Raw genomic sequence first — 57391 nt, forward strand, 5'->3', positions numbered from 1 at the left:
CAACACCGTTCCGTCCACTCAGGTGGCGGATGCGCGCATTGAGTACGTCGGGAACGGCTATATCAATGAAGCGCAAAATATGGGTTGGCTGCAGCGCTTCTTCCTTAATTTATCGCCGATGTAAGCGAGGTGACCCATGTTTAAATCGATCTTCGCCGTGGCGCTCGCGCTGGTGGCTACCTTTGCCCAGGCTGACCGTATTCGCGATCTCACCAGCGTTCAGGGCGTGCGCGAAAACTCGCTGATTGGCTACGGCCTGGTGGTGGGTCTGGACGGTACTGGTGACCAGACGACCCAGACTCCTTTTACCACCCAAAGCCTGAACAACATGCTTTCCCAGCTCGGCATTACCGTGCCAGCGGGAACTAACATGCAGCTGAAAAACGTGGCGGCAGTAATGGTCACCGCGTCCTACCCGGCGTTTGCGCGCCAGGGACAGACCATTGACGTGGTGGTCTCCTCAATGGGTAACGCCAAAAGCCTGCGCGGCGGTACGTTGCTGATGACCCCGCTGAAAGGCGTCGACAGCCAGGTTTATGCGCTTGCGCAGGGGAACATTCTGGTCGGCGGTGCGGGAGCATCCGCAGGCGGAAGCAGCGTGCAGGTGAACCAGCTCAACGGCGGACGGATTACCAACGGGGCGATCATTGAGCGTGAACTGCCGACCCAGTTTGGCGCGGGCAACACCATCAACCTGCAGCTCAATAATGAAGACTTCACGATGGCGCAGCAGATTGCCGATACCATCAACCGCAGCCGCGGCTATGGTAATGCAACGGCACTCGATGCGCGCACCGTGCAGATCCGTACCTCCACCGGCAGCAGCAACCAGGTGCGCATGCTGGCCGATATCCAGAATATGGAAGTGAACGTTCCGGTCCAGGATGCGAAGGTGATCATCAACTCCCGTACTGGCTCGGTGGTCATGAACCGGGAAGTGTCGCTCGACAGCTGCGCCGTGGCGCAGGGGAACCTTTCCGTGACGGTAAACCGCTCCGCGAACGTGAGCCAGCCGAATACGCCATTTGGTGGCGGTCAGACGGTGGTGACGCCGCAAACGCAGATTGATATGCGCCAGAGCGGCGGGTCACTGCAAAGCGTGCGCTCCAGCGCCAACCTGAACAGCGTGGTGCGTGCCCTGAATGCCCTGGGGGCAACGCCGATGGATCTGATGTCCATCCTGCAATCGATGCAAAGCGCGGGCTGCCTGCGCGCCAAACTGGAAATCATCTGATGCTGACCGATAGCAAACTGTTGACCAGTGCAGCCTGGGACGCCCAGTCGCTCAACGAACTGAAAACCAAAGCAGGAAAAGACCCGGCGGCGAATATCCGCCCGGTCGCCCGCCAGGTGGAAGGGATGTTTGTACAGATGATGCTGAAAAGCATGCGCGAAACCCTGCCGAAAGACGGGATGTTCAGCAGTGATTCAACGCGTCTCTACACCAGCATGTATGACCAGCAGATTGCGCAGCAGATGACCGCCGGGAAAGGCCTCGGTCTGGCTGACATGATTGTCAAGCAGACCGAAGCCGCGCAGGGCATTCAGCCTCAGGATCAGCCGCAGCAGGTACCGATGAAATTCGACCTGGAAACGGTGACCAGCTATCAGAACCAGGCTCTGACGCAAATGGTGCGTAAAGCCATGCCGAAAGCCACGGGCAGCGGCGATGAGCCGCTCTCCGGTGACAGCAAAGACTTCCTGGCGCAGCTTTCTCTGCCTGCGCGCCTTGCCAGCGAACAGAGCGGCGTACCGCATCACCTGATTCTGGCGCAGGCCGCGCTGGAGTCGGGCTGGGGTCAGCGCCAGATCCGCAAGGAAAACGGCGAGCCGAGTTTCAACATCTTCGGCGTAAAGGCTACCTCCAGCTGGAAGGGGCCAACCACGGAGATCACGACCACCGAATACGAGAACGGTGCGGCGGTGAAGGTGAAAGCCAAATTCCGCGTCTACAGCTCGTATCTGGAAGCCTTGTCCGATTATGTTGGCCTGCTGAGCCGAAATCCGCGCTATACCGCCGTGACGCAGGCGGCGACGGCGGAGCAGGGCGCTCAGGCGCTGCAAAACGCGGGCTACGCGACCGACCCGAACTATGCGCGTAAGCTCACCAGCATGATCCAGCAGCTGAAATCAATGGGCGAGAAGGTCAGCAAAGCCTATAGCACAGATATTGAAAATCTGTTCTGAAAGTTCTCAAGTCCCGGTGGAGGTTGCCGATAACCTTCATCAGGACTCGTGTCTGAACGTATAAAAGGAACCCCCATGTCCAGTTTGATTAACAGCGCCATGAGTGGCCTCAGTGCTGCGCAGTCGGCACTCAATACCGTCAGTAATAATATTTCAAGCTATAACGTGGCAGGCTATACCCGCCAGACCACGGTGCTGGGCGCATCTAACAGCACGCTGACCGGCGGTGGCTGGGTGGGTAACGGGGTGTATGTCTCCGGTGTCCAGCGTGAGTATGACGCCTTCATCACCAACCAGCTGCGCGCCGCGCAGACGCAGAGCAGCGGCCTGACGACGCGCTACCAGCAGATGTCAAAAATCGACGACGTGCTCTCCGATACCACCAACTCGCTCTCCACCACGCTGCAGGACTTCTTCAAGAGTCTGCAAACGCTGGTGAGCAACGCGGAAGACCCTGCGGCACGTCAGACGGTGCTGGGTAAAGCGGGCGGTCTGGTCAATCAGTTTAAAACCAACGATCAGTATCTTCGCGACCAGGATACGCAGGTCAATACCGCGATTAGCACCAGCGTTTCTCAGATCAACAACTATGCCAAACAGATTGCCAATCTGAACGATCAGATTTCCCGTCTGACCGGCGTCGGCGCGGGCGCATCGCCTAACGATCTGCTTGATCAGCGCGATCAGCTCGTCAATGAGCTGAACAAAATCGTCGGCGTGGAAGTCTCTGTCCAGGATAGCGGCACGTTTAACATCTCTTTCGGCAACGGTTACAGCCTGGTACAGGGCAGCAAAGCCAACCAGCTGGCTGCCGTGAAGTCGAGTGCCGATCCGGCCCGTACTACCGTGGCCTATGTCGATGACGTGGCCGGGAACGTCGAGATCCCGGAAAAAATGATCACCACCGGTTCATTAGGCGGTTTACTGACTTTCCGTACGGAAGATCTGGATAAAGCCCGTAATACCCTGAACCAGATGGCGCTGGCCTTTGCCGATTCGATGAACACGCAGCATGAAGCCGGTTTTGACGCTAACGGTGATGCGGGCGGTAAGCTGTTCAACTTTGGTTCTCCGGCGGTGCTGTCCAACAGCAAGAACGGCGGATCGGCGGTTGTTACGGCCTCTGTGACGGACAGCAAACAGGTCCAGGCGACAGACTATAAGCTGCAGTTCAACGGTACTGACTGGACGATCACCCGTACATCAGACAAAACCAGCTTTACGATGAGCCCGGATGCCAGCGGCAATCTGTCATTTGATGGTCTTAACGTCAACGTGAGCGGCACGGCAAATACCAAAGACAGCTTTACCGTGAAGCCGGTTTCCGACGTCATCATGAACATGGATCTGGCGATCAGCGACGAGTCCAAGCTGGCGATGGCGTCAGTGCAGAACGGCGGCGAAAGTGATAACCGTAACGGCCAGAAACTGCTCGATCTGCAAAACGCGAAAGTCGTGGGGGGCAACAAAACCTTCAACGATGCGTATGCCTCTCTCGTCAGTACCGTGGGTAGCTCAACGGCGTCACTGAAGGTGAGCAGCCAGACGAAAGCCAACGTGGAGACGCAGTTAATCAAGCAGCAGCAGACCATCTCTGGGGTAAACCTCGACGAAGAGTATGGCAATTTGCAGCGTTATCAGCAGTATTACCTGGCGAACGCCCAGGTTCTCCAGACTGCCAGTACGCTCTTCGATGCAATTATCAACATTCGTTAAGGTTGAGGTGAACAATGCGTATTAGCACCCAGATGATGTATGAGCAGAACATGCGTGGGATCACCGATTCCCAGAGCAGATGGCTGAGCTACGGTGAACAGATGTCTACCGGCAAGCGCGTCAACCGTCCGTCGGACGATCCTATCGCCGCGTCGCAGGCCATCGTTCTGTCACAATCGCAGTCGCAAAACAGCCAGTTCGCGCTTGCGCGTACCTTCGCCACGCAAAAAGTCTCGCTGGAAGATAACGTGTTAACTCAGGTGAACACCGCGATCTCAAGCGTGCGCGAGAAGCTCGTCTACGCATCGAACGGCACATTAAGCGATGACGACCGTCTGTCTCTGGCGACCGATATTCAGGGGATCCGCGATCAGCTTATGAACCTGGCCAACACGACGGATGGTAATGGTCGCTTTATCTTTGCGGGATACAAAACCGAGAGCGCACCGTTTGATGCCGCGACCGGGGATTATAACGGCGGCGCTGAGGCTATCACGCAGCAGGTTGATACGGCGCGTAATATGGCCATTAGCCATACCGGGCAGCAAATTTTCGAAAGCATTACCAGTAATGCGGAACAGCTGCCGGGCGGTGGATATGGCGAGACGAACATGTTCAAAATCCTGGATTCTGCGATTGCGTCGCTGAAGACGCCGATTGAGAACGATCCGGCTGCCGCAACGGCGCAAAGCCAGGTGATTGCCAATGCGCAAATCGGCATTAAAAACTCCCAGAACAATATTCTGACGGTCGTTGCGGATGTGGGCACCAAGATGAACGAGCTGGAAAAACTCGATACGCTGGGCGATGACCGCGCGCTGGGTCAGACCAAGCAGATGAGCGACCTGGTTGATGTCGACTGGAACGAAGCGATTTCCTCTTACACCATGCAGCAGGCGGCCTTGCAGGCGTCTTATAAAGCGTTTAGCGATATGCAGGGTATGTCTCTGTTCCAGCTGAACAAATAACATCTTGACCTCTTGGAACATGTCTTGAAACTGGGCATGTTTTACTGCCCAATCCGTCTGGATTGGGCATTTTTTTTATGCGGCTTCCGCCGGTACGGAAGCGACACGTGCGCTTTCTATCAGACGGATGGCCAGCGCAATGACGCCACAGACGGTGGCCAGTGCGACCACGCCCGTCCAGCCAGCCAGCGAGTAGATATTGCTGCCTAACGCGGACCCCAGCGCCATCCCGATAAAGACCACCGTAAAGAGCAGGGCGTTGAGACGACCCCGTGCCTGCGGTTCAAGGCTGTACACCAGGTTCTGGTGGGCGACCAGGCTGGACTGCAGGCCCAGGTCGAACCCGACGGCAGAGATGGCGATCAGCATCAGCTGTCCATGAACGCCCAATGCGGGCATCAGGAACATCAGGGCGAAAGAGACGGTCACAAGGACGGCACCAAGCTGTGTGACTTTTCCGGCCCCCAGTTTGTCCGCCAGGCCCCCCGCCAGTGGGGCAGCTAACGCACCCGCGGCACCGGCAATACCAAAACCACCTGCGACGGCACTACCCAGGTGATAGCGTTCCAGCAGCATGACCGCAAGCGTTGACCAGAAGGCGCTAAAGGCAATCGACAGGAAACCCTGAGCCAGCGCCGCACGGCGCAGTGCCGGATAACGACGCCACAGGTGCTCCATCGAGCGCATCAGCGCGGGGTAGCTCAGCGTGGAGTGAATGGCAAAACGGGGAAGCATAAACCACATCATCACCCCGATGAACGCGATGCTCGCCGCCGCCAGCTGGTACATGACGCGCCAGCCGAACGCTTCGCCCACCACGCCGCTTACGGTTCTGGATAATAAGATACCCATCAGCAGGCCGGTCATTACAGTGCCCACGGTTTTCCCCTGTTTACCTTCCGGTGCGAGAATGGCCGCGGCGGGGACGATATCCTGCGCCATGGTGGCGGCCATGCCGATGAGCAGGCTTGCCAGCAGAAGAGAATGGATCTGCCCGGTCAGGCTACAGCCGAGAAGAAACAGCGCCAGCGCCGCGCTTTTGATCAGAATTAAGGTCCTGCGGTCGTGGCGATCGCCCAGAGGAAGCAGGAACAGGATGCCGAGCGCGTAGCCTGCCTGCGTTAATGTTGGCACCAGGCCCATACCTTCAATGCTCAGATGCAGGTCAGCACCCATCAGCGGCAGCAGGGGCTGCGCGTAATAGATTGATGCCACGCTGAAGCCAGCCCCCAGAGCCAGCATAAAAATCACCCAGCGGCTTACAGCATGGGGAGTCGTTGTTGTGTTCATAAGTTGTTCCTCATTCGTCGTGTGCAGTTATTTTTTATCAGTACGCCTTGCGACGGTAGCGGGCCCGGTGGTAAAACGCTTATACGTTAAACGTATAACTGAAAATGCGATGAAAAGAGCTGAGCGTATAGACAGGGTAGAGCTAATGCGGACGTTTGTGCGCATTGTCGAGGCGGGTTCGCTTTCTGCGGCGGCACGGCAGCTGGCGACAACCCAGGCCACGGTAAGCCGACGGTTGCAGTCGCTTGAAACCATGCTGGGTGTGCGCCTGATGTTGCGCACCACCCACACGACGCGGCTAACGGATGACGGCGAGCGCTGCTATCAGCACGCCCGTCGGGTGATCGACAGCTGGCTGGCGCTGGAAGATGAGGTGGGGCAGACGGAAGATGAGCCGGTAGGCGTGCTGCGGGTGCGCGCCCCCCACGCGTTTGGTCAGGACCAGCTTCTGAAACCTGTAACCGAATTTTTGCAACGCTATCCCCAGCTTTCGATTGAGTGGATGCTGAACGATCGGTCGGCAGATTTTCTCGGTGACAACCTTGACTGCGCTATTCGGGTGGGTGTGGAGGTCGATCCGGCGACCGTATCCGTGCTGCTGGCGGAAGTGCCTCGCTCGGTGGTGGCCGCGCCAGCGCTGCTGGCCCGCTTCCCGGCGGTGAATACGCCGGAGGATTTGCAGCAGTTTCCCTGGATAGCCATCAGCTCTTTCTACCAGCGCCACGTGGAGCTATTTCACGATGCTTCGCCCGCCACCGCGCGGATTGCTATTACGCCACGCCTCAGCACCGACAGCCTGTACGTTGCACGAAATACGGCACTGACCGGGCTCGGTGTGGCGGTCGTATCAAGCTGGACGGTACATGATGATATTCGGGAAGGGCGGCTGGTGCATTTGCTGCCGGAGTGGCAGCCAGCGGCGCTACCGGTGCATCTGGTCTATCCCTGGTCCCGTTATTATCCGGCACGCTTGCGGCGTTTTCTTGAGTTGATGAGGCAGGTCATGCCGGAGGTGACCGGCATGAGGAAGCCTGTGCAGCAGCCATAAAAAAAGCCGACCTTAAGGTCGGCTTTTTACTTTCAGCGTTGTTTGTCGTTATTCGACAGACTGTGGACGCGTCGCGGGTGCAGTCGCCTGATGCGTTGCACTGTGGCCGCCTGCAGCGCCTTTACCGTCGAAGCTGAAGGCCGGGCGAACCCAGTCGCTGTGACGCGGTGCTTCTGGCACGTAATCCGGCGCCGGAGCGCGGGTCATCGGTGCAGTCGCCACGTGGGCAGCGGCTGGCGCAGAGACAACCGGCTCAGGTTTCACTTCAGGCGCTTTCGGTTCTTCAACAACCGGTTCAACCTCGATCTCAACGTCCTGAACGATTTCTTCAGTGGTCGTTTCGACGATGGCTTCAGCGGTGTCTTCCACGGCGGCTACAGGTTCAGCTTCTTCAGCGATTTCCTCAGCCACCACCACATCTTCTTCAGCAATAAGCTGCGGTGCGGCATCAACCGGCGCGGCAATCACTTCCGGATGCGTGGTTTCGACCTCAGCTGCCTGAGGTGCTTCCGCTTCAACAACCTGAGGTTCAACCACGGTTGCCGCTTCAGTCACAACGTCTTCTACCGCTGCTGCAGGTGCAATGATCTCTTCCGCAACTGGCTGTTCTTCAACAACCTGCTCCGGACGCGCTACCGGGTAGCGGATCCAGACTTTGCCGGAAGCCATTTCTGGCGAAGCACAGGCAATGGTCAGTGGCATTGGCGACTGAGTCGGGTAACGCTCGTCACGATAGCGGCGACGGCGCTGACCGCTGACGCGCAGATGACGTGGGGAACGACGTGAACGGCGCGGCATGCCGGCGTTATCACGGTTTTCACCGTTTTCATCCTGCTCAACGTTGTTATCAACGACCGCTGGCAGGTCAACTTTTGCCAGCTGCGTGCCGGTTGCGCTCTCGCGGGTTTCAACCGCGACGATTGCTGACTCTTCGGTTGCTTCGGAGGCGAAGCGGACTTTCTGAGCAAGCTGGCGCTGCTTACGACGCGGCATGACCTGAGTACGTTCTTCCTGCTCACCGTCCTGCTGTTCAACAGGCTCTTCGCGGTTCAGGTTTTTGACTTCCTGCTGTGCCTGACGCTTCTCGTCGTTACGGCGACGGTTGCGTTCACGGCGCGGCTGCTGGTCGTCACGCTGTTTGCTCTTCTCAGACTCATCGCCCGCCTGCTGGCGAATTTCACGATCTTCAACATTCTGCTGCTGTTTCTCGCGACGGTTGCGGCGGTTGTCTTCGCGTTGCTCACGGCCTTCATTGTTCTCAGAGCGGTTGTCACGGTTGTCACGACGCTCGCTGCGGTCATTACGATCGCTACGGTCATTACGGTCGCGGCGGTTGTTCTGACGCTTACGGCGGTCCTGCTGACGTTCTGGCTTGGCCGCTTTTGGCTCTTCTTTCGGCTGCTCTGGCTGAACTTCCTCACCGGCAAACATCTTCTTCAGCGCGCCGAAGAAGCGGCTCAGCAGACCCGGCTGTGCCGGCTGGGCTTTCGCTGCTGTTGCTTCTGGTTTCTGCGCCGCAGGTTTGGCAGCTGGTTTTTCCAGGGCTGCTTCCGGTGGGGCTTCTGGCATGATGAAGGTGGCTAACGCAGGCTGCTCTGGCAGTTTACGCTCTGCTGGCTCCTCATCTGAAGGCAGGGCCATCTCTTCTTCGTGCAGCTTCGGCAGCAGGTAGCTGAGCGTTGACGTCTCTTCGCCTTTACGGACACGCAGCACGTGATAGTGCGGGGTTTCCATCTGATCGTTTGGCACGATGATGCAGCGAACGCCACCCTGACGCGCTTCAATCGCACTGACCGCTGCACGTTTTTCGTTCAGCAGGTAAGAGGCAATTGGCACAGGGACAATCGCGTGAACCTCTTTGGTATTCTCTTTCAGCGCTTCTTCTTCAATCAGACGCAGAATAGAGAGGGACAGCGATTCGTTATCACGCACGGTACCGGTGCCGGAGCAGCGCGGACAAACGTGATGGCTGGACTCACCCAGCGATGGGCTCAGACGCTGGCGGGACATTTCCAGCAGGCCAAAGCGTGAGATATGGCTAATCTGGATACGCGCCCTGTCCTGACGCACCGCTTCGCGCAGACGGTTTTCTACCGCACGCTGGTGGCGAACAGGGGTCATGTCGATGAAGTCGATAACAATCAGACCGCCCAGGTCGCGCAGGCGGAGCTGGCGGGCGATTTCATCAGCGGCTTCAAGGTTGGTGTTGAAGGCGGTCTCTTCGATATCGCCACCGCGCGTTGCGCGAGCGGAGTTGATGTCGATAGCGGTCAGCGCTTCAGTGGTATCGATAACGATAGAACCGCCGGATGGCAGGCGCACTTCACGCTGGAAGGCGGATTCAATCTGGGATTCGATCTGATAGTGGCTGAACAGCGGGATTTCACCGGTGTACAGTTTAATTTTGCTGGTGAAATCCGGACGACCCAGCGCGGCGATGTGCTGGCGCGCCAGCTCAAGCACTTTCGGGTTATCGATCAGAATCTCACCGATGTCCTGACGCAGGTAGTCACGGAAGGCACGCACGATCACGTTGCTTTCCTGGTGGATCAGGAACGGAGCAGGGCGGCTTTCCGCTGCTTTCTGGATGGCTTCCCAGTGCTTCAGACGGAAGCTCAGGTCCCACTGGAGCGCTTCGGCGGATTTGCCGACGCCCGCGGTACGCACGATAAGCCCCATGCCATCAGGCAGTTCAAGGCTTGCCAGCGCTTCTTTCAGCTCGGTACGGTCATCACCTTCGATACGGCGAGAGATGCCACCCGCACGCGGGTTGTTAGGCATCAGCACCAGATAGCTCCCTGCCAGGCTGATAAAGGTAGTCAGTGCGGCACCTTTGTTGCCACGCTCTTCTTTATCAATCTGAACGATAACTTCCTGACCTTCACGCAGAACATCTTTGATGTTTGGTCGGCCATGGGCGTTGTAGTTTGCAGGGAAATATTCGCGGGCGATTTCTTTCAGAGGGAGGAAACCATGACGCTCAGCACCGTAATCGACAAATGCAGCTTCAAGGCTTGGTTCAATGCGGGTGATTTTACCTTTGTAAATGTTCGCTTTTTTCTGTTCGTGTCCAGGACTTTCGATATCCAGATCGTACAGGCGCTGCCCATCCACAAGGGCGACACGCAACTCTTCTTGCTGAGTTGCGTTGATTAACATTCTTTTCATCGTAACTTACTCGTTATTCTTACATTGACGACAAAGCTGCGGGCAAGGTGACGCTTTCCGGGGTATGAACCGATGGCCTCGTGTCTGTTCACGTCGCCAACCTCACGGTTGTCGCTCGCTTAAGAGGCGCAGAGTGTCGGTTGCCTGTATTTCATACGGAAACACAGCGCAATTATCAGGGGAATTGCCTGGGTAGAACTCTCCAGAGAACAATCCTTATACCGGGAAGTACTGCAACCCGCAGCCCGCTAACTGCCTGAAAGATCAATACGTCTTACGCCATTGCTGCGTGGATGATCGGTCAGACAAAATTGGTCATTCCGTCAACATCCTTACTTAACCAGGATTTAACACGGAAAACAGCCTCATTATTCCACTGCTCGCCGGGTTATAGCAAGATGACTTTTACCAATTATCACCCGGTTACTCACAGTTTCTTCACTTCAGAATGGCGATTGGTTTAATAACCACCAAATCGGTTGCGCGAAACGGGGGACAGGCCGGATAAAAGTAAATATAAGCATAGAAAAATGAGTGGCGCTAATGGCTGTCGATATTTAGAATCGCCAACCATGAAAACAGAGACTCCAGCCGTAAAAATGGTTGCCATCGCCGACGATGAAGCGGGGCAACGTATCGATAACTTTTTGCGTACCCAGCTGAAAGGGGTGCCAAAGAGCATGATTTATCGCATCCTGCGTAAGGGCGAGGTGCGGGTTAACAAAAAACGCGTGAAGCCTGAGTATAAGCTCGAAGCCGGTGACGAAGTCCGTATTCCGCCGGTGCGCGTGGCAGAGCGTGAAGAAGAGACCGTTTCACCGAAGCTGCAGAAAGTGGCGGCCCTGAGCGATGTCATCCTTTACGAAGACGACCATATTCTGGTGTTGAATAAACCGTCAGGAACGGCAGTCCATGGCGGTAGCGGTCTGAGCTTCGGCGTGATTGAAGGGCTGCGTGCCCTGCGCCCGGAAGCGCGCTTCCTTGAGCTGGTGCACCGCCTTGACCGCGACACTTCAGGCGTCCTGCTGGTGGCGAAAAAGCGTTCCGCGCTGCGTTCCCTGCATGAACAGCTGCGTGAAAAAGGGATGCAGAAAGACTATCTGGCGCTGGTGCGCGGCCAGTGGCAGTCCCATGTAAAAGTGGTGCAGGCGCCGCTACTGAAGAACATTCTGCAAAGCGGTGAGCGTATTGTCCGCGTGAGCCAGGAAGGGAAACCGTCTGAGACGCGCTTTAAGGTTGAAGAGCGCTATGAGTTTGCCACGCTGGTGCGCTGCAGTCCGGTGACCGGTCGCACCCACCAGATCCGCGTGCATACGCAGTTTGCAGGGCACCCCATCGCCTTTGATGACCGCTATGGCGACCGCGAGTTTGATAAACAGCTGGCGGGGACGGGACTGTCGCGTCTGTTCCTGCATGCGGCAGCGCTGAAGTTTACCCATCCGAATACCGGTGAAGTGATCCGTATTGAAGCGCCGCTGGATGAGCAGCTGAAACGCTGTCTTAAGGTTTTGCGCGGCTGATTTTGCCCGGCGGCGCTGCGCTTACCCGGCCTACAAAACCCGTAGGCCCATGCAAGCGAAGCGCCGCTGGGCAAAAGTCACATGATCAGCGGATTACACTCTTCTCGCCGTAACATCTGACACAAGGCAATCAGCGGTAACCCCACCAGGGTGTTGGGATCGCGACCGTCCAGCTTGTCGAACAGCGCAATCCCCAATCCTTCACTTTTAAAGCTCCCCGCGCAGTTCAGCGGTCGCTCACGGCGCACATAATCCATAATCTCTTGCTCGCTGAGATGACGGAAGTGTACGTCGAACGGCTCACACTCGGTTTGCAGATGGCCTGACGCGGAGTTATAGAGGGCCAGGCCCGTATAGAAGGTCACGATAGTACCGCGCGCACGCAGAAGCTGCTGGCAGGCATTTTCCTCAGTATGGGGCTTGCCGGTGATTTCGCCGTCCAGCACGCAAACCTGATCGGAGCCTATAATCAAATGCGAAGGATAGCGTGTGGCCAGCGATTGCGCCTTCTCCTTAGCAAGACGCGTCACCAGATGGCGCGGTGACTCGCCCGGCTGTGGCGTCTCATCCACCTCTGGCGCGGCGCATTCAAACGGGATCCCGAGCTTTTCCAGCAGCATTCGGCGGTAGGGAGACGTGGAAGCAAGGACGAGATTTGGCATATTTTTATCACCAGATATAGCGTATCGATGCCAGCCATTTTAAACTACAGGCCGCAATGTGTGCGAATAATTGGCAAAAGGCAGCTCTGGTTGCCTTTTTCTTTGACTCTATGACGTTACAAAGTTAATATGCGCGCCCTATGCAAAAGGTAAAATTACCCCTGACTCTTGATCCGGTTCGTACGGCTCAAAAACGCCTCGATTACGAAGGTATCTATACTTCCGATCAGGCTGAGCGTATTGCCGAATCCGTAGTCAGTGTGGACAGTGATGTAGAATGCTCCATGTCGTTCGCTATCGACAACCAGCGTCTCGCCGTTTTAACCGGTGATGCAAAGGTGACGGTAACGCTCGAGTGTCAGCGTTGCGGGAAACCGTTTGTACAGCATGTTCACACAACGTATTGTTTCAGTCCGGTTCGTTCTGACGAACAGGCTGAAGCACTCCCGGAAGCGTATGAGCCGATTGAGGTTAACGAATTCGGTGAAATCGATCTTCTGGCTCTGGTTGAAGATGAAATCATCCTCACCTTGCCAGTGGTTCCGGTGCATGATTCTGAACACTGTGAAGTGTCCGAGGCGGACATGGTCTTTGGGGAACTGCCTGATGAAGCGCAAAAACCAAACCCATTTGCCGTATTAGCCAGCTTAAAGCGTAAGTAATTGAGGAGTAAGGTCCATGGCCGTACAACAGAATAAACCAACCCGTTCCAAACGTGGCATGCGTCGTTCCCATGACGCGCTGACTGCAGTTACCAGCCTGTCTGTAGACAAGACTTCTGGTGAGAAACACCTGCGTCACCACATCACCGCTGACGGTTTCTACCGCGGCCGCAAGGTTATCACTAAGTAATCACGCGTCAGCGTGATTAGGCTTAGTGAGGAGCTCCCCGTGCAAACGGGGAACTTACCGAACCAGGCTGCGACGATACCTTGACACGTCTAACCCTGGCGTTAGATGTCATGGGGGGAGATTTTGGCCCTTCCGTGACAGTGCCTGCAGCATTGCAGGCACTGAATTCTAATTCGCAACTCACTCTTCTTTTAGTCGGCAATCCCGACACAATCACGCCATTACTTGCAAAAGCTGACTTTGAACAACGTTCACGTCTGCAGATTATTCCTGCGCAGTCAGTTATTGCCAGTGATGCCCGACCCTCGCAGGCGATTCGTAATAGCCGCGGCAGCTCGATGCGGATAGCGCTGGAGCTGGTGAAAGAAGGTCGAGCCCAGGCTTGCGTTAGCGCGGGAAATACCGGCGCGCTGATGGGGCTGTCGAAATTATTGCTCAAACCGATTGACGGTATTGAGCGTCCGGCGCTGGTGACGGTGTTGCCGCATCAGCAGAAGGGCAAGACGGTAGTGCTCGATTTGGGCGCAAACGTCGATTGTGATAGTACAATGCTGGCTCAGTTTGCCGTAATGGGATCGGTGCTGGCAGAAGAGGTGGTCGGGATCAACACTCCCCGTGTTGCGTTACTGAACATTGGTGAAGAAGAGACCAAAGGCCTGGACAGCATTCGCGAAGCAGCTGAATTGCTCAAACAGGTTCCCTCTATCAACTATATTGGTTATCTCGAAGCCAATGAGTTGTTGACGGGTAAAACGGATGTTCTGGTGTGCGATGGCTTCACCGGGAACGTGACGTTGAAAACCATGGAAGGGGTCGTGCGGATGTTTCTTTCTCTGCTGAAATCACAGGGAGAGGGCAAAAAAAGCGCCTGGTGGCTGATTTTATTGAAGCGTTGGTTACAAAAGAGCCTGACGCGGCGATTCAGTCACCTCAACCCCGACCAGTATAATGGCGCCTGTCTGTTAGGATTGCGCGGCATCGTGATTAAGAGTCATGGCGCCGCCAATCAGCGAGCATTTGCTGTCGCGATTGAACAGGCAGTGCAGGCGGTGCAGCGACAAGTCCCTCAGCGGATTGCCGCTCGCCTGGGATCTGTATTAGCTAAAAGTGACTGAGCGTACATGTATACGAAGATTTTAGGTACCGGCAGCTACCTGCCAAAACAGGTGCGTACCAACGCCGATCTGGAAAAAATGGTAGATACGTCTGACGAGTGGATTGTCACGCGCACAGGTATCCGTGAACGTCGTATTGCCGCGCCAGACGAAACCGTGTCGACCATGGGTTACGAAGCCGCACAGCGTGCTATCGAAATGGCGGGCATTGATAAAGAACAGATCGGTTTGATCGTGGTGGCCACGACGTCTGCCACGCATGCTTTCCCAAGCGCGGCGTGCCAGGTGCAAAACATGCTCGGTATTAAGGGCTGCCCGGCGTTTGACGTCGCTGCCGCATGCGCAGGTTTTACCTATGCGCTGAGCGTAGCCGATCAGTACGTGAAGTCCGGTGCCGTTAAATATGCGCTGGTGATCGGTGCTGACGTGCTGGCGCGTACCTGCGATCCGACCGATCGCGGAACGATCATTATTTTTGGTGATGGTGCGGGTGCGGTGCTGCTGGGGCAGTCCGAAGAGCCGGGTATCATCTCTACGCATCTGCATGCTGACGGCAGCTATGGCGAACTGTTGACCCTGCCTAACGCCGATCGCGTAAATCCGGACAACTCGATTTACCTGACGATGGCAGGGAACGAGGTGTTCAAGGTGGCGGTGACTGAGCTTGCGCACATCGTTGATGAAACGCTGGAAGCGAATAACCTTGAACGCTCCGCGCTCGACTGGCTGGTGCCGCATCAGGCGAACCTGCGTATCATCAGCGCAACCGCGAAAAAGCTGGGCATGTCGATGGATAACGTTGTGGTGACGCTGGATCGTCACGGCAACACCTCTGCGGCGTCAGTACCGTGCGCATTTGATGAAGCGGTACGCGACGGGCGAATCAAACGGGGCCAGCTGGTCTTGCTTGAAGCCTTCGGTGGCGGGTTCACCTGGGGTTCCGCGCTGGTTCGTTTCTAGGATAAGGAATAAAAAATGACGCAATTTGCTTTTGTGTTCCCGGGGCAGGGCTCTCAAACCGTTGGGATGTTGTCTGAAATGGCAGCAACCTATCCGGTCATTGAAGAGACTTTCCGTGAAGCTTCTGATGCACTGGGTTATGATTTATGGGCGCTGACCCAGCAGGGTCCTGCCGAAGAGCTGAACAAAACCTGGCAGACCCAGCCTGCGCTGCTGACCGCGTCCGTTGCGCTGTGGCGTGTCTGGCAGCAGCAGGGCGGTAAAGCGCCCGCACTGCTTGCTGGACATAGCCTGGGTGAATACTCAGCGCTGGTCTGTGCCGGTGTGATCGCGTTTGCTGACGCGGTTCGTCTGGTGGAACTGCGCGGTAAATTCATGCAGGAAGCAGTGCCAGAAGGCACGGGTGGCATGTCAGCCATCATCGGTCTGGATGATGCCGCGATTGCAAAAGCGTGTGAAGAGTCTGCTGAAGGTCAGGTTGTCTCTCCGGTTAACTTCAACTCGCCGGGCCAGGTGGTTATCGCCGGTCATAAAGAAGCGGTTGAGCGTGCCGGTGCAGCCTGTAAAGCGGCGGGGGCGAAACGTGCGCTGCCGCTGCCGGTCAGCGTGCCGTCTCACTGTGCGCTGATGAAGCCCGCTGCCGAGAAACTGGCGGTTGAGCTGGAAAAAATTACGTTTAACGCACCGACGATTTCCGTTGTGAACAACGTCGATGTGAAATGCGAAACCGCGCCGGAAGCTATCCGCGACGCGCTGGTTCGCCAGCTCTACAGCCCGGTACAGTGGACCAAAACCGTTGAGTTTATGGCCTCTCAGGGCGTTGAGCATCTGTATGAAGTCGGCCCAGGGAAAGTCCTCACCGGTCTGACAAAACGTATTGTTGACACCCTGACAGCCTCGGCGATTAACGAGCCGGAAGCGATGTCAGCGGCACTCTCGCAATAAAAGAGGAATACCATGAGTTTTGAAGGAAAAATTGCCCTGGTCACTGGCGCAAGCCGCGGTATCGGGCGTGCAATTGCTGAAACACTGGTTGCGCGCGGCGCGAAGGTGATTGGGACAGCAACTAGCGAGAATGGCGCTCAGGCTATTAGTGAATATCTGGGTGCAAACGGTAAAGGTCTGGTACTGAATGTGACCGAACCTGCATCTATCGAATCTGTTCTGGAAAATATTCGCGCAGAGTTTGGCGAAGTGGATATTCTGGTAAACAACGCCGGGATCACTCGCGATAACCTGTTAATGCGAATGAAAGACGACGAGTGGAACGATATTATCGAAACCAACCTGTCATCTGTATTCCGTCTGTCAAAAGCGGTAATGCGCGCTATGATGAAAAAGCGTCATGGTCGTATTATCACTGTCGGTTCTGTGGTTGGTACCATGGGAAATGCTGGTCAGGCTAACTACGCTGCGGCGAAAGCCGGTCTGATTGGTTTCAGTAAGTCGCTGGCGCGTGAAGTCGCGTCCCGCGGTATTACGGTAAACGTTGTTGCTCCGGGCTTTATTGAAACGGACATGACGCGTGCGCTGACTGATGAGCAGCGTGCGGGTACGCTGGCGGCAGTTCCGGCGGGTCGTCTTGGCGACCCTAAAGAAATCGCCAGTGCGGTTGCATTTTTAGCCTCTGACGAAGCGGGTTACATCACTGGTGAGACCCTCCACGTCAACGGCGGGATGTATATGGTTTAACCACGATGAAAAATATTTGCGTTATTAGGGCGAATGGCCTCAAAATAACGTAAAATCGTGGTAAGAACTGCCGGGATTTAGTTGCAAATTTTTCAACATTTTATACACTACGAAAACCATCGCGAAAGCGAGTTTTGATAGGAAATTTAAGAGTATGAGCACTATCGAAGAACGCGTTAAGAAAATTATCGGCGAACAGCTGGGCGTTAAGCAGGAAGAAGTTGTGAACTCCGCTTCCTTCGTTGAAGACCTGGGCGCAGATTCTCTTGACACCGTTGAGCTGGTAATGGCTCTGGAAGAAGAGTTTGATACTGAGATTCCGGACGAAGAAGCTGAGAAGATCACCACCGTTCAGGCTGCCATTGATTACATCAACGGTCACCAGGCGTAAGTGAACATCTCCAGGCGGTCATTCGACCGCCTGAGTTTTATCTTTTTTAGTCCCACGAATCTCTTTTTTTATCCCTCCCTGGAGGACAAACGTGTCTAAGCGTCGTGTAGTTGTGACCGGACTTGGCATGTTGTCTCCTGTCGGCAATACCGTAGAGTCCACCTGGAAAGCTCTCCTTGCCGGTCAGAGCGGCATCAGCCTAATCGACCATTTCGATACTAGCGCCTATGCAACGAAATTTGCTGGCTTAGTAAAGGATTTTAACTGTGAAGAGATCATCTCGCGCAAAGAGCAGCGCAAGATGGATGCCTTCATTCAATATGGAATTGTCGCTGGCGTTCAGGCCATGCAGGATTCTGGCCTTGTGATTACGGAAGAGAACGCAACCCGTATCGGCGCCGCTATCGGCTCCGGGATTGGCGGCCTTGGCCTGATCGAGGAAAACCATACATCCCTGATGAATGGCGGCCCGCGTAAGATCAGTCCGTTCTTCGTTCCGTCCACGATTGTTAATATGGTGGCAGGTCACCTGACCATCATGTTCGGCCTGCGTGGGCCAAGCATTTCTATCGCCACCGCCTGTACGTCTGGCGTACATAACATCGGCCAGGCCGCGCGCATTATTGCGTACGGCGATGCAGATGCTATGGTTGCCGGCGGTGCTGAAAAAGCCAGTACCCCACTGGGTGTCGGCGGTTTCGGCGCGGCCCGTGCGCTCTCTACCCGCAACGATAATCCACAGGCGGCAAGCCGTCCGTGGGATAAAGACCGTGATGGCTTCGTGCTGGGCGACGGTGCGGGTATGATCGTACTGGAAGAGTACGAACACGCGAAAAAACGCGGTGCGAAAATTTATGCTGAAGTCGTTGGCTTTGGTATGAGCAGCGATGCGTATCACATGACGTCTCCTCCGGAGAACGGTGCAGGTGCTGCGCTGGCGATGGAAAACGCGATCCGTGATGCGGGTATTACCCCGGCTCAGATTGGCTACGTCAACGCGCACGGCACATCTACACCTGCAGGCGATAAAGCGGAAGCTCAGGCGGTTAAGTCTATCTTCGGCGAGTCTGCCAGCCGCGTACTGGTGAGCTCCACGAAATCCATGACCGGTCACCTGCTGGGTGCGGCGGGTGCAGTAGAGTCAATCTACTCCATCCTTGCGCTGCGCGATCAGGCTGTTCCACCCACCATCAACCTGGATAACCCGGATGAAGGTTGCGATCTGGACTTCGTTCCTCACGAAGCGCGCCAGGTTAGCGGTATGGAGTATACCCTGTGTAACTCCTTCGGCTTTGGCGGTACCAACGGTTCTCTGATCTTCAAGCGTGTCTAGCAGATCCTGAAGCTAAAAAAACGGAGCGCATTGCGCTCCGTTTTTTTTCACTTGATCACTGGTACGTAAAGGTGAGCTGAACGACCGTCCTGAACTCGCCTGCCGTTACCATTCCCGTCGGGGTATACATTCGTGCAGAAAGCGGGAATACCACACGGCGACTGGTACCATCGATATTCACCGCCAGCTTGCCCGCGGGCGGGATCTCCTTGAGATGATCGCGGGTCATAATCTGGAGCGCCATACCCGTTGCACTGCCTTGTGCGTTGGCAAATTTCGTGCCGTCATCTTGATCGGCATTGCCGCTGAACAGTGCGGTCACCTGCGTGGTTGAGAGAGGGCAGCCTGAAAGCGTGAGCTCAAAGTCCTGCCACTCGCTGGTATTGCCAACCTTCGTGTAGTCAACGGCGCGAGCCTGATCAAATGTGACGGTCTGTTCTTTGGTGCCCGTATCTACCGTACAGGCGGAAGCGATGACGGTTCCGCTTAAATTGATATCGGCAGCGTACACTGCATGCGTTCCACTGACTGCCAACAGACAAGCAAGAGCAAGAAGCCGTTTAGTTTTTTGTTGCGCCATTGTCCTGTCCCGACTTACTGGTAGGTAAAGGTTGCCTGCACCTGGCCAACGATAGTCCCGGGCAGTACGTTGCCGGTTGATACGGCGCGAGCGCGCATGGCAAGGTCATAGCTGTGAGACGCGGGAATCGCAACGTTTTGCAATGTCGCACCATTCTTGTAGGCGGTATTACTGGTGCTGTCCGTCAGCTCCAGTTTCAGGTTGGTGGCCGTTCCCGTGTTTTTATAATAATTCCCGTCGGTGTCAGCGGTACCGGCAAAGGCGACGCTGAAAGAGGTGGTCGAGGCGGGGCAACCGGTGAGTCGAAGCGTGACGTCTGTCCATGCCGTGGCGCTGCCGCTGGTTGCCAGCGAATCCGCCTGTATATTATCGCCTAAGTTAACGGCCAGAGATTCGTTGTTGCCATTCACGACGCAGGGAGAAGCAACCACTTTACCCGTAATATCAATATTGACCGCATGGCTGGCCGCAGAGAACAATCCGCTACAGGCCAGTAAACCGATAATCATCTTCTTTCCGTATATGATGTGCATAAATAATCCTTATTAGTTGTAGATCATTTTGAGTTCAATCGCTGATTTGACGTTTCCAGCCGTAACGTTTTCGGCATCGTCAACGTAATAAGCGACTTTGAAGTCGGGGATTTTGTAATCACCCGAGCCGTTATAGTCGTTTAACGGCACGGGTCCGTTGACAATATGTGGTGACCCATCAGCATTCTGTACCTGGATAAACACATTTTGCGCATAGCCTTCGCCACTCACGGTATTCATCACACCGTTTGCAGCATCGTGGGTACCGTATACGGCCGAGAAGTTATAGGCGATCCCGTCAACGGCTCCTGGACAATTCGTTAGAGAAATGGATGGCGACGCGGTAGCCAACTGCGCCCCATTTTTAAGGACATTGCCGTAAAGCGTAGGTAGACTGATTTCAGTCGGCGCGCTGACTGAACATGCACCCACTGTAGGCTGCGTGCTTATTCCGGCCATAATAACGCCTGACATTTCAGCGGTACCTTCGCCATCCAGGTTATGGACATTAAGGGTCACCGTCGGCACTGAGGTAATGCGGCCCGCAGGCACCTTATCTAACAGTCTGACGAGCCGGTACTGCAAATGGTAGTAAGTTGATATCCATAAACCGCTGGTAACGCCAGTAAGATCGAGCCGATAATTAGGCGCCGTTGTGGTTTGAGATGGCGTAAACCCGCTCATACCCGGTACTACTTTAAACTGGATACCAATCCCTGGGTTATTTGTTACCCATGAGACGCCATCACCGCTCAATGTGCCATTGACCGAAAGCTCCATATAGGAATGGTTACCTTCACTGCTGGTGACTTCATATTTGATAGAACCCGAGTCGTGCCAGTTGCTGCTGGTTTCGCCCACTGCAGAGGGGATGGTGAAATCATCCAGGTCGTAAGTCATCACATGGAAGTTAACATTTGAAAAATAATCAGCATGGGCGGGGGTTATGGCAAAAAAAGTGCTCATAATCATCGCGTTGAATACAGGTAGCTTCTTCATTGCTTGAGTCTCTCTATTGGCAGGTGGCATTGAGTTCAATCACGCCGCTTGCCGGGGGCTCTGCCGGAAGACGGTAGCTGACGTTGCACTGTTCTTTTGAAGCATTACCCCATTTCAGCAACAAGGAACCCTTCTGCGGCATGCCGGTTAAATAAACCTGCCCACTGTCGCCAACAATGCTCCCTGACGCATTGTCCGAAGTGGTCACCATCGCTCCAAACGGCACGGGTTCGCCATTGCTTCGAATCAGGGTCATCAGTACGCGTTTTCCGACGCGCGTATCAAAATGCGCACGGACGATTGCACCGCGTGTTGGGGTGATCTTCTGGCTGGATAGCTCAACGTCAGCACTCTCTGGCAGGGTGGCGGTATCCAGCGACAGTGTGGATTCCCGGTACGGCGTGACATAGGGCACGACGGTATAACCGCGGAAGTCGGTTTTGACCCCCGTCTGGTTACTCACCGAGACGCCGTTTGCGCCAGGGGCTTCCACCAGAGCGGCTGTTTCACCCAGCGCCTGGCTCAGCGTCACACCATGGGCATGGGCAACAATGCCGCCCTCAATGCCGTAGTTAACACGCTTCTGGTCGTGGTCGTAGCTGTAGGCGCTATTCACCCGGGCATAGGTGCCCTGATAATCCAGGCTGGCATAGCCACCGTTGCCTTCACCGTGGTTGGTTTGACTCTCCTGAACGTTCCAGTTGAGGTTGCGATCCTCGAGCAGCGACCCGTTCAACCCGACGTTATGGCTGGTATCGCCGCGCTTGCTGGTATTCAGGCTGTAAGTGGCGTAGCTGTTGCTCAACCAGCGATCGAGCGGTACGGTAATACTTAACGAGAAAATCTGGTCCTCGTCGTAAATTTTATCGTTCTCCGAATCGGTCGTGTTGCGGTTATAGCTGTAGTTAAGGTTGTAGGTGATGCCTGACCAGCTGTTGCTATAGCCAACGCCGATCGAACGCATTTTCCGATCGCTGTTCCAGTAGTCTTCGCTCATCGTCGTTAATGACAGTGAGCCAAGTTTCTCACCAATATTCTGGTTCAGGAGAAACTCGGCGCGGTTACGTCGGCGATCGTTATTTGTGCGCCACGCGTCGTCACGCCAGGTATCCAGCACTTCAGACAGGGTGTAATAGCCTGAGGTAGAATAGCGGTATCCGGCGATAGAGATGTTTGTCCCCGTTTCCAGAATGTTTTTACTGTAGCGAACGCGCCATGACTGGCCGCTCTCTTTATCCTGATCCTTCTGGCTGGACCATGCCTGCGTGCCATCAATGGATACCGCGCCAATCGTACCGAAGTTCTTACCAACACCGCTGAGCAGAGACTGATAGTGCTGCGAGAACTGACCGCCTCCATATACCGTAAACCCGGCCGGCAGACCGTAAATGGCAGTAGCCTGGGTAAACATCTCTTTGTCGATATCGCCATCATAGGGCCGATACTGACCGCTGGTCAGACTGAACTTAACGCGTCCTTCGCGCTGCAGGACGGGTAATGAGGCGAATGCAACGGTCTGGTGCTGTTCGCTGCCGTCAGCCTCTTTGATCGTGACATCAAGATCGCCGCTGCTTCCTGTCGGGTACATATCGGTGATTTCAAAGGCACCGGGCGAGACGTAGCTCTGGTAGATGGTGTAGCCGTTTTGCTTAATAATCACCTGAGCGTTCGTGCGGGCGATGCCACGCACGACCGGCGCGTAGCCGCGCAGGCTGTCTGGCAGCATGTCATCATCAGACGCGAGCTGCGCGCCGCGAAACGGCACGCTGTCGAACATGTCCGACGGCGCGTTGCTGTCCCCGACGGTCAGCTGGCTTTTTAGGGAAATAATGTTGCGCTGTGCGTAGGTGTAGATGGAATCCCAGCTTTCCTGTGTGTCGCTGCCGTTAGTGCTGCGGTTCCAGGTACTGTAGTTACGGATACGCCATGGCCCCACGTTGAGTCCCGGGCGCAGGCTCAGGTAGTAGTTATCAGAGTCAGGTATTTCACTGCGTCGGCCTTGCGTATTATCGCCGCTGAAGTTGTAGTTAAGCAGCAGGGCATTAATCCCTTCATCAAGCTGTTCGGGTGGTACATAGCCTCGCGCCTGCGCGTTGATAGCCGCCTGTGGCAAAGAAAGCTGCAGCTGCTGGCGTTCGAAAATAAATTTGACGCTAGCCTGAGGAATGACGCTTAAATCGGCGCAGCTGCCCGTAAGGGCAGGGAACTGTTCGAGGCGTACACCCAACTCACGTAACATCTCTGTGCTCAGACACGGCTGGAGTGAACTGTTGCCGGCGGCGTCTTTTTTCAGTGCGAATTCGATGTCGCGTGTGCCGAATACGGTGTTATTGAGAACCACGTCAACACGGTAGGTGCCTGGCATCTGGCCAACGCCTTCCTCAAAGGCAGACAGGTCGGTCAGGTCTTTGCCCGGACCGTCAATCCCCAGAAGTGCCGGGTCAAAGTATTCACGGGCCATTGCGCTATTACATAGCGGCAGGGCGCACTGCAAGGCGATAAAGCAGGCAAGTTGACTCAATGTCATTGTTTTTTTGTATGCGTCTGCATGCATCCCGATATCCTTTCGGTAATGGTGTTAGAGGCGCGCGCGATGCTCGTCGCCGACGGAACCAAAATCATCAATCAATGTCCAGGTCACATCCCCGCTGGCATTGATGGGAAGGGTGAAGCTGGCTGAGCTCATCGGTGCAACATAGGTAGCGTCCGTTACCACGCCGGTCCCGACCTTGAGCTTGCTAAAGTTCATGTAATACGCCGTGGGATTGGTCACCGTGAGTGTGTTTCCACTGCGCTGCCAGCGGAGCTTACCGGTGAGCGCTTCCGGTTGCTGCGTTAAGGATGTCGGGCGGTAGATCAGCTTGATTCGCGTTTTAACCGCAATTTGCAGGGTGTTGGCGTTGTCCTGCTTTTCGGTGGCCGGAATGGATTTAATATTCATCCAGTAAAGCGATTCGCGATCTTCCGGCAGGTTGCCACCCGTACGTATGATGCGCAGCGTGTTTTCCTGGCCAGATCCAAGGCGAAAGAGCGGCGGAGTCACCATGAAGGGGGATTTATCCGCGCTGTTTTCACCCGCATCACTCCACGACTGAATGAGATAGGATGATTTATCAGGGTTTTTAACGCTAAGAGAGGTCTCTTTTTTATCGCCGTTATAAATAACGCGCGTTCCACCGACAATAACGCCAGCCTGCGCTGACGCCGTAACGGTAAGCACGGTTGCGGCAATAAAGGGGATGTATTTATTCATGGCATTACCTTAAAAATAAAGCCGGAGCACCTCCGGCTTTATGCGTTTCATATTACGGACAAGCCGTTTTCAGCAATTAGTTATAGGTCAGCGTAAAGTTGACGGAACCATTCGCGCTCCCGCCAGTGACTGCCGCTTTGGTTGCAATATAGCGAGCGAAGAAATCGAGTTTGGTTGACTCAGGTGCAGTTGTGCTGCCTTTAATGTTGATGGCTTTAGACGCGGTACCAAGCGGCAGTGCCGTGCTGTCAGCGTTCAATAACTGAATTGCAACGCCGTCGGCAACCCCGGTAGTGCCATAGCCCGTGAGCTGCAGATAGTCATTGTTGAGGGTGTCAGGTGTACCGTCATACTTAACGGAGACCGGTTTGCCCAGCAGGTCTGCCGGGCAGCCACTTAACACCAGTGAAAATTTGGTGGTGGCTGCGGTGTCACCGGCGGCAGCGAATGCCGTTTTTGCCACTTCACCCATTTTCACAGACTGTGGGTTGGTGACGCTGCTGTCGACCTGGCAGCCTGCCTCAATAATTTTACCCGTGAAGTTGACGGTACCGTCCTGTGCCATCGCTGACGATGCCATACCCATGGCGGTAAGCAGTGCCGCAGCAGCCAATTTTCCTTTCATTTCAGAAGTTCCTTTCTTGGTTTATTTTCTTTGCGAATATTAAGCAAGCTCACCCGGGGGTAAACTTGCTTAATACATAATGACATGTTATTTCATCTGCAAAGTCTTGTTGCATCCGTTAATTATTTGTCAGGAGTATATTTATTTGTCGCTTTGTTAACCATAAACTTAATTTAAAAAACAATTTTAATTTTACTAAATTCATTTTTGACATAAATAATAGGGCTGTATTTTATTTGTTGTTTTTATTTCGCAATAAACTATTTTTCCCTTCACGGTGACGTTTAAGCGGCGTCATTTGCAATAAAAAATATTAATATTCAGAAACATCTATTCGATTCCTGCATGCAAAAAGCTTGCGATGCTGTCCTTCACCTGACACTCTGGTACGCCTGTGTACGGAGGGCCCCCATGTTTCTGATTAATGGTGAAGTGATTGATAAACTGGCAGCAAACGATCGTGCGGTTCAGTTTGGTGACGGCTGTTTCACCACTGCACGTATTGATGCCGGAAATGTGGTGATGTTAGCGCGCCATCTGGCTCGCCTTCAGGACGCCTGTACCCGACTGGCTATCCCGTTTCAGGACTGGGAATTACTCAGTGACGAAATGCGCCGCCTGGCACAGCCTCATGCGGAGGGCGTCCTGAAAGTGACGATCACCCGCGGGGCGGGGGGGCGAGGTTACAGTACGGCAGGGTGTCAGCATCCAACGCGCATCCTTCATGTTTCCCCTTATCCTTCTCACTATGTCCGCTGGAAAGCGGACGGCGTGACGCTGGCGCCCAGCCCGGTATCACTCGGGCGTAATCCTTATCTGGCGGGTCTCAAGCATCTGAATCGCCTTGAACAGGTCCTAATTCGTACTCATCTTGAACAGACGGACGCCGATGAGGCGCTGGTCCTTGACAGCGAAGGGTTCATTACGGAATGCTGTGCGGCTAATTTGTTCTGGCGACAGGGCAGGAACGTGTTCACCCCCGCGCTGGATCAGGCTGGCGTGAACGGCATAATGCGCCAATTTTGTTTGCAGCAGCTGGCACACTCTGACTTTCACGTTGTCGAAGTTAACGCAAAGGAAGAGGTGCTACAGACTGCTGATGAAGTCATTATTTGCAACGCGCTGATGCCTGTTGTGCCCGTTCGCGCCTGTGGCCAGCTACGCTGGTCGTCGCGCGAGCTGTTTCAGTTTTTAGCCCCGATATGTGAGCAAACCAGATAGTCATGAAAAAAATGTTGCGCTTTGTCCTTCTCCTCATTGTTGCGCTGGGCGTTGCTGGCGGAGCAGGCGTATGGAAAGTTCGCCAGCTGGCGGACAGCAAGATCCTGGTTAAAGACGAAACGATCTTTACCCTGAAAGCGGGAACCGGCCGCCAGGCGCTTGGGGAACAGCTCTACGGTGATAAAATTATCAATCGTCCACGGGTATTCCAGTGGTTATTGCGTGTGGAGCCTGAACTGTCACATTTCAAAGCCGGTACCTATCGCTTTACGCCGGGAATGACCGTCAGAGAGATGCTGCAGCTGCTGGAAAGCGGCAAAGAAGCCCAGTTCCCTCTGCGATTTGTAGAAGGGATGCGCCTGAGTGATTACCTCAAACAGCTGCGCGATGCGCCGTATATCAAACATACCCTGAAGGATGACAGCTACCAGACGGTGGCCGACGTGCTCAAGTTTGAGCATCCCGAATGGGTGGAAGGCTGGTTCTGGCCAGATACCTGGATGTACACCGCCGGCACGACCGATGTGGCGATCCTGAAGCGGGCGCACAAAAAAATGGTCGCCGCAGTGGATGCGGCCTGGGACGGGCGAATGGAGGGTTTACCCTATAAAGATCAAAACCAGTTTGTCACCATGGCCTCGATTATCGAGAAAGAGACCGCCGTTGCCGCCGAGCGCGATCGGGTGGCGTCAGTATTTATCAACCGTCTGCGCATTGGCATGCGCCTGCAAACCGACCCTACCGTCATCTACGGCATGGGCGAGAGCTACATAGGCAAGATTTCCAGAAAAGATCTGGAGACGCCAACGGCGTATAATACCTACGTGATTAGCGGTTTACCGCCTGGTCCGATTGCCACGCCGAGCGAAGCGTCGCTGAAAGCCGCCGCGCATCCGGCGAAAACACCGTATCTCTATTTTGTGGCAGATGGAAAAGGGGGACACACCTTTAACACTAACCTTGCCAGCCACAATCGCTCTGTTCAGGACTATCTGAAGGCACTTAAGGAAAAAAATGCGCAGTAAATACATTGTCATTGAGGGACTCGAAGGGGCGGGTAAAACCACCGCCCGCAACGTGGTGGTGGATACGCTCAACGCGCTTGGCGTAGCGGACATGGTATTTACCCGCGAGCCGGGCGGCACGCAGCTGGCTGAAAAGCTGCGCAGCCTGGTGCTGGACATTAAATCCGTTGGCGACGAAGTTATCACTGACAAAGCCGAAGTGTTAATGTTCTACGCGGCGCGCGTACAGCTGGTTGAGACGGTGATCAAACCCGCCCTGGCCGATGGCAAGTGGGTAATCGGCGATCGTCACGATCTGTCGACTCAGGCTTATCAGGGCGGAGGACGTGGTATCGACCAGACCATGCTGGCAACGCTGCGCAATGCCGTACTGGGGGATTTTCGCCCCGACCTGACGCTCTATCTGGATGTGACCCCGGAAGTGGGTCTTAAACGCGCCCGCGCGCGCGGCGAACTCGACCGCATTGAACAAGAGTCGTTTGATTTCTTTAACCGCACCCGTGCGCGCTATCTTGAGCTGGCCGCACAGGACAGCTCCATTCGTACCATCGATGCGACGCAGTCCCTGGACGACGTCACGCGTGACATTCAGCAAACTGTGACGCAGTGGGTGCAGGAGCAGCAGGCATGAAATGGTATCCATGGTTGCGCCCGCACTTTGAACAGCTGATCGGCAGCTATCAGGCGGGGCGGGGGCATCATGCGTTACTGATTCAGGCATTGCCGGGAATGGGCGATGATGCATTGATTTATGCCATCACCCGTTTTCTGATGTGCCAGCAGCCGGAAGGGCATAAAAGCTGCGGCAAATGCCGCGGCTGTCAGCTGATGCAGGCGGGCACACATCCTGACTACTACACGCTTGAGCCGGAGAAGGGGAAAAGCGCGCTCGGTATCGATGCCGTGCGGGAAGTCAGTGAAAAATTGTACGAACACGCGCGGCTGGGCGGCGCTAAAGTGGTCTGGCTTAAAGACGCCACGCAGCTGACCGAGGCGGCAGCTAACGCCCTTCTGAAAACCCTGGAAGAGCCGCCGGTAAAAACGTGGTTTTTCCTCTCGTGCCGTGACCCGGGACGCTTGCTGGCGACGCTGCGCAGCCGCTGTCGTCTTCATCACCTTGCTGTGCCTCAGGAATCGTGGGCGCTGAGCTGGCTGGAGCGAGAGGTGACAACGTCACCTGAGAGTGCGCTGTCCGCCTTGCGCCTGAGCAGCGGCGCGCCCGCAGCGGCGCTGGCATTGCTGCAACCTGACGTCTGGTCACAGCGAGAAACGCTTTGCCGGGCCGTCGAAATGGCACTCAATAACCACGACTGGCTAAGCGTATTGCCTGCGCTTAACAGCGATCAGGCCGTTGAGCGCCTGCACTGGCTGGCCTCGTTGCTGCTGGATGCCCTCAAACTTCAGCAAGGGGCAACGCTGCTGACCAACCCGGACGCGTGGACACTGGTGAATACGCTGGCGAACCGCCTCTCAGGGACGATTCTTCATGCGATGCTTCATGAAATTTGCCAGAGCCGAGAACAGCTTTTAACCGTGACGGGTCTTAATCGCGAGCTTTTACTGACCGACCAGTTACTGCGTATTGAACACTACCTGCAACCCGGCACCACACCGCCGGTTTCCCATCTCTGAGAGAGACATTATGTTTTTAGTCGACTCACACTGCCATCTTGATGGCCTGGATTATCAATCCCTGCATAAAAACGTGGATGATGTGCTGGAAAAAGCCGCCGCCCGCGATGTGAAATTCTGCCTTGCGGTAGCGACGACGCTGCCGGGCTATCGCACGATGCGCGAGCTGGTGGGCGTTCGCGATAACGTGGTGTTTTCCTGCGGCGTACACCCCCTGAACCAGGATGAAGAATATGACGTTGACGATTTGCGTCGTCTGGCGGCGGAAGAGGGCGTGGTGGCAATGGGCGAGACCGGGCTGGACTATTTCTACACGCCGGAAACCAAACCGCGCCAGCAGGCGTCCTTCCGCAACCATATTCGCATTGGCCGCGAACTGAACAAGCCGGTTATCGTCCACACCCGCGATGCGCGTGCGGATACCCTGGCGATCCTCCGGGAAGAAAACGTGACGGATTGCGGTGGCGTACTACACTGTTTCACAGAAGACAGAGAAACGGCGGGTAAACTGCTTGATTTGGGGTTTTATATCTCGTTTTCCGGGATTGTGACGTTCCGTAACGCTGAGCAGCTGCGTGATGCTGCACGTTATGTTCCGCTCGATCGCATTCTGGTAGAGACCGATTCTCCCTATCTGGCACCGGTTCCGCATCGCGGTAAAGAGAACCAGCCCGCGATGACGCGAGATGTGGCTGAGTACATGGCCGTCCTGAAGGGCGTCAGCATCGAAGAGCTGGCCCGCGTGACGACAGAAAACTTCTCCACGCTGTTCCATATTGACCCTGCCCGCCTGCAATCTGTCTGATACACCTGTTTTTTTTAGGCTCGTAATTAATAAATAAAGCGAGTAAAGTTCACCGCCTCATTTGGGGCGGTGATGCTGTTTTTAGACACATCCGGACATGCTTTTTGTAAATAACTGAAAGTTTTTCGACCGTCTTAAGCTGAAACGTGATAGCCGTCAAACAAACTCAGAGGGAATTATTTTACTCTGTGTAATAAATAAAGGGCGCTTAGATGTCCTGTCCACGGCACGGTACTCCCCCCGGGCCAATGCGTGAAAGCGTAAAAAAAGCACAAATACTCAGGAGCACTCTCAATTATGTTTAAGAATGCATTTGCTAACCTGCAAAAGGTCGGTAAATCGCTGATGCTGCCAGTATCCGTACTGCCTATCGCAGGTATCCTGCTGGGTGTCGGTTCTGCTAACTTCAGCTGGCTGCCAGCCGTAGTGTCCCATGTGATGGCCGAAGCAGGCGGTTCTGTCTTTGCTAACATGCCACTGATCTTCGCGATCGGTGTGGCTCTGGGCTTCACCAATAACGACGGCGTATCTGCGCTGGCTGCAGTGGTTGCTTACGGCATCATGGTGAAAACCATGGCTGTGGTTGCGCCGCTGGTTCTGCATTTACCGGCAGAAGAGATCGCTGCGAAGCACCTGGCGGACACCGGTGTTCTCGGCGGTATCATCTCCGGTGCGATTGCAGCGTATATGTTCAACCGCTTCTATCGCATCAAGCTGCCTGAGTACCTGGGCTTCTTCGCGGGCAAGCGTTTCGTTCCGATCATCTCTGGTCTGGCAGCGATTTTCACTGGCGTGATCCTGTCCTTCATCTGGCCACCAATCGGCTCCGCTATCCAGACCTTCTCTCAGTGGGCTGCTTACCAGAACCCGGTTGTGGCGTTTGGTATCTACGGCTTCATCGAGCGTTGCCTGGTGCCATTTGGTCTGCACCACATCTGGAACGTTCCATTCCAGATGCAGATTGGTGAATTCACCAACGCAGCAGGTCAGGTATTCCACGGCGATATCCCACGTTACATGGCGGGCGACCCAACTGCAGGTAAACTGTCTGGTGGCTTCCTGTTCAAAATGTACGGTCTGCCAGCAGCGGCGATTGCTATCTGGCACTCTGCGAAGCCAGAGAACCGTGCAAAAGTGGGCGGTATCATGATCTCCGCAGCGCTGACCTCGTTCCTGACCGGTATCACCGAGCCGATCGAGTTCTCCTTCATGTTCGTTGCGCCGATCCTGTACGTTATCCACGCGATTCTGGCGGGCCTGGCGTTCCCAATCTGTATTCTGCTGGGTATGCGTGACGGTACGTCCTTCTCTCACGGCCTGATCGACTTCATCGTTCTGTCCGGTAATAGCAGCAAACTGTGGCTGTTCCCAATCGTCGGTGCGTGCTATGCCGTTGTTTACTACACCATCTTCCGCGTGCTGATTAAAGCACTGGACCTGAAAACCCCAGGCCGTGAAGATGCGACAGAAGACAGCAAAGCGGGCGCGACCAGCGAAATGGCTCCTGCACTGGTTGCCGCGTTCGGTGGTAAAGAGAACATCACTAACCTGGACGCGTGTATCACTCGTCTGCGTGTGAGCGTTGCTGATGTCGCGAAAGTAGACCAGCCGGGTCTGAAAAAACTGGGTGCAGCTGGCGTAGTTGTTGCAGGTTCGGGTGTACAGGCAATCTTCGGTACTAAATCCGATAACCTGAAAACCGAAATGGATGAGTACATCCGCAACAACTAAGTTGTGACCCTGGGGAGACTAAGGCAGCCGAATGGCTGCCTTTTTTATTTGTGCTGTTTGTCATGCCCGGCGGCGCTGCGCTTACCGGACCTACGAAATGCAAATGTAGGCCGGGTAAGGCGTAGCCGCCACCCGGCTTAACACTCAGAAGTCGTAGCTCGCGCTCACCGAGACGTTCAGCGGCGCGCCATAAACCACATAAGAGCCGACGTAATCGTAATACTCTTTGTCGAACAGGTTGTTGACGTTCGCCTGAACAGCAAAATCTTTGGTGACCTGATAACGGCTGAACAGGTTAACCAGCCCGTAGCTGCCTTGCTCCGCGCGGGTACGGCCAGCCGGCGCGCCATCCACATCCGTCCACACCTTGTTTTGCCAGTTCACGCCACCGCCCACGGTCAGTTCTGGCAACATTGGCAGTTGATAACGGGTGAACAGCTTCATGGTTGTACGCGGCTGATCGGAGCTGACGGCGTTGCCATTCTTATCTTCCGCAATGTAGCGGGTCGCGCCGAAGGTCAGTTGCCAGTTATCGGTCAACGCGCCGTTCAGCTCGAACTCAATCCCTTTGCTCACTACGCCGTCCAGCGATTGGTAAATTGACTCACCGCTCGGCATATAGGTATAGGTATTGCTTGCTACGTTATCCTGCTCAATGCGGAATATTGCCAGCGAGGTGGTAAGACGGGTATTGAACCAGTCTGCTTTCACACCGGCTTCGTAGCTTTTGCCCGTAGTAGGGTCGAGATAGCGTCCGCTGGCGTCCCGCTTGTCCTGGGGCTGGAAGATAGAGGTATAGCTGACGTAGGTCGACCAGTCTTCATTGATGTCGTAGACCAGGCCCGCGTAGGGCGTTACGTCATCTTTGGTACTTTCCAGACGGGTGTCCGGGGAGCCCGCAGGGTTATAGCGGATGTTATAGTTGGTATAACGTGCGCCGAGGATCAGATGCAGCGGATCGGCCAGCGAGAAGCGGGCGGAGGTATACGCTGAGGACTGGCGAATGTCGTCCTGGCTGTAGAGTTTCCACGGCGTCCACTGCGGGTCGGCAATGTTACCGTTCCAGTTCTTAAAGTTACCCACATCAACCATGCCGTAAACCGCGTCAGGCATTGAGTTGTCGTAATGGTTACGCTGACGACTGAAGCTGCCGCCGAACATCATTTCGTGCTGACGGCCGAAGAGATCGAAATCGCCGCGCAGGAAAGCGTCCACGGCATCCTGTTTCCGTTCGCCACGGTTCCAGCCGCCGTAGCCAACCATGCCTGCACCGGTCTCTTTATCCGGATAGCCGGACATATACATCAGCTTAGAGTCGAAGTTGGTTTCAGCATGCATGCCGTTAATGTGTGCTTCCCAGCCATTATCGAAACGCTGCGTCAGGTTAGCGAAGATGCGGGTGCTGTCTTTATCAGACCAGGCCCAGTCAGGCGCGACGGTCTGGCTGCGACTGTAATCGGTCTTACTTCCGTCACTGTACCAGGTCGGGAGTCCGCCCCAGGTTGGGTCGGCGGTATGGCTTTCCTGATATTCGTATCCCACCGAGAGGGTGGTGCTGTCGGTGACGTCCGCATCCATCACGCCATAGAGGAATTTCTTTCGGTAGTGATAGTTATCCATGAAGCTGTCGTTGTCCTGATAACCTGCGATCATCCGGCCCCGTAGCTTACCTGACTCCACCAGCGGCGCCTGGAGATCCAGCACGTAGCGCTGCTTATCCCAGCTGCCATAGCTGGCCGAAACATTGCCTTTGAATTCATTGCTGTCCGCATGCTTACGCACCATGTTGACGTACGCTGCCGGGTTGCCCGTACCGGACATCAGGCCGGTGGCACCGCGGACCACTTCGATGCGGTCATAAATCGCCGTATCGGCGGCGGTATCACCAAAGTTCCACACTTCGCTGATGGAGGTTGGCAGGTCGTCATAGGCGTAATTACTGACGAAAAATCCGCGCGAGTAAAACACGGTACGGTCGCTGTCCTGCACCTGCGCTGTTACGCCCGTGGTGTTGGTTAACACCTGGCCGATGGACTGCAGGTTCTGATCGGCCATGCGCTGCTGGCTAATCACGCTGACGGACTGCGGGATATCGCGGGGAACCAGCAACAGCTTCGTGCCGGTGGTGGTGGTTTTGACGCTGTAATCCCGCTCCTGACTTGCGGAAGGATCCTGCGTTTGGTCAAAACCGCCGTCAACAACAACGGTATCTTCGGCTGTTGATGCAGCGAAAGCGGCGGCTGGCGTCAGTGCCATAGCAATGCAGCCTGCCAGCAACGAAGGCGTTGCGACAGGCTGACGTTGCCCATCCCTGGTGTGATGAATGAAAGACATGATTAAACCCTTATGAACGATGAAGAGGGTATGCGTCAGTCCCGCGGACGCGGGCTGGCGTCGTTTTCTATGTTAAAAATTCGCATGAAAATGCAAATGCGAAATATACGCATTGCTATTAATGCTGTAAACAGATGTGTCGACCGGAACTGAAATAATGTTTCAGCCCATTAAGGCCCGCGAGCGGTCACTCTTCACTCAGCTGATGAACATTCGGGAAAGAAATCGAGGGAGGAGGTTGAAAGGACAGGAGAAACTCGCTCATACTCTTGAATTGTGTCACACCCTCATCCAGAGCGTGTGTTAACAGCGGACGCATCGCGCCTGATTAATCAAAAAAGGAATAGGTCATGGCTGAAGAAACGATTTTCAGTAAAATTATCCGTCGCGAAATTCCGTCGGATATCGTCTATCAGGATGAACTGGTAACGGCTTTTCGGGACATTTCACCTCAGGCTCCGACGCACGTCCTTATCATTCCCAATATTCTGATTCCGACCGTAAACGACGTAAAAACCGAGCATGAAGTGGCATTAGGTCGTATGCTGACGGTGGCCGCGAAAATCGCCGAACAGGAAGGGATTGCAGAAGACGGTTACCGTCTGATCATGAACTGCAACCGTCATGGTGGCCAGGAAGTCTATCATATTCACATGCATCTGCTGGGTGGACGTCCTCTGGGGCCGATGCTGGCACATAAAGGTCTTTGACATGCGTAAAGGGCGTATTGCAGCGCTGGTAATGACGATGATGATTGTGGGGTGCAGCTCGCGCCCGGCGATCCCCGTGAACGATGAACAGACGCTGGTGATGGAATCCTCCGTGCTTGCCGCGGGCATCACGGCGCAACAACCCGCGCTGACCATCAGTGAAATCAATTCATCTGCCTCCTCTACGCTCTTTAATGAAAGACACGAACCCGTGACGGTCCACTACCGTTTTTTCTGGTATGACGTAAGAGGTCTCGAAATGCATCCGCTGGAGGCGCCGCGCAGCGTCACCATTCCGGCCAGATCGTCGGTAACGCTCTATGGCAGCGCCAACTATCTGGGTGCGCATAAGGTGAGACTTTATCTTTATCTCTAAGGGGTGAACCTTGATTAAAAACTTGAGCCGCTATGCGCTCGTGACAGCTTTCGCGCTGTTCCTGGCGGGGTGTGTGACCCGAACTGAACAGCCAGCGCCTGTGGAAGAGGCGAAGCCGGGCACTGAACAGCCGACACAGCCAACGCAGCCGCAGCCAACCGTGCCGTCCGTACCGTCTATACCGGCACAGCCAGGCCCGATTGAGCATCCGGACCAGACGTCGCAGCCGACGCCGCGCGTGCGCCATTACGACTGGAACGGCGCAATGCAGCCCATGGTCGGCAAAATGCTGCAGGCACAGGGCGTGACGGCAGGTAGCGTGTTGCTGGTTGATAGCGTGAACAACCGTACCAACGGTTCGCTGAACGCGGGCGAAGCGACAGAAACGCTGCGCAATGCCCTGGCAAACAACGGTAAGTTTACGCTGGTCTCGGCTCAGCAGCTCGCGGTAGCCAAACAGCAGCTGGGCCTGTCGCCGCAGGATAGCCTCGGCACACGCAGCAAGGCGATCGGCATTGCCCGTAACGTTGGCGCACAGTATGTGCTGTACTCTAACGCCACCGGTAACGTGAATACACCGGCCCTGCAGATGCAGCTGATGCTGGTTCAGACAGGCGAAATTATCTGGTCAGGTAAAGGTGCGGTTACGCAACAATGACAGCACGCGTGAAGAGATTCTGACGCGCTATTTTCCTCAGTACCGCCTTATCGCGCCGCAGGCCCACTCCGGGCTTGGCGGCGCGAGTTGCATTATAGCGCAGGGCGAACGACGTCTGGTCTTGCGGCAACATCACGACCCCTATGCGCCTGCCTCCCATTTCCGTCGTCAGTTTCGCGCCCTGAGGCGTCTTCCGTCAGATCTCGTGCCTGCCCCCCGTTTTTTCAGAGAGAGCTGGATGGCCGTCGACTATCTGGACGGTGACGTGAAAAGCGCGCTACCGGACACGCCGGCGCTCGCGGCGATGCTGTATCATCTGCACCGGCAGCCACGTCTGGGATGGCGAGTCACGTTATCCCCGCTGCTGGAACGCTACTGGCAGCAGGCCGCGCCTGACAGACGCACCCCAGTGTGGCTGGCGCATCTCAAGCGGTTGCGTAAAACGGGCGAGCCGCAGCCGATTCGGCTCTCGCCGCTGCACATGGATGTTCATGCCGGAAATATTGTGCATACGTCAGCGGGCATCAGGCTCATCGACTGGGAATATGCCGGAGATGGCGATGTGGCGCTGGAGCTGGCTGCAGTCTGGACGGAGAGTGACGCTGCTCGGCAGGCGCTGATCAGGGACTACGCCGAGGCGGCACATATCAACGCCGACGCGCTGAGGCGTCAGGTTAAACGCTGGCGGCCCTGGGTCGTCATGTTAATGGCTGGCTGGTTTGAAATGCGCTATCAGCAGTCCAGAGACAAACACTTTATTGCGCTGGCAGACGATGCCTGGCGTCAGTTACAAACGAAAGGATAAGAGAGGTGGATGTGGGTCCAGTCATGTTGGATGTAGAAGGGTTTGAACTGGATGCGGAGGAGCGTGAAATTCTGGCGCACCCGCTGGTGGGTGGTCTGATCCTGTTTACCCGCAACTATCACGATCCGGCGCAGCTGCGTGAGCTGGTGCGTCAGATCCGCGCCGCGTCGCGCAATCATCTGGTGGTCGCCGTCGATCAGGAAGGCGGCCGCGTACAGCGTTTTCGCGAAGGGTTTACCCGTCTGCCGGCGGCCCAGTCTTTTGCCGCGCTGCTCGGCACGGAAGAGGGCGGGAAACTGGCGCAGGAGGCCGGCTGGCTGATGGCCAGCGAAATGATTGCCATGGATATCGACATCAGTTTTGCCCCGGTTCTGGACGTGGGGCATATCAGCGCCGCCATTGGCGAGCGCTCGTACCATGACGATCCGCGTATTGCGCTGGCCATGGCGACCCGGTTCATTGACGGCATGCACGATGCCGGGATGAAAACCACCGGCAAACACTTCCCGGGTCACGGGGCGGTAACGGCGGACTCACACAAAGAGACCCCGCGCGATCCGCGCCCGGAAGCGGAAATTCGCGCCAAAGATATGTCGGTGTTCAGGTCGCTTATCACTGACAACAAGCTGGATGCCATCATGCCTGCGCACGTGATTTACAGCGACGTTGACCCGCGCCCTGCCAGCGGCTCTCCGCACTGGCTGAAAACCGTTCTGCGTCAGGAACTGGGCTTCAATGGCGTGATCTTCTCTGACGATCTGTCGATGGAAGGGGCGGCGATTATGGGCAGCTACGCTGAACGCGGTCAGGCGTCGCTGGATGCAGGTTGCGATATGATCCTGGTCTGCAATAATCGTAAAGGTGCCGTGAGCGTGCTGGATAACCTGTCGCCGATCAATGCAGAGCGTGTTACACAATTGTATCATAAAGGTTCATTTAGCCGTCAGGAGCTGATGGATTCGGCGCGCTGGAAGACGGTCAACGCCCGGCTTGAAGACCTGAATGAGCGCTGGCAGGCACATAAAGCCAGCCTGTAAACCCTCCCGGAAGGCGTAGCGTGGTGAGAAGACGATGATCATCTATTTACACGGTTTTGACTCAAACAGTCCTGGTAATCATGAGAAGGTGCTGCAGCTGCAGTTTATCGATCCGGATGTACGGTTGATCAGCTACAGCACGCGCCATCCGAAGCATGATATGCAGCATCTGCTCAAAGAGGTGGACAAGATGTTGCAGCTCAACGTCGACGATCGGCCGTTGATTTGCGGCGTGGGGCTGGGCGGCTACTGGGCAGAGCGGATTGGCTTCCTGTGTGACATCCGTCAGGTGGTATTCAATCCCAACCTTTTCCCGAACGAAAACATGGAAGGCAAAATCGACCGCCCGGAAGAGTATGTCGATATTGCGACCAAGTGCGTCAGCAATTTTCGTGAGAAAAACCGTGACCGCTGTCTGGTGATCCTGTCGCGTAACGATGAGGCGCTCAACAGCCACCGGGCTGCAGAACTTCTGCATCATTACTATGAGATCGTCTGGGACGAAGAACAGACCCACAAGTTCAAAAACATCTCCCCACACCTGCAGCGTATCAAAGCGTTTAAAACGCTGGGTTAATTCCTTGCCTGCAGGCGTCGAAGCCCGGCCGCGAAAGCGTGCCGGGCTTTCTTTTTGACCAAAATTGTCTACTTTTAAGCCATCAAAACTTGATGCATATCAATTTTGGTATGACCAATGCGCCTGACGTGGTATTCTCAATGCACCTGAATGGTTTCAGTGCTGTAACCTGTTGTTAATTAAGGGTTATTTTTATAACTTTTAATTAACAATTGGTTAATAATTTGAGGGGGTCACGTTGACTACGCCATTGAAAAAGATAGTGATTGTAGGCGGTGGTGCTGGCGGGCTGGAGCTGGCGACACAGTTGGGTAAGAAGCTGGGTCGCGGTAAAAAAGCCAAAATCACGCTGGTGGATCGTAACCACAGCCACCTGTGGAAACCGCTGCTGCATGAAGTGGCGACCGGCTCTCTGGACGAAGGCGTGGACGCGCTCAGCTATCTGGCGCACGCGCGCAACCACCATTTCCAGTTCCAGCTGGGCTCGGTGGTGGACATCAACCGTGAAAGCAAAACCATCACTCTGGCAGAACTGCGTGATGAAAAAGGGGAGCTGTTGGTTCCTGAGCGCAAGCTGCCGTATGACACGCTGGTCATGGCGCTCGGCAGTACCTCCAACGACTTCAACACGCCGGGCGTGAAAGAGCACTGTATCTTCCTCGATAACCCGCACCAGGCGCGTCGTTTCCATCAGGAAATGCTGAACCTGTTCCTGAAGTACACCAGCAATATGGGTGCGAACGGTAAGGTAAATATCGCCATTGTTGGCGGCGGTGCGACGGGCGTTGAGTTGTCTGCGGAGCTGCACAATGCGGTGAAACAGCTGCACAGCTACGGTTACAAAGGGTTAACGAATGAAGCGCTGAACGTCACGCTGGTCGAAGCCGGTGAACGCATTCTGCCTGCGCTGCCTCCGCGTATTTCCGGTGCGGCGCACAATGAACTCACCAAGCTGGGCGTGCGGGTGCTGACGCAGACCATGGTGACCAGCGCCGACGAAGGCGGCCTGCACACCAAAGACGGCGAGTATATCAAAGCGGATCTGATGGTCTGGGCGGCCGGTATCAAAGCGCCTGATTTTATGAAAGATATCGGCGGCCTGGAAACCAACCGCATTAACCAGCTGGTCACGGAGCCAACGCTGCAAACCACGCGTGACCCAGAAATCTTTGCTATCGGTGACTGCGCCTCCTGCGCCCGTCCTGAAGGTGGATTCGTGCCGCCGCGCGCGCAGGCCGCACACCAGATGGCAAGCCTGGTCCTGCACAACATTCTGGCGCAGTACAAAGGCAAGCCAATGAAGGCCTATGTCTACAAAGACCATGGTTCTCTGGTGTCTCTGTCAAACTTCTCTACTGTCGGCAGCCTGATGGGTAACCTGATGCGCGGCTCGATGATGGTAGAAGGGCGCATTGCCCGCTTCGTGTATATCTCCCTCTACCGTATGCACCAGATTGCGCTGCACGGCTACTTCAAAACCGGGCTGATGATGCTGGTGGGCAGAATCAATCGCGTGATCCGTCCGCGTCTGAAGCTGCACTAATCTTTCACTCCCTCCGGGCTCTCCGGAGGGAGTTTTTAGCATTTCATGCTGTAGATCACAGATTGAGTGCTTAAGAGTTCTCCTAAATACAATATATCTCCTCTGAACGTCCCTTTTTTGATCCTTTATCTGATTGGCGAAGCCGTGCCTCCATTGCAAAATTGTTACCAATAGCAACAAAGGAGGAAGTCCCGTGAATAAATCAATGTTGGCGGGTATAGGGATTGGCGTCGCGGCTGCGTTAGGTGTGGCTGCCGTTGCCAGTCTCAACGTATTAGATCGCGGCCCGCAGTATGCGCAGGTGGTTTCTGCTACACCGATTAAAGAAACAGTAAAAACGCCTCGTCAGGAGTGCCGTAACGTCTCCGTGACGCATCGTCGTCCGGTGCAGGATGAAAACCGTATCGCCGGTTCTGTTCTGGGCGCGGTAGCGGGTGGCGTGATTGGTCACCAGTTTGGCGGCGGCCGGGGTAAAGATGTGGCGACCGTGGTCGGCGCGCTGGGTGGCGGCTATGCCGGTAACCAGGTGCAGGGCGCGATGCAGGATAACGATACCTACACCACGACTCAGCAACGCTGCAAAACCGTCTATGACAAGTCGGAAAAAATGCTGGGCTATGACGTGACGTACAAAATTGGCGATCAGCAGGGCAAAATCCGCATGGACAAAGACCCTGGCACGCAAATTCCACTGGATGGAAATGGTCAGCTGGTTCTGAATAACAAAGTGTAAAAAAGATGTTCTCTGAATTTAGCTCCTCATGCGCTCAGGCTGAGGAGCTTTTTTTGCTTTAGATTTTGAGTAGCTCAGGCCACAGCCGCAGCGTGGTTTCGCTAATATTCTGCAGTTTTTCCAGCGTTGCCCCTTCACGGGCGCTGATCGACATCCCCTGCAAAATACAGCTCAGGTATTGTGCCAGCAGTTGGGGGTTGCACTGCGCAGGGATTTCACCGCGCTGCTGGCGCTGTGCCAGAAAGGCGCTTAGCGTCTCCTCCTGCATCGCATGACGCGATTTCACCGTATTGGCAATCTCTTTCGAGGACGCCGCCAGGGTGGCAGAGGTGTTAATCATAAAGCAGCCCGCAGGCGTATCTTTACTGGTGAAGCAGGTCGCGACGGCGGTAAAGTAATCCCGAAGCGCCTGTTCGACGCTTTTCTCTTCACAAAATAGCTGGGCTTCATGTTTCGCCGCAAAACGCGAAATGTATCTGTCCAGCACCGCCCTGAACAGCCCCTCTTTATTGGTAAATTCGGCATACAGCGTCGGCGCTTTGGCTCCGGTAGCTTCTACCAGATCGGAAAGCGAGGTTGCTTCATACCCATGTTGCCAGAAGAGAGTCATGGCCTTATCAAGCGCTGCATCCCTGTCAAACACTTTTGGTCGGCCACGGCTTTTCTTCGCACAACTCGTGACGTCGGTTGTCATGTGCCGTTGGTCCTCTGTTGGTTTGGTGAATAACCATTATAAAAATAAACGCAACCCACCACCAGTGCTGAATGCTTAAAAATATATTAATCATATCTATATGAAAAATAACGACTTTAAAATTAAGTTAATGGACGTTATAAAATTATGTTGACGCGTGACCTGGATCACATTTATGATTTACCTATCGATCGTTAACTAAATAGATAACGACCTCCAAATTCATCTGCTAAAGGTAAACATCATGAAAAACGTAAAAACCCTCATCGCTGCTGCTGTTCTGAGTTCACTCTCTTTCGCAAGCTTTGCGGCTGTACAAGTACAGTCTACCCCGGTCGATCAGCATAAAGTCGGGACGATCTCTGCGTCTGCCGGTACTAACCTGGGTTCACTGGAAGATCAGCTGGCACAAAAAGCGGAAGAGATGGGTGCTAAATCTTACCGCATCACCTCTGTGACCGGTCCTAACACCCTGCACGGCACCGCCGTCATCTACAAATAAGCCGGGCATAAACCCTCATTTATGCCACTGCAATAAAAAACGCCCTGCTGAGCAGGGCGTTTTTTTATTTATGATTTACATCGATTGCTGGATTACATCATGGTGCCGGGTGACATCGGTCGGCATGCCTGAGCGGGCCTCCATTGCACGCTCCATCACCACGCTGTTGGTATTCGCATTGGTTTTAAAGCTTACCATTGCGGCATTCAGGTTAATGGGCAGCGTCTGCGGGTCATCGCCAATGTTTTTCGATAGCGGCTGGTGAATTTCGACCAGCCGTACGCCGCCCGGCTCCTCAGAAACCTTAATCGGCGTATTGATGATATTCACTTTGGTACCCGGCGTAACAACGTTAAACAGCGTTTTGATATCGTCATCGCGCAGACGAATACAGCCGGAGCTGACGCGCATGCCGATGCCAAAGTCCGCGTTCGTTCCGTGCAGCAGGTAAACGCCACCGTAGGCCGCCAGGCGGATCGCGTGGTGACCCATCGGGTTATCCGGGCCTGCCGGCACCACGGCTGGAAGATCGATGCCCTGAGCTTTATAACGGGCACGAATATTGGCCGTCGGGGTCCAGGTTGGATTCGCGCGTTTATCCGAGACGGTGGTGACCATCGTCGGCGTCAGGGTGTCGCCGCCCAGCTGACCAATACCAATCGGGTAGACGGTCACCTCATTTTTACCCGGCGAGTAATAGTACAGACGTAGCTCCGCCAGGTTTATCACAATCCCCTCGCGCGGGGCGTCCGGCAGGATCGTCTGTAACGGGATAGTCAACACGCTGCCTGCACGCGGGACGTAGGGATCGACGCCAGGGTTCGCCTGCAGCAGGGCCAGAAAACCAACGTTATATTTTTTGGCAATCGCTTCCAGCGAACCGCCATTATTTTCAACCACATGAAAGCGGTTTTCACCCACCACCTTGCTGCCGGGCGGAGGAAGAGGCCAGGTATTTGCGCGAGCAGGAAGCGCCACCGCGACGGTGGCTGCCAGCGCAAACAGGGTTAACCAGCGAGTAAAACGCGAAAAGGTCATCATCACCATAATCCATGCAAATGATAAGGTTATTGTTTTATAAGGCGTTAATGATAATTATGGCGAATGGGTGTGTCGGGAAGATCGGGTGAAGTGCAAAGAGTTTGTAAATTGCCCCCCGTTAGCGCTGGGCTAACGGGGGGGAAGGGAGGTCAGGCGATCGCGTTCTCTTCCAGCTGGCGCATAAAGTTACGCACCCAGTCCATGCGGGTTTTGCGCTCCGTCAGTTCCTGGGTGAATTTCAGACGCGTTGGGCCATCCAGACGGAAATGCTGCGGCTGTTTTTGCAGCAGACCGATGAGCCACATCGGGTTGACCTGGTTCTTCTCCGCGAACTCAATCACGCCGCCTTTTTCGTTGCCTTCAAGTTTGCGAATGCCCAGCTTCTGCGCCTGCTGGCGCAGGCGAGCGATATCCAGCAGATTTCGCGCCGCATCGGGCAGCAGACCAAAGCGGTCGATCAGCTCAACCTTAATCTCTTCCAGCTCGCTTTCCGTCTTCGCACTGGCGATGCGCTTGTAGAACGACAGTCGGGTATTCACGTCCGGAATGAAATCGTCCGGCAGCAGGGAAGGCATGCGCAACTCGACCTCGGTCTGCTGGCTGGTGAGATCTTCCAGCGACGGCTCGCGCCCGGCCTTCAGGGCATCAACCGCGTTTTCCAGCAGTTCCATATAGAGCGAGAAGCCGATGGTCTCCATCGAGCCGCTCTGGTCCTCACCCAGCAGTTCACCGGCACCGCGGATCTCGAGATCGTGCGTGGCCAGCGCGAAGCCTGCACCGAGGTCTTCCAGCGAGGCGATGGCTTCCAGACGCTTTTGCGCGTCGGTGGTCATCGCTTTTGGATGCGGCGTCAGCAGCCAGGCGTAGGCCTGATGGTGCGAACGTCCGACGCGGCCGCGCAGCTGGTGAAGCTGCGCCAGGCCAAAGTGATCCGCACGTTCAATGATGATGGTGTTCGCGGTCGGAATGTCGATCCCGGTTTCGATGATGGTGGTGCACACCAGCACGTTAAAGCGCTGGTGGTGGAAGTCGTTCATCACCCGTTCCAGCTCGCGCTCGCGCATCTGCCCGTGACCGATAGCGATGCGCGCCTCCGGCACCAGCTCCGCCAGCCTGTCGGCCGCTTTCTGGATGTTTTCCACGTCGTTGTACAGGTAATAGACCTGACCCCCGCGTAGCACTTCACGCAGAATGGCCTCACGCACCACCAGATTATCGTACTCGCGGACGAAGGTTTTCACCGCCAGACGGCGCGCCGGCGGCGTGGCGATAATCGACAGATCGCGCATGCCGCTCATCGCCATGTTCAGGGTTCTCGGGATCGGCGTTGCGGTCAGGGTCAGGATATCGACGTCGGCGCGCATCGCTTTGATGCGCTCTTTATGACGCACCCCGAAGCGGTGCTCTTCGTCGACAATCAGCAGCCCCAAATCTTTCCACTTCACGTCGCTTTGCAGCAGCTTATGGGTGCCGATCAGAATATCGATCTTGCCTTCGCTTGCCTGCTCCAGGATCTGCGTCTGCTCTTTGGTGCTGCGAAAACGTGACAGCATCTCGATGCGTACCGGCCAGTTGGCGAAGCGGTCGCGGAAGTTGTCGAAGTGCTGCTGAGCGAGCAGGGTGGTCGGCACCAGCACCGCCACCTGCTTGTTGTTTTCCACCGCAAGGAAAGCGGCGCGCATCGCCACTTCGGTTTTACCGAAGCCGACGTCGCCGCACACTAAACGGTCCATTGCCAGCGGCTGGCACATGTCGCTCAGCACGGCGTTGATGGCCTGAGCCTGATCCGGCGTGGTTTCAAACGGGAAGCTGTCGCAGAACAGCTGATACTGTTCCTTATCATGCTTAAAGGCGAAGCCCTCTTTGGCCGCGCGCTGGGCGTAGATATCCAGCAGCTCGGCAGCCACGTCGCGCACTTTTTCCGCGGCCTTCTGGCGCGCGCGCGTCCAGGCATCGCCGCCCAGCTTGTGCAGCGGCGCGTTCTCTTCGGCCCCGCCCGCGTAGCGGCTGATCAGATGCAGGGACGACACCGGAACATACAGTTTGGCGTCGTTAGCGTAGGTCAGCATCAGGTATTCACCTTTAATGCCGCCCGCCTCCAGCGTGGTCATCCCCTGATAGCGTCCAACGCCATGCTCCAGGTGAACAATCGGCTGGCCCGGATGCAGCTCGGCCAGGTTACGGATCAGCGTGTCCGGGTTGATGGTTCGACGGCTGTCCTGACGACGGCGCGCGACGCGCTCACCCAGCAGGTCGCTTTCGCAAATCAGCGCCAGGTTGTTGAGCGTGTCGATGAACCCATGCTCGGCGGCGCCAATCATCAGGTAACGGCCGTTTCCGGTCGCTTCGCTCAGGCGCAGGATGCGCTTCGGCGCCACCTTAATGCGTCCCAGCAGCTCACCTAACGCTTCGCGGCGGCCTTCACTCTCAACGGAGAACACCACCGGGCCGGTAAAGGACTCCAGGAACTTGCGCAGATTATCCAGCGGGGATTTCTGCTGCGCCTGGACGGCCAGGTCCGGCAGCGTCCGGAAGGCGAGGTTGGTGTTGGCGGCCTTATCGGCAAGCGAATCGGTTTTCAGCTGCATGCGCGGCCAGCGCTTCAGCTCGGCGTTGAGCTCGTCGGTACGCAGCCACAGCGCTTCCGGCGGCAGCAGCGGACGCATCGGGTCAACGCCCCGGTTTTCGAAGCGAGCGCGGGTTTCGCTTTCAAAGCGGCTGGCGCTGGCGTCGATATCCCCGGTGTTAACAATCAGGGTATTCGCCGGGAAGTAGCTGAACAGGGCAGGGAGCGGCTCGCTGAAGAACAGCGGCTGCCAGTATTCGATCCCGGCAGGCAGCGTGCCTTTGCTGACCTGCTGATAAATATGTTCCGCGTCGCGCTTCACCTCGAACTTATCGCGCCACTGGCTGCGGAACAGTTCGATAGCGGTTTTGTCCGTCGGGAACTCATGTGCGGGCAGTAAATTGATGGACTCCACTTCCTCCAGCGTGCGCTGCGTGTCGGCGTCGAAGACGCGCAGGCTGTCGATTTCATCATCGAAAAAGTCCAGACGATACGGCTGGTCGCTGCCCATCGGGTAAAGGTCGAGCAGCGCGCCGCGGGTCGCGTATTCCCCGTGCTCCATGACCTGATCGACATGGCGATAGCCGGCACCGTCAAGCTGCGCCCGCAGGGCATCACGGGACAGGCGCTGGCCTTTTTTCATCACCAGCGCGTGACCGTGCAGGTAGCTGTGCGGACAGACGCGCTGCATCAGGGTATTCACCGGCACAATCAGCACGCCGCGCTGCATGGTCGGGAGTTGATAGAGCGTCGACAGGCGCGAGGAGATGATCTCCTGGTGTGGAGAGAAGCTGTCATAGGGCAGCGTTTCCCAGTCGGCCAGGCTGAACACCAGATTATCGGTGAACTGGCGAATTTCATCGTGCAGGCGCAGGGCGTTTTGCATGTCCGGGGCAACCAGGATCACCGGGCCAGGATGACGCTCGGCGATTTCCGCTACCAGCGTGGCGCACGCTGCGCCCGTGAGTTCACCCAGCTGGCGCTGGTCGCCCGCTTTGACAGGCAAGGAATAACGATAGTGTTCAGGCATGGCTATGTCAGAGTCTCTTATGGATATACCAACAGTATTGGGGCATATCACTGATACGCAATGTCTTTATTATCCTCGATCGTTTTACATAAGCAAATCGTAACCGCACGGCGGGATTATACGCCCCCGAAAGGGGGCGGTGAGGGCATTAACGGGTGGTGGGTGACAGCGTGAGCGGTGAAGGCGGAGAGAAGAAAATGTCCCCAAACAGCGCGGTGGAGATCTTACGCACCCCGAGTCCGGCAAGGGTACAGATCAGCAGGCTGGCAAACGGGTAGACCAGAATTAAGGTGAGTTCAGCCCAGACCGGCCAGTAAGCGGCATTCATCTCGCCAATCAGGAACAGGCTGAAGGCCTCAATGAGGATGCGGTGAGTGGTATAAATCGCAATGGTATTGGAGCCAATCACGTTCAGCAGGTTGTCAGGGTGAACGGCATAGCGCTGCTCAAAGCTGTAGAACAGCTTCATGATCAGCACAATCGACAGCAATGAGAGCAGCAGCGGAACGTTAGCAAACCACAGCACCACGGAGACGGCGGCGAAAGCGCCGGTTGTCAGCCAGCTGCGGCGCAGGCTGAGGTTTTTCATCCACGTCATCAGCGCTGCGCCATACCACGCCCCGAGGCTGTAGTAGATCATGTTGCGTACCACGCTGTTCATTCCCCACCACGGCAGCGGCAGGAAGTTGATCGCGATGCTTGCCAGCGCCAGCAGCCACAGCATCGGCAGCTTCCAGCGGCTCAGCAGTTTACACAGCGTGAAGTACACAACCAGGGCATACAGATACCACAGACTGGTGCTGGCGGTGAGCATGCCTCGCACAAATCCCGGGAGCGAGTCGGCGTAGGCCGCGTTCGACGAGGTGGCAAGCTCGCGATCGGGCGCCAGCCAGGCATTCAGGTGGGTCAGCGCCTGCCATTGCAGAATCCCCCACAGCGCCAGGACCCAGACAATGCTCCAGATTCGCTTGTCGAGACTGGTTCGCCAGTCCACCTCATCAATATAACGACGTATCAGATAGCCGGAGATAAAGAAAAAGACCGGCATACGGAAGGGGGCGAGGTAGAGATTAAAATAGACCCAGCATTTGGCGAGAAGGCCGGAGAGCGGGTGTTGCAGCCCGATCAGGTGCGGATAAAACGTGATAACCGAATGATAGATAACCACCAGGCAGATACATAGCCCTTTTATCTGGTTAATCCATAATGCTTTTTGCTTCATTGTTCGCAACTACCTTATTGCCATAGACGAACGAACAATTGTTGTTAAACGAAACCGGGCTGTAATGGGTAACAGTCTGTATCAGGAGGTTTTTCGGAAAAGGTGGAGGTTGCGAGGGGCGGTTTCAGACATTAGTACCCTGATTTATCTGAATTTTTCGGAAAAATGATTACCAAAGCTTACGGTTTCAGTCATTTACGCTTAACGGATTCGCTTATATACTCGTGGGTCTGCTATCAGCAAACAGACGGACTTCATGTATCAACCTGTCGCACTCTTCATAGGCTTACGCTACATGCGTGGGCGCGCCGCGGACCGCTTCGGTCGCTTTGTCTCCTGGCTTTCGACTATTGGCATTACGCTTGGCGTGATGGCACTGGTGACGGTGCTTTCCGTCATGAATGGCTTTGAGCGCGAGCTGCAAAACAACATCCTGGGGCTGATGCCGCAGGCCGTTCTCTCATCGACTAACGGTTCGGTTAACCCACAGCAGCTGCCGGAAAGCGCGGCGAAGTTACAGGGCGTCACGCGCGTTGCGCCGTTGACCACCGGTGACGTGGTGCTGCAAAGCGCCCGCAGCGTGGCGGTCGGCGTGATGCTGGGTATCGACCCGGCACAAAAAGATCCGCTGACGCCGTATCTCGTTAACGTGAAGCAGACTGACCTGGAAGCCGGGAAATACAACGTGATTCTGGGTGAGCAGCTTGCCGGCCAGCTTGGCGTCAACCGTGGCGACCAGCTGCGCGTGATGGTGCCTTCAGCCAGCCAGTTTACGCCGATGGGGCGCCTGCCAAGCCAGCGCCTGTTCAACGTAATTGGTACCTTTGCCGCCAACAGCGAAGTCGATGGCTACCAGATGCTGGTTAACATCCAGGACGCGTCACGCCTGATGCGCTACCCGGCCGGAAATATCACCGGCTGGCGCCTGTGGCTTGACGCGCCGCTGAAGGTGGATACCCTCAGCCAGCAAAAACTGCCGGACGGCACCAAATGGCAGGACTGGCGCGAGCGCAAAGGCGAGCTGTTCCAGGCCGTGCGGATGGAGAAAAACATGATGGGGCTGCTGCTGAGCCTGATCGTCGCCGTGGCGGCATTTAACATCATCACCTCGCTGGGGCTGATGGTGATGGAGAAGCAGGGCGAGGTCGCTATCCTGCAAACCCAGGGGCTGACGCCGCGCCAGATCATGGCCGTGTTTATGGTGCAGGGCGCCAGCGCCGGTATCATCGGTGCGCTGCTCGGTGCCGTGCTGGGGGCACTGCTTGCCAGCCAGCTCAACAACTTAATGCCGATTATCGGCGCGCTGCTCGACGGCGCAGCGCTGCCGGTGGCTATCGAGCCGCTGCAGGTGGTCGGTATTGCGCTGGCCGCGATGGCCATTGCGCTGCTTTCAACGCTTTATCCTTCCTGGCGCGCCGCCGCCACTCAACCCGCTGAGGCTTTACGTTATGAATAAGATCCTGTTGCAATGCGACAACCTGTCCAAACGCTATCAGGAAGGCACTGTGCAAACCGACGTGCTGCACAATGTGAGCTTTAGCGTGGGCGAAGGCGAGATGATGGCGATTGTCGGCAGCTCCGGCTCCGGTAAAAGTACCTTATTACATCTGCTGGGCGGGCTGGATACCCCAACCAACGGCGACGTGATTTTCTCCGGCCAGCCGATGAGCAAAATGTCCTCAGCGGCGAAGGCCGAGCTGCGCAACCGCGAGCTGGGCTTTATCTACCAGTTCCACCACCTGCTGCCGGATTTCACGGCGCTGGAAAACGTGGCGATGCCGCTGCTGATTGGCAAAAAGAAACCCGCAGAAATTAACGCCCGCGCCAGCGACATGCTGAAAGCGGTAGGGCTGGGCCATCGCGGTAACCACCGTCCGTCGGAGTTGTCCGGCGGCGAACGCCAGCGCGTGGCGATTGCCCGTGCGCTGGTCAACAACCCGCGTCTGGTGCTGGCGGATGAGCCCACCGGTAACCTGGACGCCCGCAATGCGGACAGTATTTTCCAGCTTCTGGGCGAGTTGAACGCCTCACAGGGTACCGCGTTTCTGGTGGTGACCCACGATCTGCAGCTGGCAAAACGCATGGGGCGCCAGCTTGAGATGCGCGACGGTCATCTGAACGCGGAACTGACCCTGATGGGAGCAGAGTAATGGCGTCACCGTTATCGTTACTCATCGGTTTACGTTTTAGCCGCGGCCGCCGTCGCGGCGGCATGGTGTCGCTGATCTCCGTCATCTCGACCATCGGTATTGCGCTGGGTGTGGCGGTGCTGATTGTCGGCCTGAGCGCCATGAACGGTTTCGAGCGCGAGCTGAATAACCGCATTCTGGCGGTGGTGCCGCACGGGGAGATCGAACCGGTTAACCAGCCGTGGACGAACTGGAGCGATGCGCTCACCAAAGTTGAAAAAGTGCCGGGCATCGCCGCGGCCGCGCCCTACATTAACTTTACCGGGCTGGTGGAGAGCGGGGTAAACCTGCGCGCCATTCAGGTGAAAGGGGTGAACCCGGCGCAGGAAGCGCGTCTCAGCGCGCTGCCGAACTATGTGCAAAACGGCGCGTGGGCCAACTTCAGGGCGGGCGAGCAGCAGATCATCATGGGTAAAGGCGTTGCTGATGCCCTGAAGGTGAAGCAGGGCGACTGGGTGTCAATCATGATCCCCAACGCCAGCGCCGATCACAAACTGCAGCAGCCAAAACGCGTGCGCCTGCACGTTACCGGTATTCTTCAGCTGAGCGGCCAGCTTGACCACAGCTTTGCGATGGTGCCGATGGAGGACGCGCGCCAGTATCTCGACATGGGCGACAGCGTGACGGGCATTGCGATTAAGGTGAACGACGTCTTTAACGCCAACAAACTGGTGCGCGACGCGGGCAGCGTGACCAATAACTATGTCTACATCAAAAGCTGGATCGGCACTTACGGGTATATGTACCGTGATATCCAGATGATCCGCGCCATTATGTATCTGGCGATGGTGCTGGTGATTGGCGTCGCGTGCTTTAATATCGTCTCGACGCTGGTCATGGCGGTCAAGGACAAGAGCGGCGACATCGCCGTGCTGCGTACCCTCGGCGCAAAAGACGGTCTTATTCGCGCCATCTTCGTCTGGTACGGTTTGCTGGCGGGTCTGTTCGGCAGCCTGTGCGGCGTGGTGATTGGCGTGGTGGTTTCCCTGCAATTGACGCCGATTATCAACGGGATTGAAAAGCTTATTGGTCACCAGTTCCTGTCGGGTGATATCTATTTTATTGACTTCCTGCCGTCTGAACTGCACTGGCTGGATGTTTTTTATGTGCTGCTTACAGCACTTTTACTGAGTCTGCTGGCAAGCTGGTATCCGGCGCGTCGCGCAAGCCGAATTGATCCGGCGAGGGTATTAAGTGGCCAGTAATTACGTCATGATCTAGCGGCTTTCGGGTCGCCAGATCGAAAGAGGAATGCGTTATGTATTATGGATTTGATATTGGCGGCACCAAGATTGCGCTCGGCGTATTTGATAAAGACCTCAAACTGCAGTGGGAAACCCGCGTTCCCACGCCGCGCGACAGCTACGACGAATTTTTAACCGCCATTGCCGCGCTGGTGGCGCAGGCCGATGAACGCTTTGGCATGAAAGGCAGCGTCGGCATTGGTATTCCGGGCATGCCGGAAACCGACGACGGTACGCTTTACGCGGCCAACGTGCCTGCCGCCAGCGGTAAACCGCTGCGCGCCGATCTCTCTGCTCTCCTTGAACGCGACGTGCGTTTAGATAACGATGCCAACTGCTTCGCGCTCTCTGAAGCCTGGGATGATGAGTTCCGTCGCTACCCGCTGGTGATGGGGCTGATCCTCGGTACCGGCGTCGGCGGCGGAATCGTCATCAACGGTAAGCCCATCACCGGGCGCAGCTACATCACCGGCGAGTTTGGTCATATTCGCCTGCCGGTGGATGCCCTCGAGGTGGTGGGACGTGATTTTCCGCTAACCCGCTGCGGCTGTGGCCAGCACGGCTGTATTGAGAACTACCTTTCCGGCCGCGGGTTTGCATGGCTTTACGAACACTTCTATCATCAGAAACTTGAGGCCCCTCAAATCATTACCCTGTGGGAGCAAGGGGATGCGCATGCGCGTGAGCACGTCGAGCGCTATCTGGATCTGCTGGCGGTATGTCTGGGCAATATTCTCACTATCGTCGACCCGGATCTGCTGGTGATCGGGGGAGGGCTCTCAAACTTTACCGCGATTACGGAACGGTTGTCCGGGCGTTTGCCCCGACACTTATTGCCGGTTGCCCGCGTGCCGCGTATTGAACGCGCGCGACACGGGGACGCAGGAGGCATGCGCGGAGCCGCATTCCTTCATCTCACCGATTAGTTTACGAGGTTACTATGCTGTCGCGTCGCCAGGGTCGACTCAGCCGTTTTCGCAAAAACAAACGCCGCTTGCGTGAGCGTCTGCGCCAGCGGATCTTTTTCAGAGACAGAATGATGCCAGAAGCGATGGATAAACCCAGAGTGGTGGTGCTGACCGGGGCGGGGATCTCCGCCGAGTCAGGAATTCGAACCTTCCGCGCGGCGGACGGGTTGTGGGAAGAGCACCGCGTGGAGGATGTCGCCACGCCGGAAGGCTTTGCCCGCGACCCGGATCTCGTGCAGGCGTTTTACAACGCCCGCCGTCGTCAGCTTCAGCAGCCTGACGTCGCGCCGAATGCCGCGCATCTGGCGCTGGCGAAGCTGGAAGAGGCGCTGGGCGATCGTTTTCTGCTGGTAACGCAGAATATCGACAACCTGCACGAGCGGGCCGGTAACAAGAACATCATCCATATGCACGGCGAGCTGCTCAAGGTTCGCTGCGCCTGGAGCGGTCAGGTGCTGGACTGGAAAGAGGACGTGCTGCCAGAGGATAAGTGCCACTGCTGCCAGTTCCCGTCGCGCCTGCGTCCGCACGTGGTCTGGTTCGGCGAAATGCCGCTGGGAATGGATGAGATCTACAGCGCGCTGGCGATGGCCGACGTGTTTATCGCCATCGGCACATCCGGTCATGTTTATCCGGCGGCGGGGTTTGTCCACGAAGCGCGACTGCACGGCGCGCATACCGTTGAACTCAATCTTGAGCCAAGCCAGGTGGGCAGCGAGTTTGAAGAGAAACACTACGGCCTGGCAAGCACGGTTGTTCCGGAGTTTGTCGACAAGCTGCTGAAAGGGCTGTAACGCGAATCGCGTGAAAAGGCACCCGCTGGACGGGTGCCTTTTTATTTAAGAATGAAAGAACGCCAGCGTCTTCTCCAGCGATTTAGCCTGCTCGTCCAGTGAGAGCGCCGCCGCTGAGATCTGCTGAACCAGTGAAGCGTTCTGCTGGGTGGTGCTGTCCATCTGGTTAACGGCGGTACTGACCTGGCTAATCCCCCGATTCTGTTCGTCCAGCGCCTGAACAATGTCGTTGATGACCAGATGAACGTGCGACACCGCCTCAATCACCTGTTTCATCATTACGCCGGTCTCATTGACCAGCTCGACGCCTTTGCTGACGCGGCCTGAGGACTCGGCAATCAGTTGAGAGATTTCTTTGGCCGCGTTAGCGCTTCGCTGGGCAAGGTTGCGCACTTCACCTGCGACAACTGCGAAACCGCGTCCCTGTTCGCCTGCGCGCGCCGCTTCAACGGCCGCATTCAGCGCCAGAATATTGGTCTGGAAGGCGATGCCGTCGACGATGCTGTTAATCTCACCGATCTTACGTGCGCTCTCGTCAATCTCCCCGATCACCATTACCACGTCGTTTACCAGCGTTTCGCCATGCCCGGCGAGGCTCGCGGCGCGATCGGTCAGCGTGGTCGCTTTGTGCGCGTTGTCGGCGTTATTCTTCACCGTAACCGAAATCTCTTCCATGCTGGCAGCTGTTTCAACAATCGCCGCCGCCTGTTCTTCGGTACGCGAGGCGAGGTCAAGGTTGCCCGCCGAAATTTCGCTGGTCCCGCCGTGCACCGAATGGCTGGCTTCGCTGATGTTGCCGACGATGCGCTTGAGCTGCGTCTGCATGGTGTGCAGAGCATAAAAAATGCTGTGGGTATCCCCGGAACGCACCGGGATGGTGTTGTTCAGATCTCCCCGGGCGACGGCCAGGGCAATACCGGCGGCCTCGGAAGGTTCTCCCCCCACCGGACGGTCAACCTTGCGGGTAAAGATCTGGGCCATCACCAGGCTGACCGCAACGATGCTTAACACCATCAGGACGATGGCTTTCAGTAAAAATGCGCGCGCTTCGGCCATCACTTCGCTGACCGGGGTGATAATAGCCAGTTTCCACGGCGTCTGGCTGTTGCCGACGGCGATGTCCTGCCAGGTGATAAACACCTCTTCCTTCAGCAGCGGATCGTTTACCCGGGTGACGTCATGACCGGCAATCTGACCCGCGTAAGGCTTGCCTGCAGCCCGTTTGTCCGGGCTGGACACCACGTTATTGCCTGCAGACAGGAGGAGGGCGTAGCCTGTGCCGTTCCACGGTTTAATTGCGCCGATCGTGGACTGCAGCGTGGCGAGCGAGAAGTCAGAGGTAACCGAGCCCAGAAACTGACCGTCACGCATGATGGGGGCGGCAATCGAGGTGAGCATCACGTCCACGCCGTTGTAGGGGTAAATATAGGGTTCGATGATCACATCTTTATGCCGCTGTTTCGGCAGCAGATAATAATCACCGCTGCCGGGCGTTTCGATGTCCGTCAGCAGGTGCAACGCCGGTTTGCCGGTGGCATCGCGGTCGACGTAGCGGGCGTAGCGCCCGGCAGGATCTTCACCGCTCTGACCGGCAAAGGCGGCATCTTTATCGTCAAACGCGTTGGGCTCAAAGGCCATCGACATGGAGAGAAACGATGGGTGAGCCGAGAGGTAGTGGATGAGCAGCTGGTTCAGGCTCTGGCGATCGGATACGCCCGCCTCACGCAGCGCCAGAGCGCTGTTGCCCATATCCCGGGCGGCAGTCAGGGCGGAATCCAGCTGTTTGCTGACCTGTAAAGCCTGTACCTCGGCTATCTGGCGGATATGTTTTTTGGCCAGCACTTCTTGCTGCGCCATCCACTGCCACATCATAAACCCGATCGTTGCCGTAAAACCCACCGTCACGGTGAGGAAAATGGACAATAGCATCAACGTCTTGACTCTTATTTTTTGTTTTCGGACCATGGCGTCTTTCATTCTCATCTCCCGTAATATCGTGCATGTCGGGCAGGCACACAGTACTTATCGGATATTTCGTTCTCTTTCTGTAGAGCGCCGGATATATTTAATTTAAATTCCAGAATATTAAATCCCGTTAATTAGTGTGGATGCTTTTATTTTGTGCATTCAATCAAAATAGCGCTCGATAATGCTCGTTATCATCGTGTAGAAAGAGGATGCTAATAAATATTAAGTGGTAGAGGAGGATGGGATATGTACGGATTTATCGCGCGACAACCCATTTTTAACCCAGAGATGAATACCGTGGCCTATGAGCTGCTTTTCAGAGACGGGATGACAAATCGTTTTCCGGATGTGTCGGCGGAATATGCCACGTCCAGGATGATATCCGATCAGTTTTTATGTGTGCCGTCCCAGCGCATCGCAGGGGCACACACGTCGTTTATTAATTTCCCTTCAAGGATGGTCATTGACCGCAGTGGCGAAGCGCTTGATAAAGAGAGCGTGGTGATTGAGATCCTTGAAGATGCTGTGCCGGGGGCCGAACTGCTGCAGGCTGTCAGGGAGATGAATGCGCATGGCTACCAGTTTGCGCTTGATGATTTCACCCTTGCGCCAGAATGGGATGCTTTTTTACCCTATATTTCGATCCTGAAATTCGACGTCAGAAATTATACTTTAGCGCAAATTAAAGCGTATCTGAAAGCACGTAAACATCTGACCGGTCATATTAAATATCTCGCTGAAAAAGTTGAGACTAAAGAGGAATTCAACCAATACAGGGACGAGGGGTTCTCGCTGTTTCAGGGCTATTTTTTCTGCCGTCCGGAGGTCATTAAATATAAACGGCTGTCGCAAAATCAGCTGGCGATTTTCCGGCTGCAAATGGAGGTCGGACGCAATAAACCTGATTTTCGAATCATCGAGTCGTTGATAAAAACGGATCTGACGCTCTCTTATAAAATCATGCGCTATATGAAGCATACGGCGTTTAAACATGTCGGCGCCTGTAATTTCAGCAAGTTAACCCTGAGCGAGGTGCTCAGGTATCTTGGCGAAAATCAGCTCCGACGGTTTGTTGCCGTCGTGGTCCTCGCCAGTGCGGGTAATGACACCGTCAGCGAGCTTTACCCGTTAAGCATGATGCGCGGCAAGTTCTGCGAACTGATTGCAGAGACGATGAAAGACCCGATTCTGGCTGAAAATGCGTTCATGTGCGGCCTGTTTTCTTTGCTCGATATCCTTCTTGAGCTGCCGATGGCCGAGTTGATGAAGCAAATTGCGGTACCGCAGAGCGTGAGCAACGCGCTGTGCCATCAGGAGGGACAGTTAGCCGACATGATCAACCTCTGTCGTTATTATGAACAGCAGCGCTGGGACGAGGCAACCCGGGTTCGTCAGGCGCTGGGTCTGTCTGATGAGGAGGTGGTGGAGGCGATGCGAAAGGCGACGATCTGGGCAGGAGAGAATGCGGTCAGTTAATTCCCCCTCACGCCGCGCAGGCGGCGTGAAGAAGAACACGATACCGGTTAGCGGCCCGCTTTTAACTTCTGGTAATACTCTTCGTAGAGGCGGCTGGCGTCGCCGACATCGTTCTGCCATTCACCTTTACTGATGGTTTCGGCGTCCGGGTAGAGCGACTTATCGTTAGCCACGTCAGGCTTCAGCAGCTTGCGTGCGGCCAGGTTGGGCGTCGGGTAGCCAATCGTCTCGGCAACCTGTTTCGCCACGTCAGGGCGCAGCAGGAAGTCAATCAGCTTATGCGCCCCGTCCACGTTTTTCGCGTTGGCCGGGATTGAAAGACTGTCCATCCAGAAAATCCCGCCCTCTTTTGGCCAGACAACCTCAAGCGGCGTACCGGCCTGGCGGGCGACATACGCGGAACCGTTCCACACCATCCCCAGGTTCACTTCGCCTTCCATATACGGGTTTGCCGGGTTATCGGAGTTGAATGCCGCCACGTTAGGCATCAGCTTTTTCAGCTCGGTATACGCCGCTTCAATCTCTTTTGGATCCGTCGTATTGCCCGAGTAGCCCAGTTTGCGCAGCGCGATCTGGAACACTTCACGTGCGTCGTCGGTCAACAACAGGCTGCCTTTGTACTCCGGTTTCCACAGGTCGGCCCAGCTTGTCACCGATTTCGGATCGACGGCCTCGCTGTTAACGCCAATCGCGGTTGCCCCCCAGATATACGGAATGGAGTAGTCGTTATTCGGGTCAAACGGCTTGTTGAGCATCTCCGGATCGAGGTTTGAAAAATGGGTTAGCTTCGTTTTATCGATCTTCTGGATCATGCCCTCTTTGCGCATTTTGTCGACAAAGTAGGTGGAAGGAACCACCAGATCGTATGCGCCGTCTTTGTAGGTTTTGAGCTTGGCATACATGGTTTCATTCGACTCGTAGGTCGAGTAGATCACCTTGATGCCCGTCTCTTTGGTGAACTGTTCCAGCAGTCCCGGCGGCACATACTCGGTCCAGTTGTAGAAGTAGAGCGTTTTGCTGTCATCAGCGTGCGCGGCACCCATGCCAAGCACCAGCGCGGCAGCGGCGAGCATTTTTTTCATTTCATTGTCCCCTGAGATTTTGTTTTATCACGAGCAATAACCTGGCTGGCGATCACCAGAACCAGCGAAAACACCAGCAGAATGGTCGCCAGCGCGTTCACCTCAGGTGAAACGCCGACTTTCACCATCGAATAGATTTTCAACGGCAGAATTTCATAGCTCGGCCCGGTCACGAAGGAGGAGACCACCACGTCATCCATCGACAGGGTAAAGCTCAGCAGCCATCCTGCCGCCACGGCGGGCATCGCCAGCGGCAGGATGATTTTGCGCAGGATGGTCATCTCGCTGGCGCCCAGATCTTTCGCCGCCTCCAGCATGCGCACGTCGAACCCTTTCAGGCGCGCAAAGACGGTCACCACCACAAACGGCAGGCAGAAGGTGATATGGGAAAACAGCAGCGACCAGAAGCCAAGCTGAACGCCCAGCAGCATAAACAGCACCAGCAGCGAAATCGCCATCACGATGTCCGGCGACATCATCACCACAAACAGCATGCCGCTGACGAACGGCTTACCGCGAAAGCGATAGCGATAGAG

53 protein-coding genes (2 of these 53 cut by a window edge) are annotated in these 57391 nt (G+C 55.7%); 36 read left to right on the top strand and 17 right to left on the bottom strand.

The annotated features are described in order from the left end of the window. From flgH to flgL, 5 genes are all read left to right on the top strand, one after another. A protein-coding gene (gene flgH / locus ACMWJS_RS01390; RefSeq protein WP_032666985.1) for a flagellar basal body L-ring protein FlgH crosses the window boundary here: on the top strand, positions 1–124 show its 3' end. Its footprint begins 575 nt before the window's first position; 124 of the gene's 699 nt are visible here — the last part of the coding sequence; the start codon falls outside the window, past its left edge; the stop codon is at positions 122–124. 12 nt (positions 125–136) lie between these two features. After that, the gene (locus ACMWJS_RS01395) at positions 137–1234 is read left to right on the top strand and encodes a flagellar basal body P-ring protein FlgI (RefSeq protein WP_029740346.1); all 1098 of its coding nucleotides are present in this window, start codon (positions 137–139) and stop codon (positions 1232–1234) included. Next, a complete protein-coding gene (gene flgJ / locus ACMWJS_RS01400) occupies positions 1234–2187 on the top strand; it encodes a flagellar assembly peptidoglycan hydrolase FlgJ (RefSeq protein ID WP_021240767.1) in 954 nt (317 codons plus the stop codon). Before ACMWJS_RS01395 ends, flgJ begins: the two co-directional genes overlap by 1 nt. 75 nt (positions 2188–2262) lie before the next feature. Then, positions 2263–3903, top strand: a complete 1641-nt coding sequence (flgK, locus tag ACMWJS_RS01405) for a flagellar hook-associated protein FlgK (protein WP_045910192.1) — start codon at positions 2263–2265, stop codon at positions 3901–3903. A 14-nt stretch (positions 3904–3917) separates the two neighbouring features. Continuing rightward, entirely contained in the window at positions 3918–4871 is a 954-nt protein-coding gene (flgL, locus tag ACMWJS_RS01410) for a flagellar hook-associated protein FlgL (RefSeq protein ID WP_045910193.1), read from the top strand. Positions 4872–4946: 75 nt separating this feature from the next. Here the strand turns inward: flgL and ACMWJS_RS01415 are convergent, their stop codons facing one another. Then, the gene (locus ACMWJS_RS01415) at positions 4947–6161 is read right to left on the bottom strand and encodes an MFS transporter (RefSeq protein WP_414746487.1); all 1215 of its coding nucleotides are present in this window, start codon (positions 6159–6161) and stop codon (positions 4947–4949) included. Positions 6162–6306: 145 nt separating this feature from the next. Here ACMWJS_RS01415 and ACMWJS_RS01420 point away from each other — a divergent pair, with 145 nt between their 5' ends. Continuing rightward, a complete protein-coding gene (locus ACMWJS_RS01420; protein WP_414746488.1) occupies positions 6307–7209 on the top strand; it encodes a LysR family transcriptional regulator in 903 nt (300 codons plus the stop codon). A gap of 48 nt (positions 7210–7257) precedes the next feature. Here ACMWJS_RS01420 and rne read toward each other — a convergent pair whose 3' ends face one another. Beyond that, positions 7258–10377 carry a ribonuclease E gene (gene rne / locus ACMWJS_RS01425; protein WP_262801857.1) on the bottom strand — a complete coding sequence of 1040 codons (3120 nt, stop codon included), beginning with the start codon at positions 10375–10377 and terminating at the stop codon, positions 7258–7260. A 572-nt stretch (positions 10378–10949) separates the two neighbouring features. Here rne and rluC point away from each other — a divergent pair. After that, entirely contained in the window at positions 10950–11897 is a 948-nt protein-coding gene (gene rluC, locus ACMWJS_RS01430) for a 23S rRNA pseudouridine(955/2504/2580) synthase RluC (protein ID WP_048027428.1), read from the top strand. Between the two features lie 77 nt (positions 11898–11974). Here the strand turns inward: rluC and ACMWJS_RS01435 are convergent, their stop codons facing one another. Beyond that, the gene (locus ACMWJS_RS01435) at positions 11975–12559 is read right to left on the bottom strand and encodes a Maf family protein (protein ID WP_048027429.1); all 585 of its coding nucleotides are present in this window, start codon (positions 12557–12559) and stop codon (positions 11975–11977) included. Positions 12560–12699: 140 nt separating this feature from the next. On the opposite strand from ACMWJS_RS01435, the gene yceD reads away from it, so the two are divergent. From yceD to fabF, 8 genes are all read left to right on the top strand, one after another. Next, the gene (yceD, locus tag ACMWJS_RS01440; protein ID WP_014883375.1) at positions 12700–13221 is read left to right on the top strand and encodes a 23S rRNA accumulation protein YceD; all 522 of its coding nucleotides are present in this window, start codon (positions 12700–12702) and stop codon (positions 13219–13221) included. Positions 13222–13237: 16 nt separating this feature from the next. Next, complete coding sequence (gene rpmF / locus ACMWJS_RS01445) at positions 13238–13411, top strand: 50S ribosomal protein L32 (RefSeq protein ID WP_003857964.1); 174 nt, start codon at positions 13238–13240, stop codon at positions 13409–13411. Between the two features lie 80 nt (positions 13412–13491). Then, the gene (gene plsX, locus ACMWJS_RS01450) at positions 13492–14526 is read left to right on the top strand and encodes a phosphate acyltransferase PlsX (RefSeq protein ID WP_063621375.1); all 1035 of its coding nucleotides are present in this window, start codon (positions 13492–13494) and stop codon (positions 14524–14526) included. A gap of 6 nt (positions 14527–14532) precedes the next feature. Then, positions 14533–15486, top strand: coding sequence for a beta-ketoacyl-ACP synthase III (locus ACMWJS_RS01455; protein ID WP_008500797.1), 954 nt, complete (start codon positions 14533–14535; stop codon positions 15484–15486). A 15-nt stretch (positions 15487–15501) separates the two neighbouring features. Beyond that, positions 15502–16431, top strand: coding sequence for an ACP S-malonyltransferase (gene fabD, locus ACMWJS_RS01460; RefSeq protein WP_045910200.1), 930 nt, complete (start codon positions 15502–15504; stop codon positions 16429–16431). 12 nt (positions 16432–16443) lie between these two features. Further along, on the top strand, positions 16444–17178 hold the full coding sequence (fabG, locus tag ACMWJS_RS01465) for a 3-oxoacyl-ACP reductase FabG (RefSeq protein WP_008500795.1): 735 nt from the start codon (positions 16444–16446) through the stop codon (positions 17176–17178). Between the two features lie 154 nt (positions 17179–17332). Then, positions 17333–17569: an acyl carrier protein gene (gene acpP / locus ACMWJS_RS01470; protein ID WP_003857954.1), complete on the top strand. Its 237-nt coding sequence runs from the start codon at positions 17333–17335 to the stop codon at positions 17567–17569. A gap of 91 nt (positions 17570–17660) precedes the next feature. Continuing rightward, positions 17661–18902, top strand: a complete 1242-nt coding sequence (fabF, locus tag ACMWJS_RS01475) for a beta-ketoacyl-ACP synthase II (RefSeq protein ID WP_167212691.1) — start codon at positions 17661–17663, stop codon at positions 18900–18902. 55 nt (positions 18903–18957) lie between these two features. Here the strand turns inward: fabF and ACMWJS_RS01480 are convergent, their stop codons facing one another. The 6 genes from ACMWJS_RS01480 to ACMWJS_RS01505 all read right to left on the bottom strand — a co-directional run bounded on the left by ACMWJS_RS01480 (position 18958) and on the right by ACMWJS_RS01505 (position 24892). Next, on the bottom strand, positions 18958–19482 hold the full coding sequence (locus ACMWJS_RS01480; protein ID WP_414746489.1) for a fimbrial protein: 525 nt from the start codon (positions 19480–19482) through the stop codon (positions 18958–18960). 14 nt (positions 19483–19496) lie between these two features. Beyond that, the gene (locus tag ACMWJS_RS01485) at positions 19497–20015 is read right to left on the bottom strand and encodes a fimbrial protein (protein WP_262808003.1); all 519 of its coding nucleotides are present in this window, start codon (positions 20013–20015) and stop codon (positions 19497–19499) included. A gap of 12 nt (positions 20016–20027) precedes the next feature. After that, a complete protein-coding gene (locus ACMWJS_RS01490) occupies positions 20028–21014 on the bottom strand; it encodes a fimbrial protein (protein ID WP_262808005.1) in 987 nt (328 codons plus the stop codon). Positions 21015–21027: 13 nt separating this feature from the next. Continuing rightward, on the bottom strand, positions 21028–23568 hold the full coding sequence (locus ACMWJS_RS01495; protein ID WP_262808007.1) for a fimbria/pilus outer membrane usher protein: 2541 nt from the start codon (positions 23566–23568) through the stop codon (positions 21028–21030). Between the two features lie 24 nt (positions 23569–23592). Then, entirely contained in the window at positions 23593–24267 is a 675-nt protein-coding gene (locus tag ACMWJS_RS01500; RefSeq protein WP_262779542.1) for a molecular chaperone, read from the bottom strand. Positions 24268–24343: 76 nt separating this feature from the next. Then, positions 24344–24892, bottom strand: coding sequence for a fimbrial protein (locus ACMWJS_RS01505; protein ID WP_167212705.1), 549 nt, complete (start codon positions 24890–24892; stop codon positions 24344–24346). A 411-nt stretch (positions 24893–25303) separates the two neighbouring features. Between ACMWJS_RS01505 and pabC the strand changes: the two genes are divergently transcribed. From pabC to ptsG, 6 genes are all read left to right on the top strand, one after another. Continuing rightward, positions 25304–26113, top strand: a complete 810-nt coding sequence (pabC, locus tag ACMWJS_RS01510; protein ID WP_414746490.1) for an aminodeoxychorismate lyase — start codon at positions 25304–25306, stop codon at positions 26111–26113. Positions 26114–26115: 2 nt separating this feature from the next. Beyond that, positions 26116–27138, top strand: coding sequence for a cell division protein YceG (gene yceG / locus ACMWJS_RS01515; protein ID WP_262779540.1), 1023 nt, complete (start codon positions 26116–26118; stop codon positions 27136–27138). Next, positions 27128–27769: a dTMP kinase gene (gene tmk / locus ACMWJS_RS01520; RefSeq protein WP_262750266.1), complete on the top strand. Its 642-nt coding sequence runs from the start codon at positions 27128–27130 to the stop codon at positions 27767–27769. The genes yceG and tmk overlap by 11 nt, the downstream gene beginning before the upstream one ends. Then, complete coding sequence (holB, locus tag ACMWJS_RS01525) at positions 27766–28770, top strand: DNA polymerase III subunit delta' (RefSeq protein WP_048027447.1); 1005 nt, start codon at positions 27766–27768, stop codon at positions 28768–28770. The genes tmk and holB overlap by 4 nt, the downstream gene beginning before the upstream one ends. Positions 28771–28780: 10 nt before the next feature. Beyond that, a complete protein-coding gene (locus ACMWJS_RS01530) occupies positions 28781–29575 on the top strand; it encodes a metal-dependent hydrolase (RefSeq protein ID WP_045910206.1) in 795 nt (264 codons plus the stop codon). Positions 29576–29872: 297 nt separating this feature from the next. Beyond that, on the top strand, positions 29873–31306 hold the full coding sequence (ptsG, locus tag ACMWJS_RS01535) for a PTS glucose transporter subunit IIBC (RefSeq protein WP_008500788.1): 1434 nt from the start codon (positions 29873–29875) through the stop codon (positions 31304–31306). Between the two features lie 144 nt (positions 31307–31450). Here the strand turns inward: ptsG and fhuE are convergent, their stop codons facing one another. Continuing rightward, complete coding sequence (gene fhuE, locus ACMWJS_RS01540; RefSeq protein ID WP_414746491.1) at positions 31451–33640, bottom strand: ferric-rhodotorulic acid/ferric-coprogen receptor FhuE; 2190 nt, start codon at positions 33638–33640, stop codon at positions 31451–31453. 350 nt (positions 33641–33990) lie between these two features. Here fhuE and hinT point away from each other — a divergent pair, with 350 nt between their 5' ends. From hinT to ACMWJS_RS01580, 8 genes are all read left to right on the top strand, one after another. Further along, a complete protein-coding gene (hinT, locus tag ACMWJS_RS01545) occupies positions 33991–34350 on the top strand; it encodes a purine nucleoside phosphoramidase (RefSeq protein WP_008500786.1) in 360 nt (119 codons plus the stop codon). Position 34351: 1 nt separating this feature from the next. Beyond that, the gene (locus tag ACMWJS_RS01550) at positions 34352–34726 is read left to right on the top strand and encodes a YcfL family protein (RefSeq protein ID WP_045910208.1); all 375 of its coding nucleotides are present in this window, start codon (positions 34352–34354) and stop codon (positions 34724–34726) included. 10 nt (positions 34727–34736) lie between these two features. Further along, entirely contained in the window at positions 34737–35384 is a 648-nt protein-coding gene (gene lpoB / locus ACMWJS_RS01555; RefSeq protein WP_045326975.1) for a penicillin-binding protein activator LpoB, read from the top strand. Further along, entirely contained in the window at positions 35365–36189 is an 825-nt protein-coding gene (thiK, locus tag ACMWJS_RS01560) for a thiamine kinase (protein WP_414746492.1), read from the top strand. The genes lpoB and thiK overlap by 20 nt, the downstream gene beginning before the upstream one ends. An 11-nt stretch (positions 36190–36200) precedes the next feature. Next, complete coding sequence (nagZ, locus tag ACMWJS_RS01565) at positions 36201–37226, top strand: beta-N-acetylhexosaminidase (protein WP_032655375.1); 1026 nt, start codon at positions 36201–36203, stop codon at positions 37224–37226. Between the two features lie 34 nt (positions 37227–37260). Continuing rightward, positions 37261–37803, top strand: a complete 543-nt coding sequence (gene ycfP, locus ACMWJS_RS01570; protein ID WP_008500781.1) for an alpha/beta hydrolase YcfP — start codon at positions 37261–37263, stop codon at positions 37801–37803. A 238-nt stretch (positions 37804–38041) separates the two neighbouring features. Further along, a complete protein-coding gene (locus tag ACMWJS_RS01575) occupies positions 38042–39346 on the top strand; it encodes an NAD(P)/FAD-dependent oxidoreductase (protein WP_008500780.1) in 1305 nt (434 codons plus the stop codon). A 193-nt stretch (positions 39347–39539) separates the two neighbouring features. Then, entirely contained in the window at positions 39540–40079 is a 540-nt protein-coding gene (locus ACMWJS_RS01580) for a glycine zipper 2TM domain-containing protein (protein WP_008500779.1), read from the top strand. A 58-nt stretch (positions 40080–40137) separates the two neighbouring features. Here the strand turns inward: ACMWJS_RS01580 and comR are convergent, their stop codons facing one another. Beyond that, positions 40138–40773 carry a TetR family copper-responsive transcriptional repressor ComR gene (gene comR, locus ACMWJS_RS01585; protein WP_028015740.1) on the bottom strand — a complete coding sequence of 212 codons (636 nt, stop codon included), beginning with the start codon at positions 40771–40773 and terminating at the stop codon, positions 40138–40140. Positions 40774–41017: 244 nt separating this feature from the next. On the opposite strand from comR, the gene bhsA reads away from it, so the two are divergent. After that, positions 41018–41275 (top strand): multiple stress resistance protein BhsA, encoded by a 258-nt coding sequence (gene bhsA, locus ACMWJS_RS01590; protein WP_045910210.1) that lies wholly within the window; start codon positions 41018–41020, stop codon positions 41273–41275. 75 nt (positions 41276–41350) lie between these two features. Here bhsA and ldtC read toward each other — a convergent pair whose 3' ends face one another. The 3 genes from ldtC to ACMWJS_RS01605 all read right to left on the bottom strand — a co-directional run bounded on the left by ldtC (position 41351) and on the right by ACMWJS_RS01605 (position 47134). Continuing rightward, positions 41351–42316, bottom strand: a complete 966-nt coding sequence (gene ldtC, locus ACMWJS_RS01595) for a L,D-transpeptidase LdtC (RefSeq protein WP_414746493.1) — start codon at positions 42314–42316, stop codon at positions 41351–41353. 149 nt (positions 42317–42465) lie between these two features. Continuing rightward, a complete protein-coding gene (mfd, locus tag ACMWJS_RS01600) occupies positions 42466–45912 on the bottom strand; it encodes a transcription-repair coupling factor (protein WP_414746494.1) in 3447 nt (1148 codons plus the stop codon). Between the two features lie 148 nt (positions 45913–46060). Then, on the bottom strand, positions 46061–47134 hold the full coding sequence (locus ACMWJS_RS01605; protein ID WP_414746495.1) for an acyltransferase family protein: 1074 nt from the start codon (positions 47132–47134) through the stop codon (positions 46061–46063). Positions 47135–47390: 256 nt separating this feature from the next. Here ACMWJS_RS01605 and lolC point away from each other — a divergent pair, with 256 nt between their 5' ends. From lolC to cobB, 5 genes are read left to right on the top strand one after another with little or no spacing between them, the layout of a single operon-like run. Beyond that, positions 47391–48590 (top strand): lipoprotein-releasing ABC transporter permease subunit LolC, encoded by a 1200-nt coding sequence (gene lolC / locus ACMWJS_RS01610; protein WP_045372942.1) that lies wholly within the window; start codon positions 47391–47393, stop codon positions 48588–48590. Beyond that, positions 48583–49284, top strand: coding sequence for a lipoprotein-releasing ABC transporter ATP-binding protein LolD (gene lolD / locus ACMWJS_RS01615; RefSeq protein WP_008500772.1), 702 nt, complete (start codon positions 48583–48585; stop codon positions 49282–49284). The genes lolC and lolD overlap by 8 nt, the downstream gene beginning before the upstream one ends. Further along, a complete protein-coding gene (gene lolE / locus ACMWJS_RS01620) occupies positions 49284–50528 on the top strand; it encodes a lipoprotein-releasing ABC transporter permease subunit LolE (protein WP_045352893.1) in 1245 nt (414 codons plus the stop codon). The genes lolD and lolE overlap by 1 nt, the downstream gene beginning before the upstream one ends. Before the next feature lie 53 nt (positions 50529–50581). Further along, the gene (gene nagK / locus ACMWJS_RS01625; RefSeq protein WP_167212737.1) at positions 50582–51493 is read left to right on the top strand and encodes an N-acetylglucosamine kinase; all 912 of its coding nucleotides are present in this window, start codon (positions 50582–50584) and stop codon (positions 51491–51493) included. 14 nt (positions 51494–51507) lie between these two features. After that, positions 51508–52329 carry a Sir2 family NAD+-dependent deacetylase gene (gene cobB, locus ACMWJS_RS01630; RefSeq protein WP_021240739.1) on the top strand — a complete coding sequence of 274 codons (822 nt, stop codon included), beginning with the start codon at positions 51508–51510 and terminating at the stop codon, positions 52327–52329. Between the two features lie 45 nt (positions 52330–52374). Here cobB and ACMWJS_RS01635 read toward each other — a convergent pair whose 3' ends face one another. Further along, entirely contained in the window at positions 52375–54306 is a 1932-nt protein-coding gene (locus ACMWJS_RS01635; protein ID WP_167212740.1) for a methyl-accepting chemotaxis protein, read from the bottom strand. Positions 54307–54543: 237 nt separating this feature from the next. On the opposite strand from ACMWJS_RS01635, the gene ACMWJS_RS01640 reads away from it, so the two are divergent. Beyond that, positions 54544–55773, top strand: coding sequence for an EAL and HDOD domain-containing protein (locus ACMWJS_RS01640; protein ID WP_414746496.1), 1230 nt, complete (start codon positions 54544–54546; stop codon positions 55771–55773). A gap of 47 nt (positions 55774–55820) precedes the next feature. Here ACMWJS_RS01640 and potD read toward each other — a convergent pair whose 3' ends face one another. After that, the gene (gene potD, locus ACMWJS_RS01645) at positions 55821–56855 is read right to left on the bottom strand and encodes a spermidine/putrescine ABC transporter substrate-binding protein PotD (RefSeq protein ID WP_045910216.1); all 1035 of its coding nucleotides are present in this window, start codon (positions 56853–56855) and stop codon (positions 55821–55823) included. Beyond that, positions 56852–57391, bottom strand: partial view of a spermidine/putrescine ABC transporter permease PotC gene (gene potC / locus ACMWJS_RS01650; RefSeq protein ID WP_414746497.1) — the 3' portion only. Its footprint extends 252 nt past the window's final position; 540 of the gene's 792 nt are visible here — the last part of the coding sequence; its start codon lies off the right edge, out of view — the gene reads right to left on this strand; its stop codon occupies positions 56852–56854. The genes potD and potC overlap by 4 nt, the downstream gene beginning before the upstream one ends.

This window comes from Enterobacter sp. HK-058-C-ECC, from assembly GCF_047531125.1.
GTDB lineage: Bacteria > Pseudomonadota > Gammaproteobacteria > Enterobacterales > Enterobacteriaceae > Enterobacter > Enterobacter quasiroggenkampii.

What these genes read in the sequence shown, in the direction of transcription:
- ACMWJS_RS01395 (WP_029740346.1), top strand. Translation starts at nt 137, where the DNA reads ATGTTTAAATCGATCTTCGCCGTGGCGCTCGCGCTGGTGGCTACCTTT.
- flgJ (WP_021240767.1), top strand. Translation starts at nt 1,234, where the DNA reads ATGCTGACCGATAGCAAACTGTTGACCAGTGCAGCCTGGGACGCCCAG.
- flgK (WP_045910192.1), top strand. Translation starts at nt 2,263, where the DNA reads ATGTCCAGTTTGATTAACAGCGCCATGAGTGGCCTCAGTGCTGCGCAG.
- flgL (WP_045910193.1), top strand. Translation starts at nt 3,918, where the DNA reads ATGCGTATTAGCACCCAGATGATGTATGAGCAGAACATGCGTGGGATC.
- ACMWJS_RS01415 (WP_414746487.1), bottom strand. Translation starts at nt 6,161, where the DNA reads ATGAACACAACAACGACTCCCCATGCTGTAAGCCGCTGGGTGATTTTT.
- ACMWJS_RS01420 (WP_414746488.1), top strand. Translation starts at nt 6,307, where the DNA reads ATGCGGACGTTTGTGCGCATTGTCGAGGCGGGTTCGCTTTCTGCGGCG.
- rne (WP_262801857.1), bottom strand. Translation starts at nt 10,377, where the DNA reads ATGAAAAGAATGTTAATCAACGCAACTCAGCAAGAAGAGTTGCGTGTC.
- rluC (WP_048027428.1), top strand. Translation starts at nt 10,950, where the DNA reads ATGAAAACAGAGACTCCAGCCGTAAAAATGGTTGCCATCGCCGACGAT.
- ACMWJS_RS01435 (WP_048027429.1), bottom strand. Translation starts at nt 12,559, where the DNA reads ATGCCAAATCTCGTCCTTGCTTCCACGTCTCCCTACCGCCGAATGCTG.
- yceD (WP_014883375.1), top strand. Translation starts at nt 12,700, where the DNA reads ATGCAAAAGGTAAAATTACCCCTGACTCTTGATCCGGTTCGTACGGCT.
- rpmF (WP_003857964.1), top strand. Translation starts at nt 13,238, where the DNA reads ATGGCCGTACAACAGAATAAACCAACCCGTTCCAAACGTGGCATGCGT.
- ACMWJS_RS01455 (WP_008500797.1), top strand. Translation starts at nt 14,533, where the DNA reads ATGTATACGAAGATTTTAGGTACCGGCAGCTACCTGCCAAAACAGGTG.
- fabD (WP_045910200.1), top strand. Translation starts at nt 15,502, where the DNA reads ATGACGCAATTTGCTTTTGTGTTCCCGGGGCAGGGCTCTCAAACCGTT.
- fabG (WP_008500795.1), top strand. Translation starts at nt 16,444, where the DNA reads ATGAGTTTTGAAGGAAAAATTGCCCTGGTCACTGGCGCAAGCCGCGGT.
- acpP (WP_003857954.1), top strand. Translation starts at nt 17,333, where the DNA reads ATGAGCACTATCGAAGAACGCGTTAAGAAAATTATCGGCGAACAGCTG.
- ACMWJS_RS01480 (WP_414746489.1), bottom strand. Translation starts at nt 19,482, where the DNA reads ATGGCGCAACAAAAAACTAAACGGCTTCTTGCTCTTGCTTGTCTGTTG.
- ACMWJS_RS01485 (WP_262808003.1), bottom strand. Translation starts at nt 20,015, where the DNA reads ATGCACATCATATACGGAAAGAAGATGATTATCGGTTTACTGGCCTGT.
- ACMWJS_RS01490 (WP_262808005.1), bottom strand. Translation starts at nt 21,014, where the DNA reads ATGAAGAAGCTACCTGTATTCAACGCGATGATTATGAGCACTTTTTTT.
- ACMWJS_RS01495 (WP_262808007.1), bottom strand. Translation starts at nt 23,568, where the DNA reads ATGCATGCAGACGCATACAAAAAAACAATGACATTGAGTCAACTTGCC.
- ACMWJS_RS01500 (WP_262779542.1), bottom strand. Translation starts at nt 24,267, where the DNA reads ATGAATAAATACATCCCCTTTATTGCCGCAACCGTGCTTACCGTTACG.
- ACMWJS_RS01505 (WP_167212705.1), bottom strand. Translation starts at nt 24,892, where the DNA reads ATGAAAGGAAAATTGGCTGCTGCGGCACTGCTTACCGCCATGGGTATG.
- pabC (WP_414746490.1), top strand. Translation starts at nt 25,304, where the DNA reads ATGTTTCTGATTAATGGTGAAGTGATTGATAAACTGGCAGCAAACGAT.
- yceG (WP_262779540.1), top strand. Translation starts at nt 26,116, where the DNA reads ATGAAAAAAATGTTGCGCTTTGTCCTTCTCCTCATTGTTGCGCTGGGC.
- tmk (WP_262750266.1), top strand. Translation starts at nt 27,128, where the DNA reads ATGCGCAGTAAATACATTGTCATTGAGGGACTCGAAGGGGCGGGTAAA.
- holB (WP_048027447.1), top strand. Translation starts at nt 27,766, where the DNA reads ATGAAATGGTATCCATGGTTGCGCCCGCACTTTGAACAGCTGATCGGC.
- ACMWJS_RS01530 (WP_045910206.1), top strand. Translation starts at nt 28,781, where the DNA reads ATGTTTTTAGTCGACTCACACTGCCATCTTGATGGCCTGGATTATCAA.
- ptsG (WP_008500788.1), top strand. Translation starts at nt 29,873, where the DNA reads ATGTTTAAGAATGCATTTGCTAACCTGCAAAAGGTCGGTAAATCGCTG.
- fhuE (WP_414746491.1), bottom strand. Translation starts at nt 33,640, where the DNA reads ATGTCTTTCATTCATCACACCAGGGATGGGCAACGTCAGCCTGTCGCA.
- hinT (WP_008500786.1), top strand. Translation starts at nt 33,991, where the DNA reads ATGGCTGAAGAAACGATTTTCAGTAAAATTATCCGTCGCGAAATTCCG.
- ACMWJS_RS01550 (WP_045910208.1), top strand. Translation starts at nt 34,352, where the DNA reads ATGCGTAAAGGGCGTATTGCAGCGCTGGTAATGACGATGATGATTGTG.
- ycfP (WP_008500781.1), top strand. Translation starts at nt 37,261, where the DNA reads ATGATCATCTATTTACACGGTTTTGACTCAAACAGTCCTGGTAATCAT.
- comR (WP_028015740.1), bottom strand. Translation starts at nt 40,773, where the DNA reads ATGACAACCGACGTCACGAGTTGTGCGAAGAAAAGCCGTGGCCGACCA.
- bhsA (WP_045910210.1), top strand. Translation starts at nt 41,018, where the DNA reads ATGAAAAACGTAAAAACCCTCATCGCTGCTGCTGTTCTGAGTTCACTC.
- ldtC (WP_414746493.1), bottom strand. Translation starts at nt 42,316, where the DNA reads ATGATGACCTTTTCGCGTTTTACTCGCTGGTTAACCCTGTTTGCGCTG.
- mfd (WP_414746494.1), bottom strand. Translation starts at nt 45,912, where the DNA reads ATGCCTGAACACTATCGTTATTCCTTGCCTGTCAAAGCGGGCGACCAG.
- ACMWJS_RS01605 (WP_414746495.1), bottom strand. Translation starts at nt 47,134, where the DNA reads ATGAAGCAAAAAGCATTATGGATTAACCAGATAAAAGGGCTATGTATC.
- lolC (WP_045372942.1), top strand. Translation starts at nt 47,391, where the DNA reads ATGTATCAACCTGTCGCACTCTTCATAGGCTTACGCTACATGCGTGGG.
- lolD (WP_008500772.1), top strand. Translation starts at nt 48,583, where the DNA reads ATGAATAAGATCCTGTTGCAATGCGACAACCTGTCCAAACGCTATCAG.
- lolE (WP_045352893.1), top strand. Translation starts at nt 49,284, where the DNA reads ATGGCGTCACCGTTATCGTTACTCATCGGTTTACGTTTTAGCCGCGGC.
- nagK (WP_167212737.1), top strand. Translation starts at nt 50,582, where the DNA reads ATGTATTATGGATTTGATATTGGCGGCACCAAGATTGCGCTCGGCGTA.
- cobB (WP_021240739.1), top strand. Translation starts at nt 51,508, where the DNA reads ATGCTGTCGCGTCGCCAGGGTCGACTCAGCCGTTTTCGCAAAAACAAA.
- ACMWJS_RS01635 (WP_167212740.1), bottom strand. Translation starts at nt 54,306, where the DNA reads ATGAAAGACGCCATGGTCCGAAAACAAAAAATAAGAGTCAAGACGTTG.
- ACMWJS_RS01640 (WP_414746496.1), top strand. Translation starts at nt 54,544, where the DNA reads ATGTACGGATTTATCGCGCGACAACCCATTTTTAACCCAGAGATGAAT.
- potD (WP_045910216.1), bottom strand. Translation starts at nt 56,855, where the DNA reads ATGAAAAAAATGCTCGCCGCTGCCGCGCTGGTGCTTGGCATGGGTGCC.